The organism is Candidatus Edwardsbacteria bacterium RifOxyA12_full_54_48 (assembly GCA_001777915.1).
In the GTDB taxonomy this organism is placed as follows: domain Bacteria; phylum Edwardsbacteria; class AC1; order AC1; family EtOH8; genus UBA2226.
In genome coordinates, this window is record MFFN01000005.1 from 1 (window position 1) to 57,671 (window position 57,671).

53 protein-coding genes, 2 tRNA genes, 1 pseudogene and 1 other annotated feature (1 of these 57 running past the window's edge) are annotated in these 57,671 nt (G+C 48.0%); of the genes and pseudogenes, 49 read left to right on the plus strand and 7 right to left on the minus strand.

What is annotated here, in order from left to right; genetic code table 11:
• The 19 genes and pseudogenes from A2273_08450 to A2273_08540 all read left to right on the plus strand — a co-directional run bounded on the left by A2273_08450 (position 1) and on the right by A2273_08540 (position 18,520).
• A pseudogene (locus tag A2273_08450) lies at positions 1-216 on the plus strand (hypothetical protein).
• Positions 217-303: 87 nt separating this feature from the next.
• Positions 304-678 carry a hypothetical protein gene (locus A2273_08455; protein OGF06962.1) on the plus strand — a complete coding sequence of 125 codons (375 nt, stop codon included), beginning with the start codon at positions 304-306 and terminating at the stop codon, positions 676-678.
• Positions 679-810: 132 nt separating this feature from the next.
• Positions 811-1,845, plus strand: a complete 1,035-nt coding sequence (locus A2273_08460; GenBank protein ID OGF06963.1) for a hypothetical protein — start codon at positions 811-813, stop codon at positions 1,843-1,845.
• 148 nt (positions 1,846-1,993) lie between these two features.
• Positions 1,994-3,358: a hypothetical protein gene (locus A2273_08465; GenBank protein ID OGF06964.1), complete on the plus strand. Its 1,365-nt coding sequence runs from the start codon at positions 1,994-1,996 to the stop codon at positions 3,356-3,358.
• A gap of 486 nt (positions 3,359-3,844) precedes the next feature.
• A complete protein-coding gene (locus A2273_08470) occupies positions 3,845-4,492 on the plus strand; it encodes a hypothetical protein (protein ID OGF06965.1) in 648 nt (215 codons plus the stop codon).
• Between the two features lie 28 nt (positions 4,493-4,520).
• A complete protein-coding gene (locus A2273_08475; GenBank protein ID OGF06966.1) occupies positions 4,521-4,889 on the plus strand; it encodes a hypothetical protein in 369 nt (122 codons plus the stop codon).
• 13 nt (positions 4,890-4,902) lie between these two features.
• Positions 4,903-6,060 carry a hypothetical protein gene (locus A2273_08480; GenBank protein OGF06967.1) on the plus strand — a complete coding sequence of 386 codons (1,158 nt, stop codon included), beginning with the start codon at positions 4,903-4,905 and terminating at the stop codon, positions 6,058-6,060.
• Positions 6,061-6,083: 23 nt separating this feature from the next.
• A complete protein-coding gene (locus A2273_08485) occupies positions 6,084-6,335 on the plus strand; it encodes a hypothetical protein (GenBank protein OGF06968.1) in 252 nt (83 codons plus the stop codon).
• A 58-nt stretch (positions 6,336-6,393) separates the two neighbouring features.
• Entirely contained in the window at positions 6,394-7,992 is a 1,599-nt protein-coding gene (locus tag A2273_08490) for a hypothetical protein (protein ID OGF06969.1), read from the plus strand.
• Position 7,993: 1 nt separating this feature from the next.
• Entirely contained in the window at positions 7,994-10,087 is a 2,094-nt protein-coding gene (locus A2273_08495) for a hypothetical protein (protein ID OGF06970.1), read from the plus strand.
• 785 nt (positions 10,088-10,872) lie between these two features.
• Positions 10,873-12,390 carry a hypothetical protein gene (locus A2273_08500; GenBank protein ID OGF06971.1) on the plus strand — a complete coding sequence of 506 codons (1,518 nt, stop codon included), beginning with the start codon at positions 10,873-10,875 and terminating at the stop codon, positions 12,388-12,390.
• Between the two features lie 2 nt (positions 12,391-12,392).
• A complete protein-coding gene (locus A2273_08505) occupies positions 12,393-12,794 on the plus strand; it encodes a hypothetical protein (GenBank protein OGF06972.1) in 402 nt (133 codons plus the stop codon).
• Positions 12,791-13,162: a hypothetical protein gene (locus A2273_08510; GenBank protein OGF06973.1), complete on the plus strand. Its 372-nt coding sequence runs from the start codon at positions 12,791-12,793 to the stop codon at positions 13,160-13,162. Before A2273_08505 ends, A2273_08510 begins: the two co-directional genes overlap by 4 nt.
• A 72-nt stretch (positions 13,163-13,234) precedes the next feature.
• Positions 13,235-14,332 (plus strand): hypothetical protein, encoded by a 1,098-nt coding sequence (locus A2273_08515; GenBank protein ID OGF06974.1) that lies wholly within the window; start codon positions 13,235-13,237, stop codon positions 14,330-14,332.
• A gap of 11 nt (positions 14,333-14,343) precedes the next feature.
• A complete protein-coding gene (locus A2273_08520; GenBank protein OGF06975.1) occupies positions 14,344-14,895 on the plus strand; it encodes a hypothetical protein in 552 nt (183 codons plus the stop codon).
• A 64-nt stretch (positions 14,896-14,959) separates the two neighbouring features.
• Positions 14,960-16,933: a hypothetical protein gene (locus A2273_08525; protein OGF06976.1), complete on the plus strand. Its 1,974-nt coding sequence runs from the start codon at positions 14,960-14,962 to the stop codon at positions 16,931-16,933.
• Position 16,934: 1 nt separating this feature from the next.
• A complete protein-coding gene (locus A2273_08530; protein ID OGF06977.1) occupies positions 16,935-17,138 on the plus strand; it encodes a hypothetical protein in 204 nt (67 codons plus the stop codon).
• Between the two features lie 34 nt (positions 17,139-17,172).
• Positions 17,173-18,231, plus strand: a complete 1,059-nt coding sequence (locus A2273_08535; GenBank protein OGF06978.1) for a hypothetical protein — start codon at positions 17,173-17,175, stop codon at positions 18,229-18,231.
• Between the two features lie 67 nt (positions 18,232-18,298).
• On the plus strand, positions 18,299-18,520 hold the full coding sequence (locus tag A2273_08540) for a hypothetical protein (GenBank protein OGF06979.1): 222 nt from the start codon (positions 18,299-18,301) through the stop codon (positions 18,518-18,520).
• A 607-nt stretch (positions 18,521-19,127) separates the two neighbouring features.
• On the opposite strand, the gene A2273_08545 is transcribed toward A2273_08540, so the two are convergent.
• Positions 19,128-19,203, minus strand: a tRNA-Lys gene (locus tag A2273_08545).
• Between the two features lie 366 nt (positions 19,204-19,569).
• On the opposite strand from A2273_08545, the gene A2273_08550 reads away from it, so the two are divergent.
• Both A2273_08550 and A2273_08555 read left to right on the plus strand, forming a co-directional pair.
• Entirely contained in the window at positions 19,570-20,664 is a 1,095-nt protein-coding gene (locus A2273_08550; protein ID OGF06980.1) for a hypothetical protein, read from the plus strand.
• A gap of 63 nt (positions 20,665-20,727) precedes the next feature.
• Complete coding sequence (locus A2273_08555) at positions 20,728-21,564, plus strand: hypothetical protein (GenBank protein OGF06981.1); 837 nt, start codon at positions 20,728-20,730, stop codon at positions 21,562-21,564.
• A 1-nt stretch (position 21,565) separates the two neighbouring features.
• Here A2273_08555 and A2273_08560 read toward each other — a convergent pair whose 3' ends face one another.
• Positions 21,566-22,288 (minus strand): hypothetical protein, encoded by a 723-nt coding sequence (locus tag A2273_08560; GenBank protein OGF06982.1) that lies wholly within the window; start codon positions 22,286-22,288, stop codon positions 21,566-21,568.
• Between the two features lie 37 nt (positions 22,289-22,325).
• Between A2273_08560 and A2273_08565 the strand changes: the two genes are divergently transcribed.
• Genes A2273_08565 through A2273_08590 form a run of 6 tightly spaced genes read left to right on the plus strand, consistent with a single transcriptional unit; the run spans position 22,326 to position 27,584 of the window.
• A complete protein-coding gene (locus A2273_08565; protein ID OGF06983.1) occupies positions 22,326-22,646 on the plus strand; it encodes a hypothetical protein in 321 nt (106 codons plus the stop codon).
• A gap of 59 nt (positions 22,647-22,705) precedes the next feature.
• Positions 22,706-24,328, plus strand: coding sequence for a hypothetical protein (locus A2273_08570; protein OGF06984.1), 1,623 nt, complete (start codon positions 22,706-22,708; stop codon positions 24,326-24,328).
• Between the two features lie 21 nt (positions 24,329-24,349).
• On the plus strand, positions 24,350-24,880 hold the full coding sequence (locus A2273_08575) for a hypothetical protein (protein ID OGF06985.1): 531 nt from the start codon (positions 24,350-24,352) through the stop codon (positions 24,878-24,880).
• Positions 24,881-24,905: 25 nt separating this feature from the next.
• A complete protein-coding gene (locus A2273_08580; GenBank protein ID OGF07146.1) occupies positions 24,906-25,538 on the plus strand; it encodes an MBL fold metallo-hydrolase in 633 nt (210 codons plus the stop codon).
• A 52-nt stretch (positions 25,539-25,590) separates the two neighbouring features.
• Positions 25,591-26,802: a phosphoglycerate kinase gene (locus tag A2273_08585; protein OGF06986.1), complete on the plus strand. Its 1,212-nt coding sequence runs from the start codon at positions 25,591-25,593 to the stop codon at positions 26,800-26,802.
• 32 nt (positions 26,803-26,834) lie between these two features.
• A complete protein-coding gene (locus tag A2273_08590) occupies positions 26,835-27,584 on the plus strand; it encodes a triose-phosphate isomerase (GenBank protein ID OGF06987.1) in 750 nt (249 codons plus the stop codon).
• A gap of 56 nt (positions 27,585-27,640) precedes the next feature.
• Here A2273_08590 and A2273_08595 read toward each other — a convergent pair whose 3' ends face one another.
• The 5 genes from A2273_08595 to A2273_08615 form a co-directional block, all read right to left on the minus strand.
• Entirely contained in the window at positions 27,641-28,144 is a 504-nt protein-coding gene (locus A2273_08595; GenBank protein ID OGF06988.1) for a hypothetical protein, read from the minus strand.
• An 18-nt stretch (positions 28,145-28,162) separates the two neighbouring features.
• Entirely contained in the window at positions 28,163-28,693 is a 531-nt protein-coding gene (locus tag A2273_08600; protein OGF06989.1) for a hypothetical protein, read from the minus strand.
• Positions 28,694-28,748: 55 nt separating this feature from the next.
• Positions 28,749-31,997 (minus strand): hypothetical protein, encoded by a 3,249-nt coding sequence (locus A2273_08605; protein ID OGF06990.1) that lies wholly within the window; start codon positions 31,995-31,997, stop codon positions 28,749-28,751.
• Positions 31,994-32,956 carry a methylenetetrahydrofolate reductase [NAD(P)H] gene (locus tag A2273_08610; GenBank protein OGF06991.1) on the minus strand — a complete coding sequence of 321 codons (963 nt, stop codon included), beginning with the start codon at positions 32,954-32,956 and terminating at the stop codon, positions 31,994-31,996. Before A2273_08610 ends, A2273_08605 begins: the two co-directional genes overlap by 4 nt.
• A 482-nt stretch (positions 32,957-33,438) precedes the next feature.
• Positions 33,439-33,551: a binding site (SAM riboswitch class I), on the minus strand.
• 92 nt (positions 33,552-33,643) lie between these two features.
• The gene (locus tag A2273_08615; GenBank protein ID OGF06992.1) at positions 33,644-34,825 is read right to left on the minus strand and encodes an 8-amino-7-oxononanoate synthase; all 1,182 of its coding nucleotides are present in this window, start codon (positions 34,823-34,825) and stop codon (positions 33,644-33,646) included.
• A gap of 166 nt (positions 34,826-34,991) precedes the next feature.
• Here A2273_08615 and A2273_08620 point away from each other — a divergent pair, with 166 nt between their 5' ends.
• From A2273_08620 to A2273_08725, 22 genes are all read left to right on the plus strand, one after another.
• Positions 34,992-35,621 carry a hypothetical protein gene (locus A2273_08620; protein ID OGF06993.1) on the plus strand — a complete coding sequence of 210 codons (630 nt, stop codon included), beginning with the start codon at positions 34,992-34,994 and terminating at the stop codon, positions 35,619-35,621.
• Positions 35,622-35,756: 135 nt separating this feature from the next.
• Positions 35,757-36,140 (plus strand): aldehyde:ferredoxin oxidoreductase, encoded by a 384-nt coding sequence (locus A2273_08625; GenBank protein ID OGF06994.1) that lies wholly within the window; start codon positions 35,757-35,759, stop codon positions 36,138-36,140.
• Positions 36,141-36,246: 106 nt separating this feature from the next.
• Positions 36,247-38,790: an aldehyde:ferredoxin oxidoreductase gene (locus A2273_08630; protein ID OGF06995.1), complete on the plus strand. Its 2,544-nt coding sequence runs from the start codon at positions 36,247-36,249 to the stop codon at positions 38,788-38,790.
• Positions 38,791-38,854: 64 nt separating this feature from the next.
• The gene (locus tag A2273_08635; protein OGF06996.1) at positions 38,855-39,304 is read left to right on the plus strand and encodes a D-tyrosyl-tRNA(Tyr) deacylase; all 450 of its coding nucleotides are present in this window, start codon (positions 38,855-38,857) and stop codon (positions 39,302-39,304) included.
• An 80-nt stretch (positions 39,305-39,384) separates the two neighbouring features.
• Positions 39,385-40,485 carry a hypothetical protein gene (locus A2273_08640; protein OGF06997.1) on the plus strand — a complete coding sequence of 367 codons (1,101 nt, stop codon included), beginning with the start codon at positions 39,385-39,387 and terminating at the stop codon, positions 40,483-40,485.
• 42 nt (positions 40,486-40,527) lie between these two features.
• Positions 40,528-41,643: a hypothetical protein gene (locus tag A2273_08645; protein OGF06998.1), complete on the plus strand. Its 1,116-nt coding sequence runs from the start codon at positions 40,528-40,530 to the stop codon at positions 41,641-41,643.
• A gap of 57 nt (positions 41,644-41,700) precedes the next feature.
• The gene (locus A2273_08650; GenBank protein ID OGF06999.1) at positions 41,701-42,078 is read left to right on the plus strand and encodes a hypothetical protein; all 378 of its coding nucleotides are present in this window, start codon (positions 41,701-41,703) and stop codon (positions 42,076-42,078) included.
• Positions 42,079-42,206: 128 nt separating this feature from the next.
• A complete protein-coding gene (locus tag A2273_08655) occupies positions 42,207-42,515 on the plus strand; it encodes a hypothetical protein (protein ID OGF07000.1) in 309 nt (102 codons plus the stop codon).
• Entirely contained in the window at positions 42,512-44,473 is a 1,962-nt protein-coding gene (locus A2273_08660; protein ID OGF07001.1) for a cation acetate symporter, read from the plus strand. The genes A2273_08655 and A2273_08660 overlap by 4 nt, the downstream gene beginning before the upstream one ends.
• A complete protein-coding gene (locus A2273_08665; GenBank protein OGF07002.1) occupies positions 44,470-45,453 on the plus strand; it encodes a hypothetical protein in 984 nt (327 codons plus the stop codon). The genes A2273_08660 and A2273_08665 overlap by 4 nt, the downstream gene beginning before the upstream one ends.
• 222 nt (positions 45,454-45,675) lie before the next feature.
• Complete coding sequence (locus tag A2273_08670; GenBank protein ID OGF07003.1) at positions 45,676-46,041, plus strand: holo-[acyl-carrier-protein] synthase; 366 nt, start codon at positions 45,676-45,678, stop codon at positions 46,039-46,041.
• An 11-nt stretch (positions 46,042-46,052) separates the two neighbouring features.
• A complete protein-coding gene (locus tag A2273_08675) occupies positions 46,053-47,753 on the plus strand; it encodes an acetate--CoA ligase (protein ID OGF07004.1) in 1,701 nt (566 codons plus the stop codon).
• Positions 47,754-47,977: 224 nt separating this feature from the next.
• Positions 47,978-48,235 carry a hypothetical protein gene (locus tag A2273_08680; protein ID OGF07005.1) on the plus strand — a complete coding sequence of 86 codons (258 nt, stop codon included), beginning with the start codon at positions 47,978-47,980 and terminating at the stop codon, positions 48,233-48,235.
• Positions 48,236-48,373: 138 nt separating this feature from the next.
• Positions 48,374-49,621 (plus strand): glycine C-acetyltransferase, encoded by a 1,248-nt coding sequence (locus A2273_08685; protein ID OGF07006.1) that lies wholly within the window; start codon positions 48,374-48,376, stop codon positions 49,619-49,621.
• Between the two features lie 300 nt (positions 49,622-49,921).
• Positions 49,922-50,920: a hypothetical protein gene (locus A2273_08690; GenBank protein ID OGF07007.1), complete on the plus strand. Its 999-nt coding sequence runs from the start codon at positions 49,922-49,924 to the stop codon at positions 50,918-50,920.
• A gap of 54 nt (positions 50,921-50,974) precedes the next feature.
• Entirely contained in the window at positions 50,975-52,192 is a 1,218-nt protein-coding gene (locus A2273_08695; protein ID OGF07008.1) for a glycine C-acetyltransferase, read from the plus strand.
• Between the two features lie 97 nt (positions 52,193-52,289).
• A complete protein-coding gene (locus A2273_08700; protein ID OGF07009.1) occupies positions 52,290-53,273 on the plus strand; it encodes a hypothetical protein in 984 nt (327 codons plus the stop codon).
• Between the two features lie 203 nt (positions 53,274-53,476).
• Positions 53,477-53,974 (plus strand): hypothetical protein, encoded by a 498-nt coding sequence (locus tag A2273_08705; GenBank protein OGF07010.1) that lies wholly within the window; start codon positions 53,477-53,479, stop codon positions 53,972-53,974.
• Between the two features lie 254 nt (positions 53,975-54,228).
• Positions 54,229-54,306 (plus strand) — tRNA-Val (locus tag A2273_08710).
• A gap of 433 nt (positions 54,307-54,739) precedes the next feature.
• A complete protein-coding gene (locus A2273_08715; GenBank protein ID OGF07011.1) occupies positions 54,740-55,249 on the plus strand; it encodes a hypothetical protein in 510 nt (169 codons plus the stop codon).
• A 190-nt stretch (positions 55,250-55,439) separates the two neighbouring features.
• Positions 55,440-56,402 (plus strand): hypothetical protein, encoded by a 963-nt coding sequence (locus tag A2273_08720; GenBank protein ID OGF07012.1) that lies wholly within the window; start codon positions 55,440-55,442, stop codon positions 56,400-56,402.
• Positions 56,403-57,671, plus strand: partial view of a hypothetical protein gene (locus A2273_08725; GenBank protein ID OGF07013.1) — the 5' portion only. It continues 1,173 nt past the right edge of the window; 1,269 of the gene's 2,442 nt are visible here — the first part of the coding sequence; the start codon lies at positions 56,403-56,405; its stop codon lies beyond the right edge, outside the window.

Here is a 57,671-nt window from a genome sequence, read left to right on the forward strand (position 1 = left end):
CTGGTTGCCTGTATAGACGGCTTAAAGATCAATCACAAGGTCCAGGATTATTACGGGGAACAGGTCAAAAAGCTTCTGGAAGGAACGATCATTTGCTTCGCCCGGTACGGCAGGGACCCGATGTCCAGGATGAACGTGCGTACATCCTCCCGCAAGGTCAATTTTGATATAAACATTTATGACACCAAGGACCAGGCAGTTAAAGCAATTACATAAACGAGAATGCAGATCTGCGGAAAGCAGCAGAACTTATGAGCAGTAGCGTTCATAATATTTTTGCAAACAAGGTTTAAAGGAATGAAAATGATTATAATTGGTCAGGCAGAAATCAGAGACACAGCGGTTAATGTTGTGTACAAATGGTATAGAAAACGAGGATGGAGAGTTGTTATTCAAAAAAGAAAACCTTACGATTTAGTTGCTAACAAAGGAAATAATAGGAGGTATGTTGAAATAAAAGGAACAATGAACCAGCCTAATAATTTCCGTGCGTTACTTTCTAAAAATGAAAAACTGTTTATAGATAAATGTCGGGCAAATAAAATGCACTATCGACTCCATGTTGTTGCCGGTATAGGAAGATATAAGGAAATAATTCACAAATGGTATTCTGAAAGAAAATTATCTCAACCAAAGCCTGCCGGGCATTATTATATTACTGTGAAATTAAAAGATTAATATTTTTAAACAAATTGGGAAATATAATGTGAATCATAATCCTCGTCCTATCTCAATTATTATTTAATTTTTGAATAGGACTGTTACTAAATCACTAGATGATGGTATAAATTCTAAATATGAGAGCAAGTTATGTCCAATGTTATTAATGTGAAGCAAAAATCAGAAAATGAACGTTTGTTCCTTTATATTCCTTTTAGCCTCTTGTATTTATGGAAAGCATCTACAGGTATAAAATACTTGGTGTTCCTAGTCTTGTTTATTCCTTTAATTTATGGATTTTTAGGAATTAAAGATCCATTCAACATATTTAATTATATTATAATTGTTCCATTGTATTTTGCTCTCGCTAGTACTATTGTAAGAGAGCTTTACCAGAGGCTTGATGAAATATACGGTCCATCAAATTCATTTCATCTTTCAAAAACCTTTCCGAGAAAGAAATTTGAGAAAATAAACCCTCATAAATTAGTTCTGTTTTTATCTTGCCTCAGCCTTGTTTTCCAGCTATGTTATATATTCAACGAGTTGGGTCTTGGACACGGAAACAATCCTATTTATCCTCTTTTTAGTAGGTTGTTTGAGCAACATTGGTTCTTTCGCAATTTCCCCTTAATATTCTTTATAGAATATATCACGGTTCAATTCTTTGCTCTTTGGTTTGCATTTACAATAGTATTTGCCTTGATTGATTTATGTAGACGTTATTATTGGGTGCTCCGTAAAAGTAGAATATTTCATCGTGATTATGAAGTAGCTGACAACTGGGTAGAAGGCACAAATAAAACGTTTTATAAAGTTACATTTATGTCGATATTGCTTTGTTTGAACGCATATACATATAGATCGCTTATTCATAATGGATCTACTTTGAATTCGCTAGGATTCATCTTTTTTGGTCTTTTATTAGTTTTACTTGTTATTATTGCACGTACCTATCTGCGTTTAAATAAAATGAAATATAAATTAATCAAACTTAGGCGTAGTAAATCAGCGCACCCAATAAGACGTATTATTCAAATTATTTGGATAATTATAGCTGCAATAGTTGAAGCTGTCCCGAGCATCACTATTAGTCAGACAACGACAGGCTCTATGCTTATTTTGAATATATATGAATTTATCCGTCCTTGGATAGACAATATCTTCCAATTCAAACAATTTTAATAACATTGAATTGACCACATTCAGGACAGCATCAAGTACAGCGCATATTTTAACGATCATTGAGTAAAATAACTAAATATATAAATTATATATATTAGGTACTGTTATGTCAGAAGAAAAATACAAACCCTGCCCATTATGTGGGACTATGCTTCCATATGATAAATGGCTTGAGGTCGTAGGTGTTTATGAAGAGCAGCAAAAACATAAGAAGCAGTTGGAAATTGAATTAGGCAAGGCAAAGGAACAAAGCAAGAAACTCGCAGAAGAACAGAAAAAGTATCGTGCTCAAGAGAAGGTGCTTCGTACCCAATTCAAACAGAAAATGCAGTTGGAACGTAATAGGATCAAGAAAACAGAAAATAGATTAAAAGAAAAGGAATCATTACTAAAGAAGAAACTTGAAAACAAATATGCAAAACAACAAACAACACTTCGCAAACGGTTCGAAAGAGATAAGAAAAGTGCCCTAGGCAAAATAAAAGCACAAGGTATCAAAATAGGTTCGGAACAGGAAAAGGCAAAGACAGCAAAGCTTAAAAAACTTCTTGATGATCTTAAAACCAAACAAGCTGCATCTGAGTTTAAACTTAAGCAACAATTCCAGAGAGAGCAGGATACATTAAGAAAGAGGTTTGAACGTGACAAACAGATAGAGCTCAAGCGTGTAAGAAGTGAGGCTATTGCAAAAGGCATAGCAAAACAAAAGGCCAGAACAGATAAAGTAACTTCTCTGATGGATAAGATACGTAAGGATAGAGATGAAGCTAACGAACGGGTAAAACAATTAGAGGAAATGATTAAAAAAGGTACAACACCTCAGCTTGAAGGATTTGATTTTGAAAAATTATTTTCAGATCAACTGAAAAAGAAATTTCCCAATGATGATATTAAATCAACGGGAAAGAAGGGCGATGTAATCCAAACAGTTAAAGTTGAAACAAAAACAGTTGGCAAAATTATCTATGAATGTAAGAAAACAAGGGATTTCAAGAATCAGTATATTGATCAGATAATAAGAGATAAGGCAAAGGTCATAGTTAATTATGGCGTAATCGTTACCTGGGCTTCGAAAGAAAATAAGCAGGGATTTTGGATTGAAAAAGATATCTTCATAGTCCATCCCTATGGCGTCCTTGATATAGCGTCATTCTTAAGAGAGACGCTGGTACAGGTATTTACCTTAAATATAACCAAATCAGAATTTGCTACAAAAGGCAAAGCACTCCTTGATTTCATGCAATCCGAGGATTTCAGGAACAGGATCCAAGACTCAATCAACAAAAGTCGTGAAGCCTATGAAGTATTAAGGAAAGAAGTGAAAACGCATGTAAATACCTGGAAGAAACGTACTAAAATCTACGACAGCATACATAAGAACACAGGCATCATCCAAGGTACTGTCCGGCATGTGCTGCTACATGGCAAGATCCCAGAGAAACTCCCCGAAGAAACAGTCTTCCCCGCACTTCCAATCGCAATTGAAAAGATAAATAGTAACGAGAATAAATAAATCACTCTTCTCTAATTGATTAAGTAAGGAATGGTCATGCCGTTTAATATACAGACTAAAACAGCTATGTTTGTTCGGTGTGGCAGATTGTGTTGCCTTTGCCTTAAACAATGCGGTACAAATATTGAAGCTGCACATATAATTGATGAAGCGCAAGGTGGTTTAAATGATGCAGATAATGGAATCCCAGTATGTCTTGATTGTCATCAGGAAATAGGAGCTTATAATCCGCGACACCCCAAGGGTAATAAATTTCAACCACAGGAGTTAATTGCACGTAGAGACCGTGTTTACGGTTTAGTCGAAACTGGTTTATTGTATGCGCAAATATTTGCGCAGCGCTCACAGAGAAATATATCTAATGGAAACGATCCACGTGATGAAATTCCAGTAAGACCCGCGATGTCATTAACAGCAAAGCGTTTTCTTGATTCAATACAATCATCTCTAGATACATCGGAGATATCAACCAGGAAACTATCATTATTGAGTCAAAATGATCGTGCATATATATTGGAAGAATTATCAAATAAAATTGTAGACAATCTGCAGGATATTAATCTATTCGCTCGTTTACTACAAAGCGATGATTTTCCTAAAAATGAAGCAACCCTCTTGTTGGAGCAGGTATTAAGAGCAGCCACTCTTTATGGATCAGCGATAATAAAGGCTGCAATATTACGGGAATTTTCACCCGACCTTATTGCGAGTGTTTACGAGGGTGTTTTATTAGCTTTTTTTGAAGATATTATTCTTACTATTAAGAGGGATCAATATCCTGAAGTTAATGCAATAGTTCCTTCTTTAATACGTCATTCTTCTGTCGTTCCAAGGTTATTATGGCGTGAGTATGTATTAAGCCTTATCGATCAAGCAAAGTCTGGATCGTATCAGGGAGCTCCAGCAGCGAGAAATATATTGTTAGAGTTACCATCAGAAATTGCCAAAGAAGGCATACAAAATATTGACAATAAATACTTATTGTTTAATTACCAATATGACTTTCTTAAACAATTTATAGGAAAATATATTGATTGTGCTTTGCAAATACAAAAAAAGATGTTTATTGATTATGCCCGTATGACGGCAAAAGAATTTTATGAAAAATATTTCCCCGATGAATGGGAAATATAGTGATATTAAACATTAATCCTGAGATTATATGCCTATAAAAAAGTACCATGAAGAATTTGATTTGTTTCTATCTTCAAAAGGCGTTCTTCTTCCAGATGGCCAATACGGCGTAGTCCATACATTTATGGATAAAGGGGTTGGGTCATTCGGAGCCAATCATCGCGAACTTGACATATATCACCGTGAAGAAGGTTTGCGCAGTTGGCTTAATGGTAAATATAATGTAATCGGGCAGCACAGGGCAACAGATTGGCTACGTGCTGGCCTCGGGCATATTTGTTTAGACGTTGTTGAGTCAAATCTTCCCAATAAATATACTTGGGATCATGTATATGAAAAAGCTTATCAATTAATGAAAAGAATGCGATGGAATAAATCACGTTTTATATTTTTTTAGAGGTGTATTTACAATGATTGATGCAAAATACAATTCGTCATTAGATAGATTGCCGGGAGATGACCTCTGGGCAAAAATGATTAATTCCTGTGAAAACATAGAGGGGTTATCTAAAAAAGAGATAAAAGAATCCCAGGATGCTTTTAAAGTATTGCAAAACACGTTAGGCATAAATTTCTTGGAAATGGTGTTTAGTAAAAATCATCCGATGACATTTAACTTGATAAATGTGGTTGCATGGACACGGAGATGGATAATATGGTTGGCAAAAGCAATAGATGTATCTCTAAATTATGATAAAAAGAGAAGTATACTTAAAAGATTAAAAGACCCAGATAAATATTATGAGGGTTTGTCTGTTTTAAAGTATGCTGATAAATTATCTAGAATGGGTTTTGAAATATCAATCGATGAAATGATTGGGAAAAAAGTTCCTGATATTAAGGTTATTAACAAGGAGAATGGCGAAACATTTGTAATTGAAGTATCTATTCAGAAAAGAAGTGTTCATGAAGAGAAGGCATTTGAAATTATGAGATCTGTAACGTTTGCTGTATTTTGCAGTGCCCCTGGAATGAGTTATTGTGGAGGTATATATAAATATCTTGCAGATAAACATTTGGCAGATGTTATATGTAAAGTAAAAGATATTGCTGTTTCTTCTAAATCAAATAATTTATTTAAATGTCTTCATATCCCTTATATTTTAGATTTTGCTATTGCTCCAAGTGAGGATGATCCCAAATTAATAAACTGGGCAAAGAGGTATAGAACACAACCAGGTCAATTTTCTGGTCCAGACGATGAAGTCAATCATTTTCGCAGATTAGAGGCAAAGGTGTTTAAAGAACAAGAACAATTACCTATTGATAAACCTGGAATAATCATTATTGAAAGTAATGATTTATTTAGAACGCGCGATTACAGGGGCACAATATCAAGAATTGAAGATATTGTATATAAATATGATAAATTAGCTGTACTAATAATATCAGGCAGTTATATCGGAAGCGGGTCAAATGTCATTATACAAAAGGAAGGCCATAAATATATTGGAATAAAAAAGAATGATTTATTATTTGAACAATATTATTTTATCAAGAATAAATATTGTAATCATAAATTATCAAAAGAAACGCTTGATAAAATAATTAAATCCTTAAAGATCTAATATATTGTTTAAGGGAGAATGAAATGGCGCTCTATTTCTTAGAATATGATCTCAGAAAGGACCGGGACTATCAGAAGCTCTACGATGAGTTGAATAAATTCAATGCAGTAAGAATCCTGAAATCATTATGGTGTTTTAATAGAATCAATATAACTTCGGAAGGGTTGAGGGATTATTTTAAGCAATTTATTGATTCTGACGATGGTTTAATGGTTGCAGAAGTGACCAGTTGGGCAACAACCAACTCAGAAGGAACCCCGAATCAACTAAAGTAACGATATATTAATGGGCTGCTGACGCAGCCCATTATGCATTATTTAACATGAGGTTAGTATGAGCAGGGGGAAAAGGCGTTCACCAAGTCAGCTTATTGGTATAAAAGGTGAAAAAATATTTGAAGATTGGGCTACAAATCGCAGATTGACGACAAATAAAGCAGAGGAAGATTATGGGATTGATTATTTTTGCCAAGTATTCAACCCATTTGTTAATAGAGCAAATGAAATCACCGGTCATACTTTAATGGTTCAAGTCCGATCTATTGAGGGCAGCAGTAAAAAGAGAATAACGCTTAATAAAATAGATGCAGAAAATCTATTGCGTCAAAGCAATGCAACATGTCTTATTGGCGTTAACATTATAAACCGTATGGTTCATTATCGATTTCTTAATAAAGAATTTATTGATAAGTTAATAGATTTTATTGGGTCTGGCAATAGCACCTATTCCATTAATCTCGATGAAATGGAAAGTGATTTTAATATTTTTGATGAGCTTCTCACATACCATACAAAACCTGGTGTGATACATGGATTAATGCTTTATAAAAACGAAAAACAAATAAATCAAGCAATACCTGGCGCAACAGTAACTATGCATCAATCTAGAGATAGTAGTTATGCTATTATCGATTTGCCCTGGATAAATTCTGTATTGAATATACAACCTGAATTATTTTCAGAAGTTAGATCGCTTATATTTGAACAAGGGAAACAGCCCCATGAATTACCTGGAGTTGATATTGACCCTGAAATATATAAAATCTTAGATTTGGTTGATGGTGAGGTCTACATAAGTGGGGGTAGTGAAAAAGAAGCTAATCTAACCGTGGAATATAACGGGATTAAGGCTTCGGAAAAGTTTATATATCGACGATTAAGGGACGAAAGAGCATTCACGCATCCGATAGGATTAAGCCTTAGAATCTCTGACCGGAGAAAGAAGGGAGATATATTTATTCACGAGTTGGAATGTTGTTTATTTGACAGTACAATGTCTTTGGGAAGCAATCATGATATGTTAGCGTTTTTAAAATTACTAAATGAGGGGGCTAAATTTGAATTAGATGGCGAACCATTTTTAAAGATTGATGATTTCGGAAAACGTGCTTCACATATAGGTCAGGCGATTATATCACTAGAAAATATTACCAAATATCTAAATATTAGTATGGAAGATTATTTCCTTAATGATTTATTGAATGAAGAATTAGATCGGTCGGTTTATTTGCTAGAAGCAGTATGCATAAAAAAGGAAGCTATCAATAAATATATTAAAGGGTTTATATACGGACCGTTAGCTGACGGAAATATTGATGAAATAAAAACAAAAGAAGGATTATTTGAGGTTCCAGTCGTACTTAATTTAAAAAACAAGGGTGTTGTTCTGTGGATCAAAGTAAAAGGAATATTATATATAGATGCAGAAGGTAAAATCAGTGGCTTCCGTTTTGATGAACAGATTAGTTGGAAATATATGATAACGGAAAGAATGAATAAATCGGTATATCCGGAGTTATGGGTTATTAATGAATGGCCACCCATTGAATTAGGTAAGGCACATAGTAGAAAAGAAAAACTAGACACAAAAGAACCAGGATATATAAAACACAATGTTAAGGTTTGGGGAAAAGACAAGCAAAAGGTATTTTAATATGTTGATCAAGAATGAATATTATAAAGAACTTTCAGTAATTCCCGAGCTATATAGCAATGGAAAATATAGTGAAGCAATAAGGATATGTTTGTTATTAAGTAAAAAGCATAATACATATACAATAATGTTTTTATTGGGAGTGCTATACATTGCAAAAGCATTGTTTGAAGAGAATAAAAATATACTAAATGTAAATAAAGCAAATAAATCAACCCTTGCAGCTTATACAATTATTAAGAACCATTCATTTAATGAAGTATTAAATTATCTGGCAGATTTAGATTTAATATTCAGGGGCATTGAATTATATGAAAATAAAAATGATTTAAAAAGAATTAGACATGATGAATATAAATATGAATCATTATCTAGAATTTACAGCAAGCTTGCAAATGTGAATTGTGATATAAACGAATCCCTGACATTGGCCCACAAAGCACTTGAAATATATAATAAAAACGAGGACGCATATCAAAGACTACTTGACATATATGATAAAAACGATAAAAAGAAAAAAGAAGCGCTATTGCGTTGGGTGTATGCTGATATAACTATCATAACGCCACTTGAAATATTATATGGTATCTATCTAGATAATAATTCCATTAAGGAAGCATGTTGTTGCTGTTATTATATTGCTAGACGAAAAAGATATGTTGCAAATCAAATCAAAAAAGGGGGTTTATGCGATGAATACATATATACTGCTATTTTATCCGAGAGATTAGCCCATGAATTATTATTGAAGTATTATTGGAATGAAAAGAACTTTAAAAAGGCCCAACTCCATCTTTTAAAATGTTATGCGTTATGGAAAATAAGTAACAATATTAATTCTTACGACAATGTATTTAATATAAACAGATTAAACGAAGAATTAAAAAGAAACAAGAATTGTATATATTGGTTTTTATATTGTTTAATTAATATCGATAATAAAATTGATTTATACTCAAATAAGAACAATAATTTAATAGATATATATAATTTTATTAAGGTTGTAGAAAATGATATAACCGCTTTATTTAAAGATGAATTTAATGTGTGTCTTAAATGTTTTATTAAAAACAATACTCTGTTGCCATATCCGATGATAATAATTTCCAAAGTATTTTGTATCACCCTTCTTTACACCGTAGTAAAAAAATACTTAAATCCTGAATGGTCAGAGAAGAAATATTTGACAAGAGTGATAGAAATAATATTTAAGGATTTTACTAAGGAAACGTATAGATCGCTCAATTTAACAGAAAGTCTAAAAGAAGAAATAGTAAAGCAACTTAATACTTATGATAATTCTACAAGATTAGTTTATATAGATATTATTAACATTATAAAAAAAATAATTATTAAATATAATATCGATATAAAATTTGAATCGGTCAATACTCTTGAAACTATTGTTCATGACATTGCCAAAAACAAATCTGCCATGACAAGTGGAAAAGAGAAAGAATTGGTTTTTAAAATAAAGACATATTTAAAAGGCCTTAATGACGAAATATATAATAATGCGCTCTTGAAAATAGACATAAACCATTGTTTGTTATCTTCAATTAGTAAGGGTATTATAGATATTAAGTCATCCCAAAATCGTTTGCATAAGTATTTATCCCCTTCTGGAAATGCAGATAAAATTACCGGAAATATATCAGCAAAGATATGCTTAAACAATGAATATTACATTATCACCCATGAAAATAATACACCTAAACGATATATGGGTGATAATAATTTAAAAAACAAAAATATATATAATATATGGGTTGATCAATCAAGATATCAAGTATGGATTGATAGGACACAAATAAAATTTACTCCAACGTTGGTTCATGTTCTAACGCTGTTATTAATAAAATACCCTATTGGATGCAAATATGAGGAATTAGTATATTGTGCACCAACAAAAGCAGTAGATAATAATAATGTCCATCAATGGATGAGTGAAATTAGTTACAAAATGGGCAAAAAGGTGTATAACAAATACATAATACCCAACCCAGGTATTGGCTATATGATTAAAGAAGATATAAAATATTGCGTAATATTTGATAAGTACTATTATAATTTAAAAATAAAAACATCAACGTGAATCAAAATAATGTAACCATTGTGCAATAGAATGTTCAAGTTTTATTTTACAGATATTAGAAAACGTATTCGAGTTTATAAACAAGCTATTTCTCTTAATTTTAAAATCAAGATATTTTATCCAATAATTACAGCATTCATTTAATTTCCCGCATCCGGAGATAATTTCATTTTGAATATATTGCTTATCTAATGCCTGTCTTTCAATGTCAGTATATTCTAATTTTAAAATAGATTGGATTTCTTTTGCTTTTTTTCCCTTTAAATGGGATCTGGTCCAATTTATCAGGCTCGGTCGATTGTTACCGATGACATAATAAGATTGTAGGCATGGGATATTTTGTTTTTTGAGACCCAGCATGGTATTAAAGGGAACCTGTTCATTAACAAAAGGGCAATATGTTCTTGTTGTAGCATAATAAACTAGCTTATAAAATAGGTAGAATCTAGAATTATTATTTATGAAAGGTATTTTTCGGAGTAATTTATTTTTTTCGTAATTGGTAATAGATTCAGAATCGTTTAATTTGTATATTAAATTCTCGAGGGTATTATCATTAGGTATGTATCCATCAACCATAATGCCATGAATTTTTCCCTTGGGTGCTGTTATTTTTGTCATCAATTTAGTACAACACTATTATATATAAATATATTTACGAAAACCCCGCTTTTAGCGGGGTTTTTTGTTTATAAGTAAATTATAAGTAGATGGTAAGTACCCCCTTAGTGCAAAATGATATTATTTGAAATACAATTTATTCAAATCTAAGAAAGGAGATTCCCATGACCACAATCCTAATCCTTCTCACGCTGGCGGCAATCGTTGCGGCCGGCAGAAATCTTCCCTCGATGTTGTTTGCTCCAATATTAAGCATTATTCAATATTTTGGCTCTCTTATCGAAGGCTTTCGTGAAAATCTCAAGCAATATATTTTAAAACCTGAACCTCCAGGGCTAATAAGATATATTCTCTCTGCGCTTTTCACCCTGGGATCAATTACATGGTCCCTAATGGATGCATTGCTTACAGAAGTATCCCTTAAAATAATTGTTTCCGAGAAGACGCTTCAGCTTTTCAAAACAGGCATTCAACCAGTGGATTATTTCATTTCTAATTATCTGTATTCTTGTATCGCTCTGGTTTTAGTTCTTATGCTCACGTTGCTCTTCCATTTTGCCTTTTCTTATATTGCAAACAGATATCCTCATTTAATTGAACAAATGACTTTCATATCAGTCGTTGTTGCGGCGTTGGGTATGCTCATTATTATGGCTTTAATGCGCTATTATTCTTCACAATGGTTTTCAGAGGTAAATCGGGCGATTGCAAATCATAATTATGTTTTACCTAATAATCTGACAAGCAAAACCGGAATGTTGTCGATGATGTTTCTTGTCTGGGGAATCTTGTGCGCCGGAATTTGCGCTCATTTAGGGTTTAACCAGTTCTTAAAGCAAACCGCCCAAATCTTGACAGGAATTGTTTTTGTTCCGATATCCCTGCTTTTATTTTTCTTGGTTCTTTTATCCAAATTGGTCGAAGGAGTGCAGGCCATAATAGGCATTCCGGTAGCTATCCTCAACGGAGCTGTTGATTTGATCAAGGAATCCGTAAGAAAAAGGCAACCTGATTACAGGATTATTTCAATGATTGTAATTTTTATATTGAGTATATTTCTTTCTGGTTGCACTCTTCCGGTAAATAAACCCAAATTAATAGTCGCAGTAATTGATCAGTCATATTCATTTAAACAAGAGCAGGATAATACTCTTACAAAGGTAAACGAGTTGATTGATTTTCTTGGTCCAGAGGATCATTTCTACTGTTTATTCATCAATGGCAAATCTTATAGCGACAAACAACTTCTTTACATTCTGCCCAGGCAAGATGAAGCAGATATTTATAACCTGCTTGACGACTATAAATCGCGGGATGATGTCAAGAAAAGTATCTCAGATATATTAGCCGGGCCTTGCTCCAATAATTCAGATGTACTTGGCGCTTTGCATCGAGCGCAAGCTATTTACAAGTCAAGAAGAGAAGGGTATGACAAATATCTTTTTCTGTTCAGTGACCTTTCGGACAATATCAATAGACAAACACCGGCACCTGAATTGGACAGCGTCAGGGTAATCACGTTATTTTCAAATTCTGACAAAAAGAATATTATTTCTGCCAAAAGCCAAACCGAAGCGTGGGAAAAAGTGTTTGCAGACAGCAGGGCTTCTGAGGTACTCATTCTGGGCCACGATATCAGCATGTCATTCGAGATAAAACAATATCTGGAAAGGGGGATTTAACCATGTCAAAGAATTATGAAATACGGCTTGAAGATACGGTTTTATTCAACATCGCGGTCAGCTTAATAGAAGCCGTTGGTCGAGAAGCCACAAAGATGCTTCAGCTTAGTTGCTCTGCTTATAATGATTTTCTAAAGCCAAGACAGTATTCGACGGGTTTGATATCATCAGCGGCGATGCCAAACCATATGCAGGTTAAAAAGCCGACGATAATAAAAGAAACCGCCCATAAGGTCCGTCCGAGTGATGTTGAAATTGCCAAGTTTATCGAGATTAAAGCTCAGCAACTCGGCTATCAGTCCCAGGGGATTAAGCTTCTTCCCGAGAAAACAGGGGAAGTCATAGAGTTTACGTTCAGTATTCCCAAGGAAAAGATCAATATTCTACGAGGAGGTAAAACATGAACAAGTATGAACAGGCAACAAATGAATCGAGAGGGTCAGGGGTATTGCCACCCTGGTTGTGCCGTGAGATCGAATCCCAACGGGAGTATCTTTTAATCGTGCATTCTTTCTATCCGCAATGCATCCCGGTGAGCAATGCTGAAATCTGTGCCAGGTTGTATTACCTGAATAAATATTGTTTAATCCGCCGCGAGGACATGATTATATTCAAATATATAATCGTCCTGTTAATGTTGGGTCAAGGTCTACCAGTGAAAGATACTGCAATGCGCCAATATAATCAGGGATTAAATTATCAGCAAATGCAACGATTGGAATATTGGCGCTCTCTGATATATCGTAGTCGTAATGAATCAGGTCGAGCTTAAATATACAAATCAATAATATCGAGGTAGTTATATAAGAGTATCTGCCTCAAATCAATAATTAAGAGGTTGGTTATGAATCATAGAGTATTCATAGAGGATGGCGGGAAAGTAAAAATATATCCGCCGACACGAGAAGTAGTGGAACCGCTTATGCGGCAACTTGGCCAGGATTACCATTGTGAGAGCATCCGTCACCCGTCATCATTTAGTCCCTTATTCCAACAAACCAGAAGGCTTCTCGTCGGGATAACAATAGATGAATCTAAAAAAATGACCTTGGATAAGCTCTGGCAGGTTCATGATTCAAAATCATTTAAAGACCAGGGAATATCTCTCCTCGATCTTAAAATCGAAATATGCAAAAGGCTTTACGAAAAATGCGAAGTGTGTGGACATCTCTGCAAAGTCAACAGATACCAAGAAAAAGGTAAATGCGGAGTGGGTGTTGAGACATATTACGATTACTGGGGATCATTGATCGGAGAGGAGCCGGTTATAAATCCAGCTGCCGGCATTGCTCTTTGGGGTTGCTCCTGGAATTGTTCATTTTGCCATGCGTCAGATTACCTTAATATCAATAACGGCACAAAAGAAGGAAAGCTGCTGGGATCGGACATTTGGAAAGAGATTGCTTATAGAAATTGCCAAACAATTGAATTTAACGCTGCTGGTGATCCAACACCACATTTGCTGTCAATCCTTAATGTTTTAAATCAGGCTCCAGGCACTATGAATCACCCGATAGTATGTAGTAGTAACAGCCATGCAACTCAAAATGCCTGGAAACTATTAGATGGAATCGCCGATGTCTTTTTGGTGGATATTAAATTTGGAAATGATAGCTGTGCACACTCCCTTGCAGGTTGCTTGAATCATAATTACTTCACCAAAGAAACCTTGGAATGTCTGGATAAACTTCCCGGGAAAAAGATAATCCGTTGGCTTCTTTTGCCTGACCATGTCGATTGCTGTGGACAAGAAATCGTAAAAATGCTTTCCCGTCATGACTTTTATGTCAGCCTGCTGAATGATTTTCAGGATGACCATAAAATGGTTTTTAAAAGGAAAAATACCGATGATGAAATAGCCAGAGCAAAAGAATTAATCAAACGATATGGGCTAAAAGATATCAACCATCCGGAAAATGCCAGACATTTCTGGACTAAATGAGGAGAAAGGTCATGAGATACTTTGATTATCAGGGACCTGACTGGGGCAACAGGAGAGGGCAAACACCGGAGCCCAACTTCAACGAAACTCATGTCAGGGTTAGTGAAATCATACAGCCCAATGGGGAAAAGGTTACATTGGGCGGGGAGGAAACGCAGACAGTACTCAATCCGGAGGAGGGAAATACAAAGACCATAGTGCGTGATGTTGCCACTCCCTTGGCCTGCGGATGCGTTCCTACAAAGGACACAAAGATTCGGGTTTTTCCCAATGGCACGGCTTGTTGTGAAAACCACTTCCTAGTTTGCTCGCTTTGTTCAGCCCCGATACTGCCGAACCTGCATACGATTATTCCGATAGACGGGAAGAACTACTTTTTTCACCGGGATAATTGCGCGGAGATAGTGCTTCGTCAATTATTGCGAAATGAACAGACAAATCCCAGTTTTTCTGACAATACCAGGGTCTTACTCGAGAATATGCTGAGTGACATCCGCGCCAACAAGAGCTGGGTATACAGGCTTTTTACAGGAAGGCGTAGCAATGGGCTTCTTCTCAGATAATAACCGATCACCACGACGGTATTTTCAAGGCCCTAATGAATCAGCAATCAGGGCTGGAGAGGTAATGGCCCGTTATCAGCAGATTCAGGAGATAAGGCAACAGCGTTTAATCGCTGATAACATCCAAGGTCAAATTCCGCTGGGATTTGTAAGCAATAGTGAACTTCTTTTCGGGCTACGACCAAGCGATGCTCCGAAGAATGCCTTGGTTTTGGGACTGCCTGGAACTGGAAAAACAAATGCCTGCCGGGTGCTGGTCGACGGTTTCCTTAAAAATACAGACGCTACAGTAGTGTTCTTTGATAAAAAGGGCAGTGAAAAGTGTCTTTACCCGTACTTGCTTCAGGTGCTTGATAAAAGTCAAATCTTATTTCTCAGCCCGGAGAAGAACCTCTGTGACAACCCATTCTGTCCACCTCATCAAAGTATCAATCACCAGGAGTGGTACAGGATTATTTGCAACGTCCTTTTACCGAGCCTTGGTATCCGTTTCGAAGCAGGCAATGCCCTAATAGCTGGTGCGTATAAAGCTAAACAATATTTACCAGAGGGAGTAAATCCCTGTTTATTTGATATATATCCCCGTCTTGTTGAATTGCGTCCCCGTCGTTATGACGAACACGTTAAGGCAGATTATTATTCCAGGGGAGAGTTTCGATTGGAAATGTGTTTAATGAATCAACAAAAAGGTTTTAGTTATCGTCAAGGAATTCCTTTTGATATATACCGGAAGAAAAGATTCATCGGGATCGACCTTTCCCGGACAGATGATTTTACCTCGAAGCTTATTGTGGAATCATTCGTTGCCAAGGTATTCCATTATCAAATTGCCCAAGGCCGGGATGAGGATGCTTCGTGGGTTTTATGTTTTGACGAAGCCCAGCATTATTACAGCAGTGAAAAGATACAGACATTTACTGGCATAAGCCCCTTGGAGGAATATATACGAATGACTAGGTCAACAGGAATATGGCAGATACTGGCCAACCAAAGCTATAGCGCTTTATCACATGGTGCAAGGACCATGGTCGGATCCAAAATCCTTTTCAAAATAGATTCGACGGAGTTAAAGTTTCTTCGTGATTCAATGATGTTATCTGAAGATGAGATTCAAATGGCTGATAATCTTAATATCGGTGAAGCATTGGTCAAACTTGATTCCAGGCCGGGAACACCTGTGTTTAAGATAACTGTCCCAGAGTTCAGAATAAGTAACGGTCCAATTACTGAAAATATCTTTGAGCCGGTTCATGAAAAATATGATTGCCAACCTATTCCCGAGGAGGAAAGGATAAGAATAATCAATCAGATATTGGGAGAAAAGGAAAAGCCAAAACCAATGACAGAGATTAAGCGAGAAGTGGCTATGAATGATAACAAGAAAATCCACGAATTCTTGATAAATATTTCAGAAAAACCATTTCTGCAATTTACTGAAAGATTAGCTGATCTTAAATTTGGGGAAAGCATTGCAGAAGCTGACAGAATCAAGAAATTGCTTATAGATCAGGATTATGTTGTTGAGTACAAAATAAAACTCAAGAAAGGTCGGGGTTCAAAATCGTCATGTCTCGGGATTGCATCAGCAGGCAAGGATTACCTTATTGGGAATGGTTATAAACCGGTAAGGATTATCGAGGGGAAATCAGGATTTCTTCATTCATTGATCGTCAATAAGCTGATAAAACCGTTTTATGAATCTCAATACCAGGTGGAAATCGAGGGTAAAAACAAGGGCTTTGATTGCGACCTAGCAGTTTCTGACGAAGACAAAAAGCTAATTGCTGTAGAGGTTTCATTCACGACAACCAGCGATGGTGAAATAAGAAATATCGTGAGAAACATCAATGCTGGTTATGAAAAAGTGCAGATTATCGTCGTGGCGATCAGCAAAGAAGGCAAATCCATCGTCGAGGATGAAACCAGAGCAATGGCCAAGAAACAAATATTTCAGGAGGCCTTTTCTAGAGATCTCGAAGAATCAATTTATTCCAAGGTACAGGTATTAACCTTAAAAGAGTTTAGGGATATGGCATAAAATGAGCCGCCTTATAGACATAAATACACTTGCTGAAAAGCTGTGTGTGAAACCCATGACTATCTATAGCTGGATACATGAAGGCATTATCCCCCATTTTAAGCTTGGGCGATTAGTAAGGTTCGACGAGGAGTTGATAGAGGATTGGCTTAAAAAAAGAAAAGTTAGCGGAAGGAGCCAACGTGCTCTTGACGTAAAACTATAAAGGTCTGCTGTTAGGCAGTTGAAAAGGAGATACAATGCGAATATATCAAAGAAGGAAAGTATGGTACATAGACTATATTTTCCAAGGCAAACGATTCAGAAAACGAATCGGATATTCAAAAAAGGTTGCTGAATTAACTCTGAAAGACATTGAAGTCAAGATTGCAAGAAAGGAACATTTGGGAATTCAAGAAACAAATAAAATTCTTTTTGAAAAATATTCTGAGGAATATTTGAAGTATGCAAAAATAAATAAATCAGAGAAATCGTATACTTTAAACATCACTAATATTAAAGCGTTGAATTTATTCTTCAAGGGCAAATACCTTACAGATATCAAACCCCAGGATATTGAATCTTATAAGGAGGAGCGTAGCAAGAATTTAAAACCAGCTAGTGTTAACCGCGACCTTGCCTGCTTGCGTCATATGTTGAACAAGGCAATACAATGGGGATATTTATTGTCAAACCCGATGAAAGGCATTAAGCTGTTAAAGGAGCCCCCAGGGAGATTGCGTTTCTTGTCCGAGGAGGAAATCAAAAGATTACTACAAGAGTTGCCAGCAGGATCCAAACTTATCATACTGGTCGCGATGTACACCGGGATGAGGAGATCTGAAATCCTCAATCTCAATTGGAGCAATGTGGATTTGAAGAACAGGATCCTTGTCGTCGAGAAAACCAAGACCAATGAGCGGAGAATCATCCCAATCAACGACAGTTTGTTTTCTCAGTTACAGGAATTATCCGCAAAGAAAAAGAGCGAAGTGGTGTTTGCCGAATGCAGGACTAATCTGCGAAGGAACTTCACGGATGCATTGAAAAGGGCAAACGTTAGGGATTTCAGATTTCACGACCTGCGCCATACCTTTGCATCTTATCTTGTGATGAGCGGTGCCAGCATAAAAGTGGTTCAGCAGCTTCTTGGCCATAAAGATTTAAAAATGACGATGAGGTATTCGCATCTTTCAAATGAACACCTCCAGGAAGCTGTCGGAAAGTTAAATTACCTTAAACCAGAGAAACCAAAGCCACAAACAATAAGGGAAACCAGAGGACAATACAAGGTCAGTCATGCAATGGTTCTGAGATAGCAATTATAGTCCAGCTTTTTAAGCTGGGCTATTTTACTCACAACAACAATATTCTAAGGAGGATAAAATGTTAATTTATCATTTATTTGCACTGGTCTTCGTCGCAGTGATGGCTAGAAAATATTCTGCCAAGGAGATCTTGCGGGCAGCAATTAAGGCGGGAATCATTGCATACATAGTCATGGGTCTGGTATTTGCTCAAGGAATTATCAGAAAAATAGCCTTCCGTTCAGTTATTCACCTGCAACAAAACAATAACAATTCCTACAACAGTAACCCTCTTATCTAAATTAAAGGAGGTACACCATAATGAGTATCACGAATAAAATCTACATTCCCGAAGATGTACTCTATTTCCTTAAACTTGCTGGTTATGATAAATTTGTATATTCCAACATTGACGAAGTGGTTGTCCGGCCTGATCTTCCAGCTAATGGGGTAGCGTTTATTGGGAGCCGTCCCCGGCTTGTACACATTAAATTACGTGTCCCACCCGTTAATAATGCAGCATGGAGACAAGTAACTGCCATATCCAACGCAACAACTTATGTGCATGAAGCCGCACATCATTACAGATGGGAGAATTATCATGATCGTGGAGAGTATGCACCACAATGTTATGAATGGCGGTTCTTACGGGCATTGCAACCTCTGATCGAATCTCAAGGCAAAATCCGAATGGTTATTCACCCCCGAACGTGGTGGGGTGGTTTCAAGGGGTGTAATTATTTAATCGTTTGACTGCTCGGGTTCCTGGGGGAACAATAAATACCTTTTAGTGCATTTGAAATGGGCATATTCAGAAAGCTATGGCACAAATATGGCACAAACCATAAAAGAAGGCCCAAGTCAGTATAAAACAAAAAAGGCAACCTATTGGTTGCCTTTTAATTATCTGGTGCGCCATAAAGGACTCGAACCTTTGACCCGCTGATTAAGAGTCAGCTGCTCTACCAACTGAGCTAATGGCGCATTTTTTCAAGACAATCATTATACTAAAATTTTGCCAGAATGTAAAGAGTCTTTTAATTTCATCCTCCAAAAGATAAAGAAAGCCGGCGGAACTTTATCCTTGACTAGGTGCCCAAATAAGGGTTATAGTTACAAATCATTCCAGCCTGGTTATATTTTTAATTTATTGATTATTAAGTGCTTATGGCACTGCTATCAAAACATATTGAATTGGCCTACGGAGACACCTGCCTTAAAATTGATATGCCAGAAAAGAACCTGCTCGAAATCCTTTCGGTTTCAGGTAGAGAGGCTATCAGCGGCGTTCCCGCCGCTCTGGACAAGGCAATGCTAAAACCCATCGGATCACCCCCACTTTGTGAACTTTTGAAAAAAATCAAACCCCATAGACCCCTGATAATCGCCAGCGACCATACCAGGGTGGTTCCCCATTATTCCTTGATCCTGGATCGCCTGTTGGATGAGTTTCAAAAAGCCGGGATCGGCCCCAATCAGGCCGATCTTCTTATCGCCACCGGGAATCACCGGGCGCCCAGCTGCGAGGAACGAGAGGCCATGTATGGGCCAAAGGCCTTCGATCGGCTGAACCTGTATGCCCATAACTGCGACCAAAACTGCATCGCCCTAAGCCGGCTGACAAACGGCCGTGAAGTGGAAGTGAACCAGCGGTTGCTGGAGAGCGATTTCATTATTGCCACCGGCAAGATCACTCCGCATTACCTGGCGGGCTATTCCGGCGGCCGGAAGGCGGTCATGCCGGGCTGCGCCTCGCGAAGCTCCATTGCCGCCAACCACGCCATGGTCGCCCGGCGCAAAAACGGGCCGGGGATCATCAGAGATAATCCCATCCACCTTGAAATGGCCGAAGCCGCTTCGCTGGCAAGAATTGACTTCCTGATTAACGTAGTCCCCACCCCGGAAGGTAATATCGCCGGCCTATTCGCCGGGCACTGGCAGAGGGCCTGGGAGTCGGGGGTAGAATTGTGCCGCCAGGTATGGTCGGCTGAGTATGGGGGATTGGCAGACTGCATCATCGCCTCGGCCGGGGGATATCCGCTGGACATCAACCTCTACCAGATGCAGAGGTTGCTCAATAACCTGGAATGCGCTGTCAAGCCTGGCGGGACCATAGTGCTGGTCGGTGAATGCCGGGAGGGGGTTGGACAGGATGGGTTCGGCCACTGGATGGAGAGGTATTCGATAAAAGAAATATTATCTACCCCCGAAGAAAATATCACCGCCGAGGCCCATCGGGCCTTTGCCACAGCTCTGGTGATGGATAAATGCGAGGTTCTGCTGATAAGCAGCATCGAGAAATCCAAGACCCAGGAACTGAAATTCAAGTTCGTGCCCGACTGCCAAAGCGCTTTGGACTATCTGAAGCTCAAACATGGGGCGGATTTCAAATGCTACCTGGTGCCCCAGGCCAACTCCATCATGCTGGAGAGGCGACAGCCATAACCGGAGATCCCGGCCGCAGTCTTATTTAGCATTAGATATAAACCCAATTATAAGGAGAGGCGTATGTTCAAGTCGATTGTTTTATCCGCCGCTGTCTGTTTTTTATCGGCCAACCTTTTTGCCGCCGGGAAAAACAAACCGTCCCCGGGCGCTGAATTCTGGAGGGATGGCAAATACTGTCGGCAGGATGATATCGATCTGAAAAAAGCCGGGCAGGGGGTCCTCCGGGCAAAAGTGGAAGGCCGGTGGCAGGATTTTACCATCCAGCATCTTTCCCCGGACTTCATGGAATGGAACCTTAAGGAGAGGATTAAATCCCTGGAGGGCATCAAAAAACGGGAGATGCCGGGTTTTGCCGGGCCGCACAGCGGAATGGTGGCCAGCCACGGAGCCGGCCGCGGGGACAGCCGGACCACCATCAACAATGCGGTAAAGGGGATGGGCTTTCTTCCCAAACCGGAGGCCATTGGCGGGCTGCTGGATGAGCTTCAATCTACGGCGGATTCCTCAATGAACTATAAACTGAACTGGCTGATGAACCTCTATGGCCAGAGAAAGGACCTGCTGGATGACACCAAGCAGGTCTCTTTGGAACTGTATGCCAAGCCGGATTTTGCCACCCATACCTTTTTGAATCAGATGACCGATCCGGCGGTATCCATCGTCTTTCTGGATATTCCCTCTTTCGAGGTCCGGGCCCTAGCCCAGCTGATCGATCCCAATGATCCGGAGCTTACCGGATACCAGAGACAGATGGTGGAATACGTAAACGGCATCCATGATTATTTCCATGGGGCGGCCCCCAGGAAATCAATCGTGGCGGTTTACCATGTGATAGAGGTGTTTGATAACTCCCCCGGCAAGGCCAGGGGAAAGAGGGTGGTTCCGCCGCTGCCCTAGATCAGCAGCAGGGTGTCTGCTTGGTGCAGGACCTGGGTCCCCTTATAAGGCAGACGGCCCGGCGGATGGCATGGTATAGCCCGATGTAAATGAATATCAGACCGGTGACGCTATGCCAGTGGGACAAATTGAAAGTGATGACGGGCCGGGATCCCGGCGGCAGGATAAAATATAGTCCGGTCAGCGAACCGGCAAAAAAACTGATCAGCAGCAACCAATTCCAGGCGGTTTGGATAAGAATGATCTTTTTGGGGTCCTGCCGCTGCCATATTTCCCCGGCACTAGCTAATACTGAGACCATAAACAGCAGAAGCCAGGGGTGATAGTTGGGGCGGTTTAGTTTCAGGGGTTCCCCTTCGGGCCGTTCGATGGCTATTGTTTCCGGTTGTTCCTCCGGAGCGGCCGCGGGAATATTCTGGGGATCCGGCTGCGGAATAGCATCCAATTCCGATCCCTGTTCGGTTTGATTATTATCGGTCGATTCTCCAGCCGGCCCGGGGTTTTCATTTTGGGTATCATCCCCCGGTTCCCCGGCCGAGGCTCCGCCAGATTGAGTGAGGTCCTGGGACAGATCGCAGATGCTGTCCCCATTGCCGTCAACATAGCGCCCGCACTGGCCCGGGGCGGGATCGTCGGTCAGGCCGAAGGGGCAGTTAGTTTGGGCCAGACAATATCCGGCGGCCAACAACATCAGGGGCAATGCAAGAATGATTTTTTTGGGCATGGGGTTCCTTTATTTTCAAGTCTGTTAGGTTTGGACAATGATAACAACCAAACATCAGTTTGTCAACCTTAACCAAAAGCGGTGGATATTAAAACCACCGACGCTTTTCCTGAGGCATCATGATTTCAGGCTTTACTGGATGGCGCAGCTGGTATCGCTGACCGGCACGGGGACACAGCAAGCGACCATGAGCTGGCTGATCCTCGACTTGCCCGAAAGGGCCTTTTTACTGGAACTGTCCCGGCCATCGGCGAGACCCAGGTCCTATCATTTACCTGCCAGGCTAATGGGCGGCCGGCCGGCAAAGCAAGAAAATACCGCTGATGGCTTTACTGGTTATATAGTGGTTGAAATTTGACAGCGTTTTATGTTAAATTGACATATTATATCTGAACCTTTAACCAAAAAACAGCTGATATGACCGCAGGGAAGAAACAGACCCCCCAGGGAAAGATAATGGTAATAATGCCGGACGGCAAAGTGATGGAACCGAGCATAATCCTGACCATAGAGGATCTGCGCGACAAGGAAAAAACCGTTATGAAGATGTTCGGGGGCAGCCCACAGATGACCATGAGCGCCAAGGAGGCTCTGATGGTAGACATCTCCGAGGTGGTGGCCAATCTGGTCGGCGACAGGATCGAACTGGCCGGCCAGTATAAGACCGACACCCTGGTCTATTACGCCCCCACCGCCTTCAGCGGCGACAAGGAGCGGGCCATCACCGTGGCCAACAAAGTGTACGCCCAGCGGTTGATGAAACTGGAAAAGGAAAGGCGCGACCATACTGTCGCCATAGCCAGGCTTAAGGACCTTTACGAGTCCGAGAGGAACAAGATCGGTCTGCTCACCGCCAAGATTTTGGAGGTGAAGAACAGCGGAGTCAGCGAGGAGAAGAACCAACAGCAGGTCAGCCAGGCCCGCGAGGAAGCCATGAAGATGGCCGAGGAGACCATCCTGGCCATCGAAAACGAGAAGAAAGATCTGGAGCAGACGGTGGACCAGCTAGAGGCGCTGCTGCATGACAGTATCTCCATCGCCCAGCATTCCGAGGAGATGGAGCGGCTGAAGACGGAATACGACGAGGTCAACCGCCGGGCCATGAGGTACCGCCCTTCGGAGAACCTCAGCCAGCTGAGCAGGGAGCAAAAACAGGAGCTGGCCAAGCTGCTTCCTAAGCTCAAGGGCACCGATGGCAACGATCGTTATTTCGACCTGCGCCAGGTCCTGAAAATTAAGGACCGGCAATCCGGCCTGCTGGAGGGCACTCATGTGCTGGTCAAATACCGGCCGGCCGACGAGACCAAATATTTTATGGGCCGGCTGTTTTTCAACGACACCAAGGATTATATCTGCCTGGGGCAGGGGTTCGAGATCACCTCCGGAGTATATACCGGACGGGATCGCAAGGAAACGCCGACCGACGAATCGGTCCTTCAATATCTTAATATGAACCCCCTTAGCGTCCAGATCTACCTTGAGGCGGTGCGCAACTCGGCCATCCAGACGGTCCAATTCTGGCTGCACGACCTCAGAGCCGAACAGCTGATGGAGATCCAATCCATCGATCCCCTGATAGTCCAGTTGATGAAAGATTCCATGAAGATAGCCCACGAAAGGGCTTACGAGGTGAATGCCACCTGCGATGAACCTCAGCCATCAGATCCAAGGACGGAGGAAGACAGAGGAATGGTTGATCCTGTTCTGGCAGCTGTCAAGAAAGCCGTGGCCCAGCCGCTGGCCATGAAATACGTGCTGGATGAGCAGGATCTGAAGAAAAGGATAAACCAGGCCTCCGACCAAATGCAGAAGGAGGCTCTGGCCCGCCAGCTGAAGCGGCTCCAGGGAAAGAAACACGGCGAGATCCGGGCCTTGTACGAATCCCTGAAAAAGATGCTGATGGACGAGGAGATGGTGGGCCCCGATCGCATCAATTTCAAGAAATACGTCCCGATATTGGAACTGCGTAAAAAGATAAGCGAAAGCATGGCGGAGCGGATAAAGCGGGACGACAAACTTCCCGACTCCATTCTGGATTGAACATACACTAAGGAGAAAAAGATGAAAAGACATCTATCATTGGCGCTGCTCATTACCTTGCTGCTGGCCTTCTCCCTGCCGGCCGAAAAAAAGAGCGACAAGAAAAAGGACCAGGCGGCTGCCGAGGAAACATCGCCCCAGGGCCTTTATAAATATCTTCCCGAGTCATACGACAAGCAGGCGGTATTCACGGTGGCCGACCTGATCGCATTAAAAATGACCGCCTACAACAGCCGGGCCCAGGGTATCAGCGGAAAACTGATCAGCAGTTCCATAACGGCGCTGGCCTGGCCGGACAGCTTGGTGCTGAACTGCTACCTGGAACTTCAGGAGAAGGACAAGGCCAGCTACTTGGGTGCGGGAAAGTTCACCTACCCCCAGGACGATCTGCCGGCAATGTTCCAGGAGGCGGTCACTTTCATCCAGAAGATGTCCCACTTGTATTATGCCGACCTAAACGACAAATACACGGTCATCAATCTTTATATGAAGGGCAGCCTGGTGGCTAATTGGAAGGATTTTCAGCTCAAGGTTCAGGCCCAGGGGAAGTGATAAATTGATCGATCCAAACAAACCCCTGATATATCAGACCGTGGTGGCCAAGGGTCTGGTGGACACCAATTGCTATCTGCTGGCCTGCTCTGAAACCGGGGAAGCGATGATAATAGACCCCGGGGCTTTCAACCCGGGCGAAGCAAGGACCATCCTGGGGCTTATCAGCCAGCATGACCTGAAACCCCGATATATCCTGAACACTCACGGCCATATCGACCACATAGCCGGCAACCAACCGATCAAAAAGGCCACCGGGGCCGAACTGCTCATTCACTCCAGTGATGCCGACATGATTGGATCGGGCACCATGAACGGCTCGTTCATGTTCGGGAAAGAGGTCGTCTCTCCTCCGGCCGACCGGCAGTTGGAGGACGGCCAAATTATACAGCTGGGAAAGCTATCGATACGGGTGATCCATACCCCCGGCCATACACCGGGATGCATTTGTCTTCATGTCGATGGCACGCTTTTCTCCGGCGATACATTGTTTGCCGGCTCGGTGGGACGGACCGATCTGCCGGGCGGAGATGAAAAGGCCATCATCCGCTCAATCAAAGAAAGGCTTTTGAACCTGCCCGATGAGACCGTGATCCGGCCGGGCCATGGGCCGAGGACCACCATTGGGCAAGAGCGGAAAGAGAACCCGTTCCTGTGAAAATTGAAAATATCAAATATTGAATCTCAAATTGCCGCAGAGGAGGATTTCCATGAAAAAACTCAATATCCGCGATCTCGATCTGAAAGGCAAACGGGTGCTGGTCCGGGTGGATTTCAACGTTCCCCAGGACAAGAAGACCGGGGCCATCAAGGACGACTCCCGGGTGGTGGGGGCTCTGCCTACCATCAATTATCTGATCGAACATGGGGCCAAGGTAATATTGATGTCCCATCTGGGAAGGCCCGATGGTCAGGTAAATGTGCAGTTCACCCTAAAACCGGTGGCTGAAAAGCTGTCGGAATTGCTTAAAAAGCCGATCAAATTCGCTTCCGATTGCATCGGTTTGGAGCCGCTGAAAATATCACAGGAATTGAAAGCGGGCGAAGTTCTCTTGTTGGAGAACCTGCGTTTCCATGCCGAAGAGGAGAAGAACGATCCGGCTTTTGCCAAACAGCTGGCGGAGCTGGGGGAAATATATGTCAACGACGCTTTCGGCACTGCCCACCGGGCCCACGCCTCCACCGAGGGAGTGACAAAATATTTCAAACAGAACGCCGCCGGGTTCCTGATGGAGAAGGAGATAGATTATCTGTCGGCCGTCCTGGAAAGCCCGGAGCATCCCTTTGTGGCCATCCTGGGCGGGGCCAAGGTGTCCGATAAAATTGCGGTGATAGAGAATCTTTTAAACAAAGCCGATGCCGTTCTGATCGGCGGGGCCATGGCCTACACATTCTTGCTGGCCCAGGGCAAGGAGGTCGGCTCCTCCCTGGTCGAGAAGGACAAACTGAATATGGCCAAGGATATCCTGCAAAAATCCCAAAAGATCAGATTTCTACTGCCGATAGACCACATTGCAGCCGAGAAAAAAGAAGGCCAACCGGATAAGAAAGGAAAGCCGACCTTCACCTTCGTCAATCCCAAAGAGGTCGCAGAAATCCCCCGGGGCCTGGCCGGTGTGGACATCGGTCCCCGGACGATCATCGAGTACAATAAGGCCATCTCCGGGGCTAGGACCATAGTCTGGAACGGACCGATGGGCATCTTCGAGACCCCGGAATACGCCAAGGGGACCTTCGAAGTGGCCAAAGCCGTGGCGGCATCGGGGGCCAAGTCCATCATCGGCGGGGGGGATTCCGCCTCGGCGGTGCATCTTTCCGGGGTGGCCGAAAAGATATCGCATATCTCCACCGGGGGCGGGGCGTCGTTGGAGTTTTTGGAGGGGAAAGTACTGCCCGGCGTGGCGGCGTTGACGGATAAATAACATCAAGGGATTTGATCATAAAAGGAGATAGAATGCGCAAACCCATAATTGCCGGAAACTGGAAGATGCACAAAAATATGTCCGAGGCCAAAGCTTTGGCGGAAGGCATTGTTCAAAAGGTTCAAAAGGTTGAAAAAGTTCAAATAGTGCTGTGTCCGCCTTTTACGGCCTTGGGGGTCGTGGCTGAAGCAATAAAAGGATCTAATGTCGAATTGGGCGCCCAGAACTGCCATTTCGAGGATAAAGGCGCCTTTAGCGGCGAGATATCCACGGCGTTTCTTATCGATGCCGGGTGCAAATTTGTGATCATAGGGCATTCCGAGCGACGGCAGTATTTTGTCGAGGATGATGCCCTGATCAACAAGAAGATCAAAAAAGCTTTGTCTTCAGGGCTGATACCCATATTCTGCATCGGCGAGACCCTGCAGGAGCGCCAGAAGGAACAGACCTTCGACGTGCTGAAACGCCAGGTGCTGCATGGCCTGCAGGAAGTAAACCTCTCCGATCCCGAACGGTTGATAGTTGCCTATGAGCCGGTTTGGGCCATCGGGACCGGAATGACCGCCAGCAAGGAACAGGCCCAGGAGGCCCACCGTTATATCCGCGACCTGCTGGCCGGGCTGTGGGGAAGCGAGACTGCCGAAAAGATAAGGATACAATACGGCGGCAGCGTCAAACCGGACAATGTCACGGAACTTATGGCCCAGGACGATATCGACGGAGCCCTGGTGGGCGGGGCCAGCCTGGAGGCAGATTCTTTTTCCAGGATCATAAAATTTTGAGATCACCGCCCAACAGAAAAGCCCGGATCTACGATCCGGGCTTTTGATATTCTTTCTTAAAACGGCTGGAAACGGGCCTCTTCCCAGTAGGCGCTCATGAATAACTTCTGTTGCTTGACCAGCGCCTCCAGGTGTTTTTTCTCCCAGGCTACCAGGACGGACAACAGGGTTTTAAGCTTGGCATTTTTGGCCTTGCTTTTCATCTTGGAATAAAAATCTATCGAATTCTGCTCCAGCAGTATTCCGATGGAGAGGGCGGACATCTCGTAATGCTTGTCCTTGATGCGCTTGACGAAGTCCGCCGAAAAGATGGGGCTGGGGCCGGCGGCGGATACCTTCGACTTGCCGTCTATCGCGGCCAGATTCCATTTTTTGTCCCGGCCGTAGGAGGCGATCCCGTCCAGCAGGGTCTTGCGGTGCAGTTCCTCGTCCTGGGCCAAAGCTTTGAAAACCTCTTGGGCTTTTTTGTCCGTGGTGATGGCCGAAGCGGTCAGATAGTGATGATACCCGTCCTGTTCGGCCAGGATGGCCAGCTTGAGCATTTCGATGGTCCGGTCCATGATGGTGCTCCTTTTGGTTTAATTTGATTCCAAAGAAAATTCCCTGACCCCGAACCAGAAACCTATGTCATTGATGCTGTCGATCTCGGCCTGGATCAGGTTGTAATGGGATTCCTCCATCTCGACCAGCCGGAAAAATATCTGCTTGGCGGTGACATCGGTCTCCTTGTTGCCCTGGCGCATGTAAAAATCGGCCGCCTTGCGCTCCAGATCCAATGCGATATTCAGGGCGGTGAGGTCATCCGAGGTGCCCTGTTCGGCCTTGATCCTGGTCTGCTGGGAGGAAAGCTTGGGGACCACCTCCTCGATGTCGGAGGGGGCGATATCGAGGCCCACCCATCTCTTGCCCTGCTGAAGGCGGTTGCGCTCCTTCTCCAGAAGCTCCATGTGCCCGAATTCGTCCTGGGCCAGCCTAATGAACATATCCTTGCCAGACTGCGACCTGGTGCTGCGGGCGAATTTCAAATAGCTTTCCAGCCCCGTCTTCTCGCCCTTGATGGCCTTGTTGAGGGCGGTGATGGCCTGCTCGGAGGATACCTTTGTGCTCATACGAGTCCTTTCGAATATTTGAATCATTTTAACCCTGAAAAAAGACAAATGCAAGCTATTTTATCACCATGGCGCTGGTGGAGAATTCCGGGTCCATCTGCCAGGCGGGGGAAAGGCGGATGCCGATCCGTTGCGGTTTTAAAAGAAAGAAAACCTTCTTTTGCTCCGAAAGTTCCGGCCAGACCGGATATCCCGGGCTCAGCCTTTTGGTGCCGGCAAGCCCCATGGCCCTCTGGGTCCTTTCCTGGGCCCATTTGGCCAGGGCCTCGGTCAGTTCGGCCGACAGGCCGTACAACAAAAACTGTTCCCGGATCTTATTTTGTTTTTTCAGCCGGGCAAATTCCCTTTTGAGCTTATTTCCCAGGGTAACCACCTGCAATCCCACTGTAAAATCCCGACCATTGTTATTTCCCATCATTCTGTCTGCAAATTTGGCCGAGAAAATCAGTTCCAGGGGTTTTGCCCCTTTTAGAAACTGTAATTTTATAACCGGCTTGTCCCACTTAGCCTTAAAAACACCGTAAATCATCTTGGGTTCAAAGATTTCTCCCCGCAAGCAGCCATTAACCAGAAGGTCAAAGTTTTTTTGGGCTTCGGCAAGCTGTAGCTCCTTTTTTTTGCCACGGGACATCTTTGACACCATCTGCCAGCGTTTTTCGAACAACGTTTTTTTATCCAACAGACCCAGCAGTTCGGCCAGGGGGATCCTTTTGACCACCGTTATACTGTCTTTTGGCATCCTTCGGGATTTGGCTTTGGATGTTTTGCTGCTGCCGGCCTGTTTTTTATCCAGCGATTGTACTATCTTGAGGCCGTCCATGGCGTCCCCGGCAAAGAAAACCTTGCCCTGATAGCGGGGCTGAAGCTCTTTCTTTACGAATGACTCATTCAATGCCGCTCCGCCGCACAGCACCGGAATGGTCAATCCGGACCCGGAGAAGACCTCCAGATATTCCGACATAGCCCGGGCCGATTCCACCAGCAGACCGGAAAGGCCAATGGCCATCGGCTTATGCCTCCTGACCGCCAAAAGAATGTCCTCGGCCGTCTGCCTGATGCCCAGGTCGATCACCTGGTACCCGTTGGCGGTCAGGATCAAGCCCGCCAGGTTCTTGCCGATGTCATGGATGTCGCCCCGGACCGTAGCGATCACGATGGTGCCGGTGCGGGAAGTTCTGCGGCCCTTGAGATGGGGCTTCAGGATATCCACCGCTTTCTGCATCACTTCGGCCGAGCGGAGAACGAAAGGCAGCTGCATCTCGCCGCGACCGAAAAGCTTTCCCACTTGGTCCATGGCCGGAAGCAATATCCGGTCGATGATCGTCACCGGATCGTGATCCTTCAGCAGAAGGCGGATATTATCCGTCAGGTCCTTTTCTTCGCCCCTGATTATGCTTTGCTGAAGCTGTTTTTGGGACGTCAACTTTCGGAGTCGGGTCTTGGGTGGAGCTGTTTCCGGCTTGCCGGAAAAATAATTCAAAATAAGTTCCAGCGGAGACGATTGTCCTTTTCGGCGGTCAAAGATAAGGTCGTCGCATAACTCCACCGCCTGGCGGGGGATCCGATTCAGGGGCATGATCTTTCCGGGATGGATTATGGCGGCATCCAGCCCGGCGGTTATGGCCCTTTGCAGGAATACCGAATTCAGGGCTTTCCGGGCCTCCGGCGGCAGCCCGTAGGAGATATTGCTGACACCCAGGACGGTGAAGGAATCGGGGAAGATCTTTTTCAGCTCTGCGATGGCCTCTAGGGATTCCAACCCGGCCCGGCTGAGCGACCGGTCGCCGCTGCCCAGGGTGAAGGTGAGGGTATCGAAGAAAAGATCCTGATGGGTAAGGCCATGCTTCAGGGATAGGGAGGCCAGTCGCCGGGCTATCGCCACTTTCCGGGCGGCGGTATGGGCCATGCCTTTTTCGTCGATGGTCAGGCAGACCACGGCGGCCCCGTATTGCCGGCACAGGGTCAGGATCTTTCGGGCCTTGGCGCCGCCATCCTCCAGGTTGATGGAATTTATGATCGATCGCCCGGAGAGATTCTTCAAGGCTGCCTCGACGGCTTCAGGGTCAGTGGAATCGATCATCACCGGGAGACGGCAGCGGGTGTTCAGCAGAAAGCACAGGCGGCGGTAATCATCAACCTCATCCCGGCCGGGCCGGGCCAGCGAAAGGTCGATGGCGTGGGCCCCCTCTTTCTCCTGCGAACAGGCCATAGCTGCCATGCCCTGAAGGTCATCCTTCTCCAGCAGTTCGCGAAAGGCCTTGCTGCCCGAGGCATTGGTCCGTTCGCCGATCAGCAGCGGCTTGGGCGAAACCGCGATCTCCTGCGACTGATATAGCGAGGAGATGCGGGCGGTAATTTTTGCCGGCCGGCGGGGAGGGATATCCTTGAGTCTTTCGGACAGCATTTTGATGTATTTGGGACCGGTGCCGCAGCAGCCCCCGGCGAAATTCAAACCCGGGTTCCGGGCGAAGCCCTCCATGCTGCGGGTGAACTGCTCCGGCCCCAGGTCATAATACAATTGCCCGTTCTTCATCCTGGGCAGCCCGGCATTGGGCAGCAGGGAGAGCAGCTTGGGTGAGTTATGGCCCAGATAATAGACCGCCTCGGCCAGGCCTTCCGGGCCCAGGCTGCAGTTGAGCCCGATGGCATCGATCTCCCAGCTCTCCATCGAAGCCAGTAGGGCTGAAATATCGCTGCCGGTAAGGGTGCGACCGCCCTGGTCGATGGTGAACTGGACCAGGATCGGTTTTATCAAAGATCTTTTTGCCTGGACCTCCCTTATCGCGGCAACGGCGGCCTTGGCCTGCAGGATGTCCTGGCAGGTCTCCACCAGGAAAAGATCAACCCCCCCGGCCAGCAGGCCTTCGGCCTGGATGGAATAACTTCCCTTCAGGTCATCGAAACTTACCTGTCCCAGGCTGGGGATCCTGGAGCCCGGCCCCATCGAGCCGGCCACGAACCGTGGGTGCCGGGCAGTGGTGAATTCTCCGGCAGCCCCCCTGGCCAATGATGCGGCGGTCTGGTTGATCTCAAAAGCGCCGGCTTTTAATCCGTGCTCCGCCAAAATATGCGGGGCCCCGCCGAAAGTATCCGTCTCGATGATATCGGCTCCGGCCGTCAGATAATCCCTATGAACCTGGGAAATGAGATCGGGCCGGCTGACCGCCAGATACTCGTTGCAGCCGGGATGATCCTGATAATCATCTGCAGTAATCCCCAGCTCCTTGAGATAGGTACCCATAGCACCGTCAAAAACCAGGATATGTTTTTTGGCCTGTTTTATAAGGTCGGATTTGCCGATCATATCAGCTGTTTCTCCTTGAGCTGTTTCATCACCTCGGCGGTGGCGGAGGTCTTGCCCAGGGTGTAAAAGTGAAGGCAGGGGACATCCAGATCGATCAGGTCCTGGCAGAGCCGGGCGGTGAAATCGATCCCGGCCTGGCGGGCCGCGGCCTTGTCGTCATGCTGCTTGATGGTGTCCACCAGTTTTTCCGGCAAGGAAACGTAAAAATCGCGGGGGATACTGGTCAGCTGGTCCCGGTTGACCATCACCTTGATGCCGGGGATGATGGGCACGGTTATACCGGCCTCCCGGGCCTTTTTGACGAACGATTCGAACAATTCGGCCGAGAACACCATCTGGGTCAATATATACGAAGCGCCCTGGTCCACCTTGGATTTAAGGTTCCGGATGTCGTCGGCTAGGTTGGGGGCCTCGTAATGCTTCTCCGGATATCCGGCCACCCCCATGCAGAAATTGGTGGGGATGGCGTCGTCCAGGTTCTCCAGATACTGGCCCCGGTTGAGATGGGCTATCTGCTCCACCAGCTGGCAGGCATGGTGGTGCCCCTCGGGCTCCGGGAGAAAGCCCTTGTAATCGGGCGGGGGGTCGCCCCGGATGACGAACAGGTTCTCGAAGCCCAGGTACTGCAGGTCGATCAGGGCATCCTCGGTCTCGTAACGGTTGAATCCCCCGCAGATCAGGTGCGGCACCGTCTCCACCCGGTAGCGGTTGGCCAGGGCGGTGCAGATGCCCACCGTGCCAGGCTTCTTGCGCTTAGGTATCTTGACGATGACGCCGTTCACCTCCTCGTAGACGATCCGCTGCTGGTGATAGGTGACATTGATGAAGGAGGGATTGAAGGGCATCAGCCGGTCGATGGCATCATAGATCACCTGGATGCTGTGGCCTTTCTCGGGCGGGGTGATCTCCAGTGAGACCAGGGTCTTCTTCCGCTGTTCCAGATGCTGGGTGACGTGCATGTAAGTTCTCTTATTAGTAGTGAATATTCTGATTTTAAAGAAATGCGTAGGTTGATCTGTAAATTGTTTCCAAAGTATGTTGGCCCGGCAAGTCACGTTAGCCTTTCCCCCGCTTTCTCTTTGAAGAGAAAGCTACAAAGAGAACTGTCGCTGCACCGCTGCCCGGAAGTTTATGATATCCTGCTGCCTAAATGTCTTGACCACGAAACGGGGCACCCGCAGGCAAAACATTCTTAACGGCAGCTTTTGCCAAGCAGCAGCGCTGATGCGACCCTGGAGCTGGCCCCAGAACCAGCAGACCTTCCCAATCTGGCATCCGGCAACATCACAAAGAGCGGGGATTGGATTTTTTCAGGGACCGCTGGGAGTTACACAACGATCAGTTTCATTCGATGGACACGAGAAGGTGATCCGGGGATGCCATAAAACACAAGACCCTTTTCCGGAGCGGATGCACTTCAGAAAAGGGTCCTTAAACCTCTGTTTCATCTTCAGTGATTGTGCATCACTCCAGGAATTAGCACCTTGTGGAATCTTTCATCCGCAGGTTGCTGAGGCTTCACCGGGCCTGTCCCTCCACCTCTCTTGATGATAATGTCAACTGGGATATTAACAAAAATAGTTTTGTTTGTCAAGCCTAAAGCAAAAGAGGGCGCCAGGGCGCCCTCCAAAATAACCAAGAGATCTTCAGATCAGCCCCAGTTCCTTTCCGGCGGACCGGAACTCCTCCAGCACCTTGTCCAGCTGGGCCTCGGTGTGGGCGGCCGAGAAGCTGGTGCGGATCATCTCCCGGCCCTCGGGCACCGCCGGGGACATCACCGGGTTGGCGAAGACACCGTGGGTCATCAGGTGCTTCCACAGGGCAAAGGCCTTCTCCCGGGAGCCGATCATCAACGGAATGATGGGGGTGCAGGCCACCCCGGTGTCGTAGCCCATTTCCCTGAAGCCGGCCAGCATCTTGTCGGCATTGTGCCACAGCTTGGTCAGCAACTCCGGCTCGTCCTGAAGAACATCCACCGCGGCCGAGACGGCGGCGGTCAATGCCGGGGGCAGGGCGGCCGAGAAGATCATGCTGCGGGCGAAATGCTTGACGTAGTCTATCACCTCGAAATCGCCGGCCACCACTCCGCCGATGGCGGCGAAACTCTTGGAAAAGGTGCCCATCATCAGGTCGGTCTCCTGCTCCAGGCCGAAGTGCTCGGCGGTGCCCCGGCCGTGCTTGCCCAGCACCCCCAGGCCATGGGCATCGTCCACCAGCACCCGGGCATTGTATTTTTTGCCCAGGCGGACCAGCTCCGGCAGGTTGGCGATGTCGCCCTCCATGCTGTAGATACCGTCCACGATGATCATCTTGCCCTTATGATGGTCCAGCCCTTTCAGCAGCCTTTCCAGGCTATCCATATCGTTGTGCTGGAAACGCCGCATCATGGAGTACGACAGCCGGCAGCCGTCCAGGATGGAGGCGTGGTCGAACTTGTCGGTGATCAAAATATCATCCTTGGTGCCCAGGCAGGAGATGACGCCCAGGTTGGTCTGCATGCCGGTGGAGAACACCAGGGCCGCTTCCTTGTTCAGGAACTTGGCCAGTTTGGCCTCCAGCTCGTTGTGCATGTCCAGGGTGCCGGTAAGAAAGCGGGAGCCGGTGCAGCCGGTGCCGAATTTCTCGATGGCCTTGACGGCCGCCTCCTTGACCCGGGGATGGGTGGTCAGGCCCAGGTAATTGTTGGAGCCGATCATGATCATCTTCTGGCCGTCTATTATCACCTCCGGCTCCTGGGCCGAGGACAGAGGGTGGAAATAGGGATACAGCCCGGCCTGGCGGGCCAGCTGGGCCTCCTTAAAATCGAAACATTTCTGGAATATATCCATTTTGCTTCCTTGAGTAATTTTAATGACGCTCAATTATACACGAAACGGCATTGTTATGGCAAGCATTTTAAGCCGCCGGGTTGGCAGGGGCACAGATAATTTTATTGACAAGTAATATAGTGCTGTAATATCATGTAAATTATAAAATGATCATGAGGATGGATCTATGAGGATAGTTATTTCTGCTTTATGCGGCTTGTTTGCCTCGGTTACAATTCTGACCGCCCAGACCCAGCCGGTGACAACCTTGAGCAATGCCGAGCTGTTCAGCCGGCAGTATGTACAGGCGGATACGATAAAACCCAATATTGAAAGCACGATCGCCAGTTCAAATGAAGAAAATTCGTTGCCATACAAGAGAAGGGTTAATAACGGTTCTATCATTAAAACAACCGCCAGTGGCACTATGTGGGGTGGGGTTGGTCTATTGGTTGGTGGTGGTGTCGGGGTAATGGCTGGTATGATATATACTGATCCTTCTGGCACAGAAAGTAACTCTGAAAACTGGGCAGGGTTATTAGGTGGTGTGGTAGGTGCAGGGATCGGGACAGTTGCCGGGTGCAGTTATGGGGTGTATGGTACGGGGAAGAAGTATAGGAAAGGGTCGTATTGGCACGCTTTGGCCGGAACTGTTTTGCCTTCATTGGCAGTGGCCGGTGCAACTGCATTATTATCAGATAAAAATAGATCTAATATGGACGCAACCTTAATCACTTTTGCCCTTGCTCCCATAACCTCAACAGCGGCTTATTATATTTTCTCCAAAGAATTGCCGGATACGTTAAAAACGCCTTAATAGCAAGTTATTAAAAGGAGCGGAGTTGCCGCTCCTTTTTTATTTGTCCTTTTTATCCTTGATTTTGGCTTTTATAGGTGCTAAAATTACTCCTCGTGCCAATAATAAAGCATTAAAAATATAGAGGATGCGGGTATGAAGTATCTGAAGACCAATCCATCCCTGTGCAAAGGGATCAAGGCCTGCGAGAAGACCTGTTCCAAGGCCTTCTTTAAGGTGGAGGATCCGGAGAAATCGGCCATCAGGGTCAAGCAGACCGAGGCCGGTTTCGAGATCAACGTCTGCAACCAGTGCGGCGAATGCATAGCGGTGTGCCCGGTGCTGGCCCTCAAGCGCAACAGCCAGGGCGTGGTGATGCTGGACAAGAAACTGTGCGTGGGCTGTCTGATGTGCGTGGGCTACTGCCCCACCCTGTCCATGCGCACCCACCCCGATCAGCGGGAGCCCTTCAAGTGCGTGGCCTGCGGGATCTGCGCCAGGGCCTGCCCCGAGAAGGCGCTGGAGATAGCAGAACGGTAATCTGATAACAGTAAGGGCACGATGCATCGTGCCCCACGGACCTCACCCTTGCCCTCTCCTAACGCATTAGGAGAGGGAGAAAAGCAAAAAGATTAGGAGAAGAAAAATGGACGAGAACAAGGTCTTTGAATATACCAGATACACCGAAGGCATCGAAGCGATGAAGGCGGCTCATAAAGTGCTGGCCGAGCATTCTTTCACTCCCAGCCTGCCCCAGAAGGGCTACAACAACCGCTCCCTGCATATCGATCTGGGCACCTTGAAGTTCACCGAGAAGAAGATCGGCGAGGCCATGAAGCAGACCTTCACCGGCGGGCGGGGCTTCGGATTAAAATATCTGTGGGACGCCATCAAGCCCACCACCAAGTGGAACGACCCGGAGAACGACATCATCATCTCCCCAGGCCCGATCTGCGGCATCACCCAGTATCCGGGCTGCGGCAAATCGCTGGTGGTGGCCCTGTCGCCCATCACCAACATTCCCATCGACTCCAATGTCGGCGGCTATTTCGGCCCGCTGTTGAAATTCTCCGGCTTCGACGCCCTGGAGATCCAGGGCAAGGCCAAGGCAGACGTGATCGTGGTGATCGACGGGGTCAAGGGGAAGGTCACCCTCGAGACCGCCCCCCAGGAATCCCTGGACTCCCACGTGGCGGCCGAGCAGTTCACCCATGAGTATGCCACGGACGAGGCCGACCTGCGCAACGTCTCGGTGGTCAGCGCCGGGGCCGCCGCGGCCCACAGCCTGATCGGCTGCCTGAACTTCTCCTATTACGACATGCGGCGCAAGGTGACCCGTTTAAAACAGGCCGGGCGGGGAGGGATCGGCACGGTGTTCCGCGACAAGGGCCTCAAGGCCCTGATCGTTCACGGGCCGCAGGTCAAGGGCGACATGAACCATCCGGCCGACCTGGGCCGGATCCAGCGGGCCGGGGTCAAACTGCACAAGGAGATGCACGACTTCGACGACAAGATGTGCACCATGCGCAAGGTGGGCACCACCAACATCGTCAGCGTGATGGACGCCTACGACCTGCTGCCGGTGATGAACTTCCAGTACGGCAGCCATCCCGACACCAAGAACATAGACAAGACCATGTGGGTCAAACAATTCACCCAGGGCATCCCGGACGGATGCTGGTACGGCTGTTCCATGGCCTGCGCCCACGGGGTGGATGAGTTCGCCCTGCGCACCGGCCCCTACAAGGGCCACAAAGTGGTGGTGGACGGCCCGGAGTACGAGACCGCGGCCGGCTGCGGCTCCAACTGCGGGATCTTCGACCCCTTATGGGTCATCGAATGCAACTTCTACTGCGACACCTACGGCATCGACACCATCAGCTTCGGCACCATCACCGGCTTCATCATGGAATGCTGGCAGCGGGGCATCCTCAACGCCGAACGCACCGGCGGGCTGGACATGAGCTGGGGCAAGGGGGAATCGCAATTAGAGCTGATGCACCAGATGGCTAAGGGTCAGGGTTTTGGGCTGATCGCCGGCCAGGGGGTGCAGCGGATGAAAAGGATCTTCGCCGACCAGGGCTGGGGGGACTACGCCTTCCTCAACGACATCGGGCTGGAGGGCAAGGGGCTGGAGCAGTCGGAATACATGTCAAAAGAATCGCTGGCCCAGCAGGGCGGCTACTACCTCACCAACAAGGGCCCCCAGCACGACGAGGCCTGGGTGATCTTCATGGACATGGTCAACAACCAGATCCCCACCTTTGAGGACAAGGCCGAGGCCCTGTACTATTTCCCGATGTTCCGCACCTGGTTCGGGCTGAACGGCCTGTGCAAGCTGCCTTGGAACGACATCGAGCCCGGCGACAACCGCACCAAGAACGCCCCCATGGACGCGGCCAAGGTGCCGGAGCACGTTCAGAATTACGTGGACCTGTTCTCCGGGGTCACCGGCCGGGAGATCACCAAGGAGGAGATCATCAAAATGTCGGAGCGGGTCTACCAGTTCCAGAGGGTGTTCGACCTGCGGATGGGCAAGGGAACCCGGAAATACGACCAGCCGCCCTACCGGGCCATGGGGCCGGTCACCAAGGAGGAATACGAGTCCCGCCAGGAACGATATGACAAACAGCTACAGGAATGGATGCAGATAGACCCGGCCGGAAAGTCCATCGAGGAGAAGATGGCCCTGCACCGCAAATACCGGGAGGACCGCTACCAGAAGCTGGTGGATGCGGTCTACAAGCGGCGGGGCTGGACCTCCAACGGGATCCCCACCCTGGAGACCCTGAAACGCAACGGGATAGATTTCCCGGAGGTGGTGGCCACGGTGCTGCCGCACCTGTCGGAAACGGAGGTCAAAGAGGCCCGGACGGCCTATGTGGCTACCAAGAAGACAGAGCCTAAGGGAAATAAAATATCAAAAACCAAAGATAAAAAAGCGGCGGGCAAAAAGCAAAAAGCAAAAACCAAAAATAAAAAAGCAGCGGGCAAAAAGCAAAAAGCAAAAACCAAAAATAAAAAAGCAGCGGGCAAAAAGAAAGCAGTCAAAAAAACGGTCGCCAAAGCAAAACCCAAGGCTAAAAAAGTAATTGTCAAGAAAAAAGCGGCGGCCAAAAAGCAAAAACCAAAAGCCAAAAATAAAAAAGCAGCCGCCAGAAAGCCGGTGAAAAAGTCCAAGAGAAAATAAAGCGGCCTTGCTGACATGCTAGAGTTTTTATATTTGATTTTCTATTTTTTAGTTTTTTAAAATCATGCGTCTAGTGATTCAGCGCGTTTCTTCGGCTTCGGTAACCGTCGAAAATGATCTTACCGGGAAGATCGGCCAGGGTCTCGTTATCCTGGCCGGATTTTCACATCTGGACGACGAGGCGGTCATCGGCAAACTGGCCGAGAAGGCGGTAAATCTACGGATATTCGAGGATGCCGAAGGTAAAATGAATCTTTCCCTGCTGGATGTCAGGGGAGGCATCCTGCTGGTCTCCCAGTTCACCCTGTATGCCGACTGCCGGAAGGGGAGGCGTCCCTCCTTCACCGATGCGGCCGCTCCGGAAAAAGCCCAAGCGCTGTACCAAAAACTAATTACTGCAATTAAATCTTACGGCATAGAGGTGCAGACCGGAATGTTCGGAGCCAAAATGTTAGTGGAGATAAATAACGATGGACCGGTGACCGTCATTTTGGATTCCCGGGATATTTGCTGAGCCATATATCAATCAAGCTGATGCGAGTCAGAATTAAAATAACTGCCGAAGAAGTAGTAAAACTCTTGGTAAACAGCTCGTTGGTCCTTAAACTTTTGGTTGACTATCCGCAGGCGGAATCGCGGCTGGACAGGGCAATAGGACTGGCCGAAAGGTTCAATCAGGGAAATTTGAAATATAGGGCCTTATCCGAAAAGGCAGCTCTTTACTATCTCTGGGGCAAACTCGATGAAGGTTTGGAACTGACCCGGGTGGTAATATCGGAGGGCGGAGCGGAGCACGTCGAAATTCTGGCCAGCGCCTGGAACACATCGGGAAACATTCACTTGCGGTGCTGCAGTTTTGAAATGGCCGAGCATTCGTTCCTACAGGCCCTGGACCAATATAAAAAAATGGAAATGGAAACATCGGTGGGGATCGTCCGGAATAACCTGGCAAATATCCATAACATTCAAGGCAATTACACCAGGGCGCTTGAATTATACCGGCAGGCCCTGGAATGTTTCGAGCGGCAGAACGACATCTTTCGCATCGCCCATGTGCTTTATTCCATGGGGCAAATAGTGCTGGCCCTCAAGGACGTACCTCAGGCCAAGTCCTTGCTTAACCGGTCGCTGAACTTGCGCCGGACAGTGCAGGACTACCGCGGCATAACCAACAATCTGCTGATGCAGATCGGGATACTGACAGAGGAGCGGGATTATAAAGGAGCCAGAGAGCTGCTTCGCCAGGTCGATCAGGTCATGAATGAACGGAAACTGACAGATCCCCACATAAGAGCCTATCGGGATGGCGAGGCCGGATTGTTCCATTTTGAAGCAGGAGAATATGACCTGGCGGAGAAATGCCTGTTAAGGCTTATCGAACTATCGCAAAAGATGAAGGAATCGTCTTTTCTTTCCCGGGGTTACAGCTGTCTGGGCAGGACCAGAGTATTCCGGGACGGGAACGAGACCGGTATCGCCGATATCAAAAAGGGAATAGAACTGGCCCAAGCCGGGGGACTGCCGCTGGAACTGAAGGACGGCTGGGCCTATCTCATGGAATGTTATTCCCGTCTGGGCCAGATGGAACCGGCCCGGCAGGCGGCCCGGAATTATGCCCGGGTGGCCTTGGAGCAGGGTGCCGAGCAGGCAGCGGTGGATTCGGAAATAGCCCGGACGCTTTCCGTCATAAGCTGATTACCAAAAACAATAAAAAATATACAATCAAGGAGTTCTTTCATGCCCCAAAAAATGAAGGCGGTGGTCAAGACCAAGCCCCAGTTGGGTGCCGAGTGGCAGGAAGTAGACATCCCAGAACCAAAGCCCGACGGGGTGAAGGTCAAGGTGCTGGCCACCTCCATCTGCGGCACCGACGTTCACATCTACGAGTGGAACAAATGGTCCCAGGACCGGATCGGAGCCAAAAAACTTCCCCAGATACTGGGCCACGAGGTGGCCGGCGAGGTGGTGGAGGTGGGGCCGCACTGCAAGCGGATCAAGGTGGGCGACTATATCTCGGCCGAGACCCACATCTACGATCCCGGCGACCTGCAGGCCATGCTGGGCCAGCTGCACATCGGCGAACGGATGAAGATCGTGGGGGTGGATCACAACGGCTGCTTCGCCGAATACTTCACCCTGCCGGAGTCGGTCTGCTGGGTCAATGACAGGAGCATCCCGCCGGAGCTGGCCACCGTCCAGGAGCCGATGGGCAACGCCTGCTACACGCTGTTGGGCGAGGACGCCGACGTGGCCGGAAAGAGCGTGGCCATCTACGGCGATGGGCCCACCGCACTGTTCGCGGCCGGGCTGGCCCGGGTCTGCGGGCTGTCGCAGATATTCATCATCGGCATGTCGGACTTCGCCTTGAACATCGCCAAAAAAATGGGGGCCGACCATACCCTGAACATCTCCGACAAATCGGTCAACCGCCTGGAATTCATCCGGGACCACACCGGGGGCTACGGCACCGATCTGGTGCTGGACATGGTGGGCGCACCCTCGGCCATCGAGGAGGGCATGAAGGTGATCCGCAAAGGCGGCCGTTACAGCGCCTTCGGGGTGCCTTCGACCACCCCCGTCCCGGTTGACTACACCAACGGGATCGTGTTCCGGGGCATCACCATCAACGGCATCTCCGGACGCAAGATGTTCGACACCTGGTACCGGGTGCGCAATCTGCTGACCTCGGGCCGGATAGACATCAAGCCCATCGTCACCCATCTGTTCGAGCTCAAGGACTTCGCCAAGGGGTTCGAGGCGGCCATGGGCAACCCCCGGCAGTGCGGCAAGGCGGTGCTGTTCCCGGATCCCAAGGAGCTGGAGGCGGCCAGAAAGAGAATGGGAATCAAATAGATCATTATGACCCCTCGTTGCGAGGGGTCATTTAATTTGCATTAGGAAGGGAATCAAATGAATATCAAATCCCCCATCAGCTTTATCCTGGGCATCCTGCTGGCCGCCTTCGGGGCCTGGGGCATTATCGCCAGTGAGAACCCGGCCAAGTTCATCCCGCTGGTCATCGGCTTGTCTTTGATCTACCTGGGCTGGCGGGGCGGGCGCCAGCCCACGATCATAATAGGCCACATCATCGTCACTAGCGGGTGCTTCCTTATCACCTACGGCATCTACCTGCTGCCCCATGCCAAGCCGGACCTGGCCCATATCCTGGGCCTGCCCCTGTTCTGGGGATTGTTCTGCCTGTTCGGCGGGATCTGCGCCATCTATCACGGATTCTGCAACTGTGTCATCTGTTGCTCAGGCAAGGCTGAGATCGGTCAAATAAAATAATCTGCCGATAAGGCGATCAGGCGTTTTTAATATTGCATCGGGGGACAGATTTTTGGTATCATTAACCTCCAAGACAGACACAGACCCGATATATCAATTTTATCAAATCCCAAAACAGGAGATAGTCAATGCACGAACCCTCCAGCCAATGGGCCAAGGATCATGCGGCCTCGATCAAACGGGTATTGGGGCTTTGGTTTGTGACCCTCTATGCCACCATCTACGCCGGTTTCATCGTCATCAACGTGGTCAGTCCCGGCTTCATGGCGGTTGATGTGGGAAGTTTCAACGTGGCCATAGTCTATGGATTTTTACTGATCATCTTCGCCATATTCTTGGCCGCCATCTACAACCACATCTGCACCCATGCCGAGGAAGTGATGACAAACATGCATCCCGCTGAAGAGGCCGAGGCGCTGGAGGAGGGACACTCATGAATTACGCCGTATCGCCCTGGGCCATCGCCATCTTCTGCACTTTCGTGGTGGCAGTACTGGCCATATCGTACCATTTCGCCCGCCAGACCAAATCCGCCTCGGGGTTCTATACCGCCGGCGGCAACATCCACTGGTCGGTCAACGGCATCGCCTTCGCCGGGGACTATCTTTCGGCCGCCTCCTTTCTGGGGATCTGCGGCATGATCGCCTTCTCGGGCTACGACGGCTTCCTGTATTCCGTCGGCTATCTGGCCGGTTGGGTGGTGGCCATGTTCGTGGTGGCCGAGCCCATCAAGCGCCTGGGCAAGTACACCTTTACCGACGCCCTTAACGCCAAGTTCAATTCCAAGGGCATCCAGCTGGCGGCGGCCATCAGCACCCTGCTGGTGTCCATCTTCTACCTGATCCCCCAGATGGTGGGAGCCGGCAGCCTGGTGACCCCGCTTTTGGGCCTGCCCCATGAGTTCGGGGTGATCATGGTGGGCACCCTGGTGATCATCATCGTGGCCACGGCCGGTATGGCCTCCACCACCTATGTCCAGTTCCTCAAGGGCGGGCTGTTGCTGGTCTTCTCCCTGATACTGGTATTCCTGGTGCTGTCCCGCGGCGTTTCCACCAAGCCCGACCAAGGTGGTGACGTGCCCTTCCGCGATTTTCACACCGTCAAGGTCGTCTCCTGGGACGGCCAGAACATAATATTGGCTGACAACGGCCATGCGGTGGCGGGAGTCTTTTCCGAGAACGCCGGGAAACTGGTCTTCGTCAAGCTGGTTAAAGACGGGCAGACCTCGTTTTGGAAGCTCAATCCCGCCGAGATGCTTCTGGAGGAGACACAGACCATCGCTGTCCGGCCCGATGGCTCCAAGCTTTACAACGGGGAGCCCAAGGAGAATGGGAAATTCTACCAGGTGGGCCACATGAGCCGGTTGGTCGAAAACGGCCAGGAGGTCCAGAAGTCCGGCACCACCGATTTCTTCAGCTTCATCAAGACCATCAAGGATGGAACGGTGGTGCGCTGGCTTAAATTTATGGGCTTGAAGGATGGCGAGGATAAGGTGACGGTCTATTACCAGCAGCCTATCGCCGGCAAAGAAGTGCTCAAGCCGGGGGTGAAATTCAAGGTGGACAGCGCCAAGGGGGCCACCACCTCCGACAAGGTCAACTTCATCTCGCTGATGATCGCCCTGTTCTTCGGCACTGCGGCCCTGCCGCATGTGCTGATCCGCTACTATACGGTGCCCAACCCGGCCAGCGCCCGGAAGTCGACCATCGTGGCCATCGCCGCCATAGGCCTGTTCTATATGCTGACCCTGTACATGGGCTTGGGGGCCATGGTCAACGGGGTGCTGGACCTGACCAACGACAACATGTCGGCCCCGCTGCTGGCCAAGTCGTTCGGGGTGGCGATATTCGCCATCATCTCGGCCCTGGCCTTCGCCACGGTGCTGGGCACGGTCAGCGGACTGATCATCGCCTCCTCGGGCGCGGTGGCCCACGATCTGATGGACAAGTTCTTCAAGGTAAAGATGGACGAGCGCCAGAAAGTGATGTGGGGCAAGCTGGCCGCGGTGGGCGTCGGCATTGTCGCCATGGTGCTGGGCATTTTGTTCAAGGGGATGAACGTCTCCTACCTGGTGGGCTGGGCCTTCGCAGTGGCCGCCTCGGCCAACCTGCCGACCATCGCCATGATCCTTTTCTGGAAGAAGACCACCTCCCGCGGGGTGCTGGCCTCGATACTGGTGGGCCTGGGCTCGGCCCTGGGGATGATACTGATGTCGCAGGAGACCATCAACGAGGTCTATCACCTGCCGCATATCAAGTCCCTGATCCCCATCAACAACCCGGCCATCATCTCGGTGCCCTTAAGCTTTCTGACCCTGGTAGTGGTCTCCCTGTTGACCCAGCGCCAGGAGGCCGCCCGGCAGTCCAGAAACGAAGTTCAGGAGGGAAGGGCATGAGAAAAACCATCTGGATAGCTGTGCTGGCTGCGGCACTTATTTTGCCCTCAATTACTTTGGCGGCCGCACCGGTGGAGGTCGGCCTGGGGACACTCCGCCTGGGCGGAAATCTCCAGACGGTCTACGGCTATTCCCAGACCGGCAAGTGGTCCTTCGCCGCCAAGCGGGTCCGGCTGATCCTGAACGGTGATCTTCCCGAGCAACGGCTCAAGTATCTGATCCAGCTGGAGGCACTGACCAGCCCGGCCCTGCTGGATGCCCGGATCCAGGCTGCCGGATATCTGCCCCAGACAGACCTCATGCTGGGGAGGTTCATACCGTCATTCAGTTTATATATGCCGCGCTCCACCGCCGCGCTGGAGATGATCAACTACCCGGTCATCCTGACCAAATACGCCATGTGGCGGCAGATGGGGATACAGACCACCACCAAGCTGCAACCCATGGAACTGTCCATCGGGGTGTTCAACGGCTATCCAGCCAACAACTATGCCGATAACAACAAAGGGAAGGATCTGCTGTTCTCGGCTACCGCTAAACCGGCCGGCTTCCTGCAGCTTCTGGGCTACTCCTGGCTGGGGAATTCGGTGCAAAAGGGCAGCCAGGATACCCTCAAGAACCGCTACGGGGGAGGATTCAGCATAGAACATAAGCTCGGCCAATCGATGCTCCTGACCGTCCGCAGCGAGGCCATAGCCGGCCAGGACCGGCTGCCTTTCTCGGGGGGCCTGGTCAAGAGCGGGGGATACTATGCCCATCTCGGCCTGCGACCCCACCCGAAAATCGAGGTGTTGACCCGCTGGGACAAGTTCGATACTGAGCGTTCAGACGACGGCACCGCCTGGCTGACGCTGGGAGCCAACTATTACCTATCGGGGACCAATGCCATGATCTATGCCAACTATATGCGCAAGAAGGTGGAACAGCCGGGCGCGCCGCACAACGACGAGTTCGCCGTCCAGGTTCAGCTGGCCTTTTAGTTCACCCCGGAGGGCGTTGACTTAAAAAAACGCAGATGATATAATCCTCCAATTGCAGGCATTTTAGGAATAAATAAAACCTAAATGCTAAACAAGTGCTAATATCGAAACACTAAACTCAAAACAGTTTTGAGAATTATATATTCGTATTTTGATATTGTTAAGGATCTTTCGACTTTGCTCAAGACAAGTTTCGAGTTTCGTGCTTAGGATTTGAGTAAGATGATCTTTGGCATCGGGGCCGACATAGTGGCCGTGGAACGGTTCAAAAAACTCAAGGACAAGGAAGAATTTCTGGCCCAGTTCCTCTCATCCGATGAACTGTCCCACGCTCCCAAGATCAACCGGGACCTGTTCTACGCATCTTTGTTCGCGGTCAAAGAATCCGTTCTGAAAGCCCTGGGGTGCGGCCTCAGCCGGGGATCTTACTGGCATGATATCCGGGTGACAAAGGATATCCGGGTGAGCTTCTCCGGACGGTTGTTGGAAATGCTGCCGGCCGGCGGCGGCCATTCCATCCATGCCTCGGTATCGGAAGCCGGGGAGTTCGCAGTGGCCTATGTAATAATTGAAAATATCAATAAATAGGAGATAACGGGATGAGCAACATCGGGTCATACGAGGAGCGCTATAAGAATTTCGATTGGAAGATATCGGAACAGGAGCTGGAGTACGGAAAAGACGGGCAGTACAACATAGGCTACTACTGCAGTGACCGGATCTGCGAAAAGGGTCTGGGCTCAAAGCCGGCCCTGATCTGGGAGGGATTCACCGGCGAGGTGAAAAAATACACCTATGATGATATCCGGGCCTACAGCAACACCACCGCCAAGTTCCTCCAGGACCAGGGGGTCAAGCCGGGAGACCGGGTCTGCCTGTTCATGGACAAGATCCCCGAGCTGTACATCTGCTTCCTGGGCATCCTCAAGATGGGCGGGATCGCCCAGCCGCTGTTCTCGGCCTTCGGCGAGGAGGCGCTGATCACCCGGCTGGATGACGCCAAGACCAAGGCCATCCTCACCACCAGAAAACATGCGGGCAAGGTGCGCCGGATCCGCAAGGACCTGCCGGAGCTGGCCACCATCATCATAGTGGATGCCGATGACAAACCGCTCAATCCCGGCGAAGTCTCCTTCGGTATGGAAAAACTGCCCCGGGTGGAGAAATTCGATATTGTCAAGGTAGAGCGGGAGACCCCTTCGGTCCTGCATTACACCTCCGGCACCACCGGAAAGCCCAAGGGCGCCCAGCATGTCCACAATTCGCTGGTGGCCCAATATATCACTTCCAAGTGGGTGCTGGATCTTAAAGCCGACGACATCTACTGGTGCACCGCCGATCCCGGCTGGGTCACCGGAACCTCCTACGGCATCATCGGGCCCTGGGCCAACGGGGTCACCCAGGTGGTGCTGGACGCCGGCTTCAGCGCCCAGAACTGGTACGCCTTCATCGAGCGGATGAAGGTCACCATGTGGTATTCGGCCCCCACCGCCATCCGGATGCTGATGAAGGAGGGATTCGACGCCGTCAAGAAGCACGACCTCTCCAGTCTTCGTCACCTGGCCAGCGTGGGCGAGCCGCTCAACGCCGAGGCCGTGATCTGGTCGGAAAAAGCATTTGGCAAGCCATTCTACGACACCTTCTGGCAGACCGAGACCGGCGCCATGATGATCTGCAATTATCCCGGGATGAAGGTCAAGCCAGGCTCCATGGGCAAGCCCTTCCCCGGCATCATCGCCAGCGTGGTCAATCCCAAGACCTTCGAGCCGGTGGACAAGCCCGGCACGGTGGGCCTGATCGCCTTCCGGCCCGGCTGGCCCTCCATGATGCGGGCCTACTGGAACAACAAGGAGACCTACGACGGCAAGTTCAAGAACGGCTGGTACCTCTCGGGTGACCGCTCCAGCATCGACGCCGACGGCTACTACTGGTTCGTGGGGCGCGATGACGATGTCATCAACACGGCAGGGCACCTGGTGGGCCCGTTCGAGATCGAGTCCGCCCTGCTGGAACACCCGGCGGTGGCCGAATCGGCCGCGGTGGGCAAGCCCGACCCCCTTAACATGGAGGTGGTCAAGGCCTTCATTGCCCTTAAGCCTGGCTTCGAGCCTTCCAGCGACCTGGAGATGGAGATCATGAACTTCATTCGCAAGAAGCTGTCGCCGCTGGCCATGCCCCAGGAAATAGAGTTCATGGCCTCGATGCCCAAGACCCGGAGCGGAAAGATCATGCGCCGGATGCTGCGGGCCAAGGAGTGGGGCGAGGAGATCGGCGATATCTCGACTTTGGAAAACGATTAGGAACGTGAACCATCCGCAGATTACGCAGATTGCCGCAGATAATTCTTATTTAAAAGCGGATATATCTGTGAAGCTGGGATAGGTCAGAAAACATCGGTAAATAAAACGATCCACGGATTATTGCAGTGAATCACTGATGGTAGTTAAGCCTGAAAAATAAATCTGTGTTAATCTGGGAAATCTGTGGATAAAGATAACAATCGCCCAAAACTAAGGAGACGACAATGTCCGACGACATAAAGAAAATGATCATAGAATACGTGAAAAAAGAATACCTGGACGAGGATTCAGACATGGAGGTCAAGGAGGACACCAAGCTGATCTCCAGCGGGATCGTGGACTCGTTCTCCATGGTCTCTTTGAAGACCTACCTGGAGAAGAAATTCCAGATCAAGCTGCCGGACGATGCCGCCACCCCGGAGGCCTTCGACTCGGTCAACAACATCATCGAGCTGATCAAGAGATTTGGAGTGCAGGTCTAACCAATTCATCAATTGTCATCCCGAGATCGCATCTTTGCCTTACTGGCTGAGAGATGGCAGGGTCACCCTTCAACCTGCCAAGCGGGCAGCAATCTCAGGGTGACAAGCTCAATCAAGAATTAACAGTTAGGAGATACGATGGCCTATAGTTCCAAAGCCAGGGATTTCTATTCCGGAGAACTCCAGGGGATGAAGGACAAGGGGATCTTCAAGGAAGAACGATACATCCAGTCGCCCCAGGCCGCCAGCATCAAGGTGGAATACCCCAAGGGGGCCGAGCCCAAGTGGGTGCTGAACTTCTGCGCCAACAACTACCTGGGCCTGTCCAGCCACCCCGAGGTGGTCAAGGCGGCCCACCAGGCCCTGGATTCCCGGGGCTACGGGCTGTCCTCGGTCCGTTTCATCTGCGGCACCCAGGACATTCACAACGAGCTGGAAGAAAAAATGAGCGAGTTCCTGGGCATGGAGGGCACCTGCCTGTTTCCCTCCTGCATGGAGGCCAACGCCGGGCTGTTCGATGTGGTGCTGACCCCGGAGGACGCCATGATCTCCGACCGGCTGGTGCACGCCTCCATCGTCGACGGCCTGAAGCTGTGCAAGGCCCAGATGTTCAACTACAAGCACAACAGCATGTCGCACCTGGAGGAGAAACTGCAGGAGGCCCAGAGCTGCCGCCTGCGGATGATCATCACCGACGGGGTGTTCTCCATGGACGGCGACATCGCGCCGCTGGACAAGATCTGCGACCTGGCCGACAAGTACGATGCCATGGTGATGGTGGACGACTCCCACGCCACCGGGTTCATCGGCAAGACCGGCCGGGGCACCCACGAGTACCACAATGTGATGAAGCGGGTGGACATCATCACCACCACCTTCGGCAAGGGCCTGGGCGGCGCCACCGGCGGCTCGGTCAGCGGCCCGAAAGAAATTGCCGAGATGTGCCGGCAGAGGGCCCGTCCCTACCTGTTCTCCAACACCATGCCTCCGGCGGTGGTGGCCGGGTCCATCAAGGTTCTGGAACTGCTGTCCAAATCCACCGACCGCAGGGACAAGCTGGAGAAGAACACCAAGTATTGGCGCGAGGGCCTGACCAAGGCCGGGTTCGACCTGAAGCAGGGCGACACCCCCATCGTTCCGGTAATGCTGTACAACGCCAAGCTGTCCCAGGACATCGCCCGAGACCTTTACGCCGAGGGGATCTATGTGACGGGCTTCTTCTTCCCGGTGGTGGCCCAAGGGCAGGCCCGGATAAGGACCCAGATCTCGGCCGGGCACGAGATGGAGCATCTGGACAAGGCCCTGGCGGCCTTCACCAAGATCGGCCAGAAGTACGGGATACTGGGGCTGAAGAAGGACGAGATCATCGCCAAGTACGGGCTGTAACCTTTGCCACTAAGGCACTAAGACACTAAGTAATTTTACTTAGGTGTCATTCCCGCGCAGGCGGGAATCCAGGCCGTCTTGACCTCACCCCGGCCCTCTCCAAATAAATTTGGAGAGGGGGCGTCATTGCAAGCATGCCTGCATATGGGCTTACGTGTCATTGCGAGAAGACCCATGTGCCTGACTAATGAAGCAATCTGTTTTATGCAAGCCGTAATTTAGAGAGTAACTATGCGGCGGGAAGGGATTTAACTCCCGTCCCGCCGTTTGTGCTATTGTTTATTAGTGAAAGGAAAATAAATGGCCGACACTGATACACCTAAAAGTATCCCATCTGATTGGGCCTCTACAGGGCATATATGGTTTTATTTAAAAACCTTCCAGATTTTACAAAGTGGTTTAAAAAAGCTGTATCAAAAAATGACAGTATTTGATAAAGTAAGAATGGAATTTGATCTTAACAATACATCATTTGAAAAGGATTTATTGTATGTTGAGAAATTTATAAATTGGGGTGATGAATTAATTAAAAAATATAGTGATCCAGAAGATATGGTGGATATGAATATAAACTATCTTCATTTGAGACTTTTAAAAGCAGGTGGATTGATTGAACTACAGGAATATAAGGCTAAAAGGGAAAAATTAATTACGAATGGTTATGGTGTGCCTAAAAAACTTCTTTCTGCAATAGATGAAAGAATTGCAAAAATGACAGAAATTTTAGAACTAGGTTTAATGAAAGATTTGGAACCTGCAAATATTTTTATTGAAATGGTGTTACCACAACAACTGCCAGAGAAAACCGGGTTATCAAAACAGCCAATAATTCAATATAATGATAAGTTAGTATTTGTTGACGAAATACCAATAATTGATCAAGAACTAAAAACACGCTGTTTAGATCTTTTAAAGCAATTTGAAGAAAAGCATGAAATTGAGAGATTTGATACAGTTGTTAGAGAAATCAGTACAATTTTAGAAGATAGAGTAAGAAAGATTGCAGATATAAAAGAAAAACTTGTGGGTGTAAAATTAATGAATGCAGCTATTGCTGGCACCAAACCTAAGTTAGTATTTAGTGATGATCCATCAATACAAGAAAGTGCTCATCTTCTTTTTTTAGGATATGTGGGGTTTTTCCGAAATGAATCAATGCATAGGTTGATACCCAATTTTACATACGCCCGTGTTTATCAATTGCTTGGTTATGTAGATTATTTACTTTTTCTATTGACGCAGGCTAGGAAACAAACTGAAAGTTCCACTGAAGGCCCGCATATACCGGTAAACAATTAAGTAAGTTAACTTTTATCTTTCTAATATAACACAAGGGGTAATCACCAACTCATCATGGCACTTCACATCAAGGTAAAGGAATTTTACCGCAACGAACTGGTGGAACTGCAGAACGCCGATCTTTTCAAGGAGGAGCGCTACATCCACACGCCCCAGGCGGCCAGCATCAAGGTGGAATACCCGGCCAACTCGCCCCAGAAGGAGGTCATCAACTTCTGCGCAAACAACTATCTTGGCCTTTCCAGCCATCCGGCCATCGTGGCCGCGGCCCAAAAGGGCCTGCAAGAACGGGGCTTCGGGCTGTCCTCGGTCCGGTTCATCTGCGGCACCCAGGACAAACACAAGGAGCTGGAGCGGAAGATCGCCAAATTCCTGGGCATGGAGGACGCCATCCTGTATTCCTCCTGCTTTGACGCCAACCTGGGCGTGTTCGAGGCTCTGCTGGGCGAGGAGGACGCCCTGATCTCGGACGAGCTGAACCACGCCTCCATCATCGACGGCATCAGATTATGCAAGGCCGAGCGGCGCCGCTTCAAGCACATGGACATGCACGACCTGGAAGCTCACCTGAAGCAGACCATGAACAAACGCTTCCGGATGATCGTCACCGACGGGGTGTTCTCCATGGACGGCGACCTGGCCCCGCTGGAGCAGATCTGCAACCTGGCGGAATCCTACGAGGCCATGGTGCTGGTGGATGAAAGCCACGCCAGCGGCTTCGTGGGCCCCACCGGCCGCGGCACCCATGAGCATTTCGACGTGATGGGCCGGGTGGACATCATCACCACCACCTTCGGCAAGGCGCTGGGCGGGGCCTCTGGTGGATGCATCAGCTCCAGCCAGGAGATCATCAACATCCTGCGCCAGCGCTCCCGGCCCTACCTGTTCTCCAACACCATCAGCCCATCCGTTGTTGCCGCCACCATCAAGGCCATCGAGATGATGGAGACATCCACCGCCCTGCGCGACAAGGTGATGAGCAACGCACTGTACTTCAGGCAGAATATGAAGGAGGCCGGGTTCGACATCCGGGAGGGGATACACCCCATAGTGCCCATCATTCTGCACCAGGCCGAGATCGTCCAGCAGATGTCCCGGATGCTTTACGACGAGGGCATCTATGTGGTCGGGTTCTTCTACCCGGTGGTGCCGCGGGGCCGGGCTAGGATCCGGGTCCAGATATCTGCGGCGCACGAGCGGGAGCATTTGGACAAGGCCATCGAAGCTTTTACCAAGGTTGGGAAGAAGCTGGGGGTACTTAAACCTAATTAACCACAAAAGGCACAAAGAGCACAAATACCACTATTCACAATTTACGATTCACGATTTGGTTTAGTGTCTTAGTGTCTTGGTGGCAAAAGGGGAGCTTATGATATTTAAAAAGTCCTATTCCTTCATCATCCTGCCGCATCACGGGGAGCAGGGAAAGTCGGTGTTCTTTCACTCCTGGTGGCTGAATGCCATTTTGCTGACAACTATAGCGGCGGCGGGTATCTCCGGCTTTTTCATCGCCCGGCATTACCTGTTCCACCATAAGCTCAAGACCGCCTTCGAGCCCACCTTCAAGGAGAACGAGGTCTTAAAGGAAGAGCGCAAGGGATATGACCAGGTCAAGGACTCTTTATCCCACGACATCTCATCGCTCCAGGCCCAGCTTAAAAAGGAGCGCAGCAATTATCTGGCCTCGGTGGGCAGCCTGGCCCGGCAGGTGGATAATCTGCGAAAACTGGCGGTCAAGGTCAAGATCCAGGCCGGCTTCAAGACCGCCAACATAGTGGAAGAGGGGGAGGCCGCCGGCGGTCCGGAGTCGCCCATCACCCTCGGCCGATATGATATCAATATGCCTGTTGAAACGGCCCAACTGGAGGCCAGGGTCATCCCCGATATCTTCCAGCAGGTTTCTGAGCTTAAAAAAATTGACGGTTATCTGGAGACCAAGGAATGCCTGCTTTCGGCTACCCCCGAACTGGCGCCCCTGTTTGGCAAATTGACCTCCACTTTCGGGGTCAGGAGATGGAAAAGGAGCGGCCATTCGGAGAACCATTACGGACTGGATATCGCCGTGCCCCGCGGTACGCCGGCAAGCGCACCGGCCGAGGGGGTGGTGACCATCAGGAGCTGGGTGGGCGATTACGGCAATCTGGTAGAATTGGACCATGGAACAGGTTATACCACCAGATTCGGACATCTCTCTAAATTCAATGTTGAGATAGGCGATCGGGTCAAAAAAGGCCAGGTGATCGGATTTGTGGGCTCCACCGGGCGCTCCACCGGGCCTCATCTGCATTATGAAGTCCGAATGAACGGCACCCCGGTAGATCCCATTGGCTATATGGGCGATCTGGGAGAATAATTTAAGAGTTTCAAAGCCCCGGCGTTTTACACGCCGGGGCTTTGTCATTAGCTTGGTTCTTTTGTCAAAAATATGTGACAAATATTTGAAATAATGAAATATATATTTTCAAAATTATTCATCTAACACAAAGGGATCCAATATGATATAAAGATTGATTTATTATGGCATGCTCTGTGCTTTAATTACTGTTAGGAGAAAAAATGAAAAAGCATGTCAAAATAATATCAATCATGGTCCTGATGATAAGCGCAAAGTTCGCATACAGCCAAACCGTTGCCTTATTGACTCCCAGCGATGTCACTCGGACAGTTAACGTATCGGTGAGCGTAGCCAAAAAGGCCAGGCTCGAAGTTCTGAGCGCATCAAATATTTTAAATGTCGGCAACGAAGATAAAGCCAGAGGGTATGTTGATCTGCCGAAAGCTATTGTTCTCAAAGTGTGGTGCAATAGCATCGATGGCGCCAGGGTAATGGGCCAGATAGAACCTCAGAACAATGAGATAAAAGGTAAAATACTGTATAGGTTGTCCGGAGAAAAGAATTTCTGTGAAGCCACCGGGAGTCTGCACGATATATATGAAAGTTACAAGATCGAGAGAGGCTCTAAAGTTTCATTGGATATAAGATATCTATTGAGCGACAATACGCCGGCTGGCGACCACCAATTTGAAGCATCTTTTGTGGCCGAGCCCAAATGATGGTGGCGTTTAGTATCAAGCCCAATTGGTAAATATAGATCTTAAAACAAAGAGATGTTATATGAACAAGCTAAGGAATATTTAAAATATTCCTTAGCTTGTGTTGCTTTATTTCCGGGCGGGGTATTGCTTGACAAAGCAGTCTAAAATGATATATACTACAATCATACAAAGGCCTTTATTTATGATTGGGTGATCAGCTCAGCTTGTCCTTCACCGGGCAGGCAGAAAGTATTGCTCAGGATTACGCGGTCGGGCGATTAGCTCAGCTTGGTTAGAGCGCCTGCTTTACACGCAGGAGGTCGGGGGTTCGATCCCCTCATCGCCCACCATTTGGACGACGCAGGAGGTCGCCCCGATCTATCGGGGTCATGGTTTTTCACAAATTCACTGTAACTTGGCAGAAGCCTAGATGACAAAGAAAAACGTTAACCACTAAAAGATGTTGCCTGTCCGTCACGACAATCAATAAGCATCAAAGCATAGCTATTATTCAACCTACAATGGCAATACCAAGTTATAAAAGATTATCCTTGTGTATCAGTATTGACGTCTAATAAGTTATATATATGCAAAAAGCAAGAGAAGAATTTGCACATATAAAAAGAAGTTAATTGTAGAAATCTAAATGTGGGGTATTTTAATAATAGAATAACAAAATATTGTGGAACGAACATTGTTCCCAAATGGGAATAAAAATTGCATGCAATTATTGTCAAGACAACAATTAAAAATAATTATCAACTAAACAAACAAGGAGGTAAAATGAAGAAACTTTTGCTTGCCAGCTTGGTGATCGCTCTGTTTGCCGGGATGGCACTGGCCCAGCCTGCGGACGAAACAGCCACCGTGGATGTTCAGGTAACTGTCAATGGTATTTGGTCAATTACGCTGGATGTGGCGGCAATTGACTTTGGCCTGTTGGAGCCGGGCGATATTGCAACGCCGGCAGATGTGGTTGCAACCGTAAGGTCGAATCAAAAGATACCCTGGGGTTTGCAGCTCAACAAGGATCGTGACCTGACCAATGATGTAGCCCTGGAATCGATCCCGTCGGCTAACTTCACCTATGCCGGAGCAGGTGGAGCCGGTACCTGGGTCAATGGTGAGTTTTCCTTAGCACCCGCCACGGCCTACACGTCAGCAACGCCTGCGGAAGACAAGATTGCGGCGGGGCTTGCATTAACAACCACCCTGAGCCTAACCATCCCTGCACCTGCGGCTGCCGGTCTGTACACCAACGTCATCACCTATACTTTGACCGCCACCCCGTAAGCTGGCATTTCAACAAGGCGGGGCATCACTTATTTAAGGGGTGCCCCGCTTTTGACTTTAATTTTAGAGCCCGATCGTGATGAAAAATATCGTTGCAACAACACTGATTACCATTTTATCAACAGCCTTTGCCTTGGGCCAGGGGGCGCTTTCCATAAACGTTTGGCCGTCCAGGGTGGACATTAGCGTTGTGCCGGGTGAGAGCCGGACCGGAGTTATCAGCGTGGATAACAAGGGGAAGGAAAAAACCCAGGTATTATGTTATATTACCGATGTCGGCATGGATATATACGGCGAGCTTCTTTTTCCCGAGGGAGGAACTCTGGCCACATCGTGTGAATCCTGGTTTTTGGTCAACCCGGAAAATTTCTTTCTTTCTCAAGGCACCAACCAGAAGATCCGTTATACTTTAAAGGTTCCGGACAATGCCTCGGGAACCTATCTGGCATCAATTTTTTTTCATACCAAACCTCAGGATGGGGCCAAGAACAGCGGCAGCCGTTTATCAGTCAGGGTTGGCACCCTGTTCGTCATCAATGTCACCGGCACCGGGCACAAGGATGGGGAGTTAAGCTCGCTATCATTGCACAATACGGTTAAAGCCACCACCGCCCAGGTAGAACTGGGGGTTTTAAATAAAGGAAACGTTCTGATCCGCCCCAGGGGTACGGTGGAAATAAAAACCAATGATGGCTGGACGGTCGATAAATTGGCTTTCAATGAGGATAATCAGGCGGTTTTGCCAAAATCCGAGCGGGTCTTTAGGATCCCGCTGGCCAACATAAAACCCGGCAGCTATAACCTGATTGCCATGGTGGATTACGGAGGAGCCGAGATTTTATCCGGAGAGACCATGGTCAATCTGGTGGCGACAGAAGTCCCCCGGCACGACTGGCCGATACCGCAGTCGAAAAGCCCCATGAAAATCTCCGGCAAAGCGGCCAAGCCGATGGAGCCGGCGGTCAAGCTTTCCCCCGAGGAGATAAAAAGCCTCTTTAGTCTGGCCACCAAGCAATATACGACGGGAGATTATCAATCTTCTTTTTCCACCTGGCAGAAACTTTTAAAAGCCGACCCCGGAAATACCACCGCCAGAAAGAACCTGGAACGGACCAAAGCCAAACTGGACGCCTTGAAAAAAATAAAAGGTTAGATGCGCAACTTTCTTAAAATCACATTTATACTGCTGATATCCGGCCCGACCCTGACTTGGGCTGCGGAGCAGCTTTATTTTACCTATGGTTTTGAGGAGGGCAATAGTTTGGTCGGGCAATACTACGGTCAGCAGGAATACCGCCATACCCTGAAAAGTGCTCTTGAAAAGAAAATGGACAATTTTAAGCTTTTGTCCGAATTCTCAATGTACTACAGCAGCCTGGAGCAGATTCACCTTCAAACCGTCAGGCTGGCATTCAACCAGATGTCTTTCGGCCACAGCCTGCTCAGTGTAGGCTTGGGGGATAACAACCCCAACCTGCCCTACAATGCCGGTCTCTGGAACAACCGCATACGGGGCGCCAGTGCTGATTATCAGTATGATAATTTAACTGCCGGGGTATTCGGGGGAACCCCCTCGGACCTTTATCGGGAAAGCGCTTCGTTAAGCAGCCGCAATGTGCTGGGTTCATACTTGGGTTATAAACCGGCCGCTTGGTTTTCCGAAAAGATATTCCTCTATAAGGAATCCAGCAGCCTGCCTGCCGACTCCCTTTACCGGAGGGCAACCGGGTTTGGCCAGCAGATGGATATAACGATGTCCCAGGGCTTAAGTATGATGATGGCTACGGCCTGGAAGAAACGCCAAGAGGAGAGGACCGGAGTGATCATCTCCCGCTCGGCTCCCTGGGTTTCTGCCAACATCGCCTGGACTGCCAAAAAATACAGTTTCTCGGCCGGCCTGGACTTTCTGGGAGCCAATTTCCGTCCCCTACAGACCAAGAATTATTACGGCCCCAGGTTCTACGCCAGCTGGAGGCCGAACGAGATAATAAGAATGGACGGCAGATTTACTAACTACAATGCCGACGGCGATACCCTCTATCCCATGATCACCAACAGCTGGGGGGCGGGCTCCAGTGTCAAATTATCAAACCTTCCCTCTCTGAAGGTCAGCTATACCAGCCGAGATAACAAAGTTAGCTGGGGCGGGCCCAATGCCAGGCGGTATGTTTCCGATGGACAAACGATGGAATTGAGCCAAAAGTTTAACCAATTGGAAATGAAATTCAAATACCAGGTTGAAAACCGGGAAGAGAAAATAGATCAGTCAATGGACGCCTCCCGGCAGCTGTGGATGGTAAAACCACAGTACCGGTCGCAGCTGGCCACCTTCTGGCTGAGCGGGGAATTTGACCGGTGGAGCGATAACCGGAGGACAACCTCCGGATATTACAATCGCTACCGGGCTGGAACCAATGCCGGG

Excerpts from the sequence above, each read along its gene's own strand:
- A2273_08575 (OGF06985.1), top strand. The coding sequence starts at position 24,350 with ATGAAAAGACATCTATCATTGGCGCTGCTCATTACCTTGCTGCTGGCC.
- A2273_08680 (OGF07005.1), top strand. The coding sequence starts at position 47,978 with ATGTCCGACGACATAAAGAAAATGATCATAGAATACGTGAAAAAAGAA.
- A2273_08605 (OGF06990.1), bottom strand. The coding sequence starts at position 31,997 with ATGATCGGCAAATCCGACCTTATAAAACAGGCCAAAAAACATATCCTG.
- A2273_08645 (OGF06998.1), top strand. The coding sequence starts at position 40,528 with ATGCCCCAAAAAATGAAGGCGGTGGTCAAGACCAAGCCCCAGTTGGGT.
- A2273_08565 (OGF06983.1), top strand. The coding sequence starts at position 22,326 with ATGATAACAACCAAACATCAGTTTGTCAACCTTAACCAAAAGCGGTGG.
- A2273_08655 (OGF07000.1), top strand. The coding sequence starts at position 42,207 with ATGCACGAACCCTCCAGCCAATGGGCCAAGGATCATGCGGCCTCGATC.
- A2273_08590 (OGF06987.1), top strand. The coding sequence starts at position 26,835 with ATGCGCAAACCCATAATTGCCGGAAACTGGAAGATGCACAAAAATATG.
- A2273_08715 (OGF07011.1), top strand. The coding sequence starts at position 54,740 with ATGAAGAAACTTTTGCTTGCCAGCTTGGTGATCGCTCTGTTTGCCGGG.
- A2273_08500 (OGF06971.1), top strand. The coding sequence starts at position 10,873 with ATGACCACAATCCTAATCCTTCTCACGCTGGCGGCAATCGTTGCGGCC.
- A2273_08690 (OGF07007.1), top strand. The coding sequence starts at position 49,922 with ATGGCCGACACTGATACACCTAAAAGTATCCCATCTGATTGGGCCTCT.
- A2273_08490 (OGF06969.1), top strand. The coding sequence starts at position 6,394 with ATGAGCAGGGGGAAAAGGCGTTCACCAAGTCAGCTTATTGGTATAAAA.
- A2273_08635 (OGF06996.1), top strand. The coding sequence starts at position 38,855 with ATGCGTCTAGTGATTCAGCGCGTTTCTTCGGCTTCGGTAACCGTCGAA.
- A2273_08705 (OGF07010.1), top strand. The coding sequence starts at position 53,477 with ATGAAAAAGCATGTCAAAATAATATCAATCATGGTCCTGATGATAAGC.
- A2273_08675 (OGF07004.1), top strand. The coding sequence starts at position 46,053 with ATGAGCAACATCGGGTCATACGAGGAGCGCTATAAGAATTTCGATTGG.
- A2273_08685 (OGF07006.1), top strand. The coding sequence starts at position 48,374 with ATGGCCTATAGTTCCAAAGCCAGGGATTTCTATTCCGGAGAACTCCAG.
- A2273_08650 (OGF06999.1), top strand. The coding sequence starts at position 41,701 with ATGAATATCAAATCCCCCATCAGCTTTATCCTGGGCATCCTGCTGGCC.
- A2273_08620 (OGF06993.1), top strand. The coding sequence starts at position 34,992 with ATGAGGATAGTTATTTCTGCTTTATGCGGCTTGTTTGCCTCGGTTACA.
- A2273_08615 (OGF06992.1), bottom strand. The coding sequence starts at position 34,825 with ATGGATATATTCCAGAAATGTTTCGATTTTAAGGAGGCCCAGCTGGCC.
- A2273_08485 (OGF06968.1), top strand. The coding sequence starts at position 6,084 with ATGGCGCTCTATTTCTTAGAATATGATCTCAGAAAGGACCGGGACTAT.
- A2273_08535 (OGF06978.1), top strand. The coding sequence starts at position 17,173 with ATGCGAATATATCAAAGAAGGAAAGTATGGTACATAGACTATATTTTC.
- A2273_08530 (OGF06977.1), top strand. The coding sequence starts at position 16,935 with ATGAGCCGCCTTATAGACATAAATACACTTGCTGAAAAGCTGTGTGTG.
- A2273_08570 (OGF06984.1), top strand. The coding sequence starts at position 22,706 with ATGACCGCAGGGAAGAAACAGACCCCCCAGGGAAAGATAATGGTAATA.
- A2273_08700 (OGF07009.1), top strand. The coding sequence starts at position 52,290 with ATGATATTTAAAAAGTCCTATTCCTTCATCATCCTGCCGCATCACGGG.
- A2273_08460 (OGF06963.1), top strand. The coding sequence starts at position 811 with ATGTCCAATGTTATTAATGTGAAGCAAAAATCAGAAAATGAACGTTTG.
- A2273_08660 (OGF07001.1), top strand. The coding sequence starts at position 42,512 with ATGAATTACGCCGTATCGCCCTGGGCCATCGCCATCTTCTGCACTTTC.
- A2273_08600 (OGF06989.1), bottom strand. The coding sequence starts at position 28,693 with ATGAGCACAAAGGTATCCTCCGAGCAGGCCATCACCGCCCTCAACAAG.
- A2273_08510 (OGF06973.1), top strand. The coding sequence starts at position 12,791 with ATGAACAAGTATGAACAGGCAACAAATGAATCGAGAGGGTCAGGGGTA.
- A2273_08555 (OGF06981.1), top strand. The coding sequence starts at position 20,728 with ATGTTCAAGTCGATTGTTTTATCCGCCGCTGTCTGTTTTTTATCGGCC.
- A2273_08525 (OGF06976.1), top strand. The coding sequence starts at position 14,960 with ATGGCCCGTTATCAGCAGATTCAGGAGATAAGGCAACAGCGTTTAATC.
- A2273_08670 (OGF07003.1), top strand. The coding sequence starts at position 45,676 with ATGATCTTTGGCATCGGGGCCGACATAGTGGCCGTGGAACGGTTCAAA.
- A2273_08585 (OGF06986.1), top strand. The coding sequence starts at position 25,591 with ATGAAAAAACTCAATATCCGCGATCTCGATCTGAAAGGCAAACGGGTG.
- A2273_08505 (OGF06972.1), top strand. The coding sequence starts at position 12,393 with ATGTCAAAGAATTATGAAATACGGCTTGAAGATACGGTTTTATTCAAC.
- A2273_08595 (OGF06988.1), bottom strand. The coding sequence starts at position 28,144 with ATGGACCGGACCATCGAAATGCTCAAGCTGGCCATCCTGGCCGAACAG.
- A2273_08475 (OGF06966.1), top strand. The coding sequence starts at position 4,521 with ATGCCTATAAAAAAGTACCATGAAGAATTTGATTTGTTTCTATCTTCA.
- A2273_08630 (OGF06995.1), top strand. The coding sequence starts at position 36,247 with ATGGACGAGAACAAGGTCTTTGAATATACCAGATACACCGAAGGCATC.
- A2273_08495 (OGF06970.1), top strand. The coding sequence starts at position 7,994 with ATGTTGATCAAGAATGAATATTATAAAGAACTTTCAGTAATTCCCGAG.
- A2273_08625 (OGF06994.1), top strand. The coding sequence starts at position 35,757 with ATGAAGTATCTGAAGACCAATCCATCCCTGTGCAAAGGGATCAAGGCC.
- A2273_08560 (OGF06982.1), bottom strand. The coding sequence starts at position 22,288 with ATGCCCAAAAAAATCATTCTTGCATTGCCCCTGATGTTGTTGGCCGCC.
- A2273_08540 (OGF06979.1), top strand. The coding sequence starts at position 18,299 with ATGTTAATTTATCATTTATTTGCACTGGTCTTCGTCGCAGTGATGGCT.
- A2273_08610 (OGF06991.1), bottom strand. The coding sequence starts at position 32,956 with ATGCACGTCACCCAGCATCTGGAACAGCGGAAGAAGACCCTGGTCTCA.
- A2273_08695 (OGF07008.1), top strand. The coding sequence starts at position 50,975 with ATGGCACTTCACATCAAGGTAAAGGAATTTTACCGCAACGAACTGGTG.
- A2273_08665 (OGF07002.1), top strand. The coding sequence starts at position 44,470 with ATGAGAAAAACCATCTGGATAGCTGTGCTGGCTGCGGCACTTATTTTG.
- A2273_08465 (OGF06964.1), top strand. The coding sequence starts at position 1,994 with ATGCTTCCATATGATAAATGGCTTGAGGTCGTAGGTGTTTATGAAGAG.
- A2273_08480 (OGF06967.1), top strand. The coding sequence starts at position 4,903 with ATGATTGATGCAAAATACAATTCGTCATTAGATAGATTGCCGGGAGAT.
- A2273_08520 (OGF06975.1), top strand. The coding sequence starts at position 14,344 with ATGAGATACTTTGATTATCAGGGACCTGACTGGGGCAACAGGAGAGGG.
- A2273_08515 (OGF06974.1), top strand. The coding sequence starts at position 13,235 with ATGAATCATAGAGTATTCATAGAGGATGGCGGGAAAGTAAAAATATAT.
- A2273_08455 (OGF06962.1), top strand. The coding sequence starts at position 304 with ATGATTATAATTGGTCAGGCAGAAATCAGAGACACAGCGGTTAATGTT.